The organism is Serratia sp. Ag1, from assembly GCF_000743355.1.
GTDB lineage: Bacteria > Pseudomonadota > Gammaproteobacteria > Enterobacterales > Enterobacteriaceae > Chania.
On the sequence record NZ_JQEI01000009.1, the window covers coordinates 1 to 57,671 of the forward strand.

The 57,671-nt window shown below is 50.2% G+C and carries 54 protein-coding genes (1 of these 54 running past the window's edge); 28 read left to right on the forward strand and 26 right to left on the reverse strand.

Annotated elements, in window-relative coordinates:
- Positions 1 to 2 precede the first annotated feature (2 nt).
- Positions 3 to 1,172 (reverse strand): chromate efflux transporter, encoded by a 1,170-nt coding sequence (chrA, locus tag IV04_RS05215; protein WP_051916688.1) that lies wholly within the window; start codon positions 1,170 to 1,172, stop codon positions 3 to 5.
- 95 nt (positions 1,173 to 1,267) lie between these two features.
- Between chrA and IV04_RS05220 the strand changes: the two genes are divergently transcribed.
- Positions 1,268 to 2,161, forward strand: coding sequence for a LysR family transcriptional regulator (locus IV04_RS05220; protein WP_037402168.1), 894 nt, complete (start codon positions 1,268 to 1,270; stop codon positions 2,159 to 2,161).
- On the opposite strand, the gene IV04_RS05225 is transcribed toward IV04_RS05220, so the two are convergent.
- Positions 2,154 to 2,882, reverse strand: coding sequence for an SDR family oxidoreductase (locus IV04_RS05225; protein ID WP_037402170.1), 729 nt, complete (start codon positions 2,880 to 2,882; stop codon positions 2,154 to 2,156). The two genes, IV04_RS05220 and IV04_RS05225, sit on opposite strands and share 8 nt — an antisense overlap.
- A 179-nt stretch (positions 2,883 to 3,061) precedes the next feature.
- The gene (locus IV04_RS05230; protein ID WP_037402173.1) at positions 3,062 to 3,472 is read right to left on the reverse strand and encodes a helix-turn-helix domain-containing protein; all 411 of its coding nucleotides are present in this window, start codon (positions 3,470 to 3,472) and stop codon (positions 3,062 to 3,064) included.
- A gap of 71 nt (positions 3,473 to 3,543) precedes the next feature.
- Between IV04_RS05230 and IV04_RS05235 the strand changes: the two genes are divergently transcribed.
- Positions 3,544 to 4,752, forward strand: coding sequence for an MFS transporter (locus IV04_RS05235; RefSeq protein ID WP_037402175.1), 1,209 nt, complete (start codon positions 3,544 to 3,546; stop codon positions 4,750 to 4,752).
- A gap of 67 nt (positions 4,753 to 4,819) precedes the next feature.
- On the opposite strand, the gene IV04_RS05240 is transcribed toward IV04_RS05235, so the two are convergent.
- Complete coding sequence (locus IV04_RS05240) at positions 4,820 to 6,001, reverse strand: MFS transporter (RefSeq protein WP_037402177.1); 1,182 nt, start codon at positions 5,999 to 6,001, stop codon at positions 4,820 to 4,822.
- A 909-nt stretch (positions 6,002 to 6,910) separates the two neighbouring features.
- On the opposite strand from IV04_RS05240, the gene IV04_RS05245 reads away from it, so the two are divergent.
- The 10 genes from IV04_RS05245 to IV04_RS05290 all read left to right on the forward strand — a co-directional run bounded on the left by IV04_RS05245 (position 6,911) and on the right by IV04_RS05290 (position 17,535).
- Complete coding sequence (locus tag IV04_RS05245; RefSeq protein WP_037402180.1) at positions 6,911 to 7,438, forward strand: fimbrial protein; 528 nt, start codon at positions 6,911 to 6,913, stop codon at positions 7,436 to 7,438.
- 96 nt (positions 7,439 to 7,534) lie between these two features.
- Complete coding sequence (locus tag IV04_RS05250; RefSeq protein WP_037402181.1) at positions 7,535 to 8,218, forward strand: molecular chaperone; 684 nt, start codon at positions 7,535 to 7,537, stop codon at positions 8,216 to 8,218.
- A gap of 160 nt (positions 8,219 to 8,378) precedes the next feature.
- The gene (locus tag IV04_RS05255; RefSeq protein ID WP_037402601.1) at positions 8,379 to 10,868 is read left to right on the forward strand and encodes a fimbria/pilus outer membrane usher protein; all 2,490 of its coding nucleotides are present in this window, start codon (positions 8,379 to 8,381) and stop codon (positions 10,866 to 10,868) included.
- A gap of 1 nt (position 10,869) precedes the next feature.
- On the forward strand, positions 10,870 to 11,976 hold the full coding sequence (locus tag IV04_RS24640; protein WP_051916690.1) for a fimbrial protein: 1,107 nt from the start codon (positions 10,870 to 10,872) through the stop codon (positions 11,974 to 11,976).
- A gap of 46 nt (positions 11,977 to 12,022) precedes the next feature.
- Positions 12,023 to 12,562: a fimbrial protein gene (locus IV04_RS05265; RefSeq protein ID WP_051916692.1), complete on the forward strand. Its 540-nt coding sequence runs from the start codon at positions 12,023 to 12,025 to the stop codon at positions 12,560 to 12,562.
- A gap of 56 nt (positions 12,563 to 12,618) precedes the next feature.
- A complete protein-coding gene (locus tag IV04_RS05270; RefSeq protein WP_081893172.1) occupies positions 12,619 to 13,620 on the forward strand; it encodes a fimbrial protein in 1,002 nt (333 codons plus the stop codon).
- 45 nt (positions 13,621 to 13,665) lie between these two features.
- The gene (locus tag IV04_RS05275; protein ID WP_081893173.1) at positions 13,666 to 14,220 is read left to right on the forward strand and encodes a fimbrial protein; all 555 of its coding nucleotides are present in this window, start codon (positions 13,666 to 13,668) and stop codon (positions 14,218 to 14,220) included.
- 736 nt (positions 14,221 to 14,956) lie between these two features.
- Positions 14,957 to 15,589: a LuxR C-terminal-related transcriptional regulator gene (locus IV04_RS05280; protein ID WP_037402188.1), complete on the forward strand. Its 633-nt coding sequence runs from the start codon at positions 14,957 to 14,959 to the stop codon at positions 15,587 to 15,589.
- An 84-nt stretch (positions 15,590 to 15,673) separates the two neighbouring features.
- Positions 15,674 to 16,570, forward strand: a complete 897-nt coding sequence (locus IV04_RS05285; RefSeq protein ID WP_037402191.1) for a LysR family transcriptional regulator — start codon at positions 15,674 to 15,676, stop codon at positions 16,568 to 16,570.
- Positions 16,561 to 17,535 carry a LysR substrate-binding domain-containing protein gene (locus IV04_RS05290; protein WP_037402194.1) on the forward strand — a complete coding sequence of 325 codons (975 nt, stop codon included), beginning with the start codon at positions 16,561 to 16,563 and terminating at the stop codon, positions 17,533 to 17,535. Before IV04_RS05285 ends, IV04_RS05290 begins: the two co-directional genes overlap by 10 nt.
- 149 nt (positions 17,536 to 17,684) lie before the next feature.
- Here IV04_RS05290 and IV04_RS05295 read toward each other — a convergent pair whose 3' ends face one another.
- From IV04_RS05295 to IV04_RS05325, 7 genes are all read right to left on the reverse strand, one after another.
- Positions 17,685 to 18,128, reverse strand: coding sequence for a DUF4440 domain-containing protein (locus IV04_RS05295; RefSeq protein ID WP_037402196.1), 444 nt, complete (start codon positions 18,126 to 18,128; stop codon positions 17,685 to 17,687).
- A gap of 161 nt (positions 18,129 to 18,289) precedes the next feature.
- Complete coding sequence (locus IV04_RS05300) at positions 18,290 to 18,943, reverse strand: ABC-type transport auxiliary lipoprotein family protein (protein WP_037402199.1); 654 nt, start codon at positions 18,941 to 18,943, stop codon at positions 18,290 to 18,292.
- Positions 18,940 to 19,881: an MlaD family protein gene (locus tag IV04_RS05305; protein ID WP_037402202.1), complete on the reverse strand. Its 942-nt coding sequence runs from the start codon at positions 19,879 to 19,881 to the stop codon at positions 18,940 to 18,942. The genes IV04_RS05300 and IV04_RS05305 overlap by 4 nt, the downstream gene beginning before the upstream one ends.
- A gap of 3 nt (positions 19,882 to 19,884) precedes the next feature.
- A complete protein-coding gene (locus IV04_RS05310) occupies positions 19,885 to 20,685 on the reverse strand; it encodes an ABC transporter ATP-binding protein (protein ID WP_037402205.1) in 801 nt (266 codons plus the stop codon).
- Positions 20,679 to 21,824, reverse strand: a complete 1,146-nt coding sequence (locus IV04_RS05315; protein ID WP_037402207.1) for an ABC transporter permease — start codon at positions 21,822 to 21,824, stop codon at positions 20,679 to 20,681. Before IV04_RS05315 ends, IV04_RS05310 begins: the two co-directional genes overlap by 7 nt.
- A gap of 371 nt (positions 21,825 to 22,195) precedes the next feature.
- The gene (tmaR, locus tag IV04_RS05320) at positions 22,196 to 22,513 is read right to left on the reverse strand and encodes a PTS system regulator TmaR (protein WP_037402210.1); all 318 of its coding nucleotides are present in this window, start codon (positions 22,511 to 22,513) and stop codon (positions 22,196 to 22,198) included.
- 299 nt (positions 22,514 to 22,812) lie between these two features.
- Positions 22,813 to 23,922 carry an SDR family oxidoreductase gene (locus IV04_RS05325; protein ID WP_037402213.1) on the reverse strand — a complete coding sequence of 370 codons (1,110 nt, stop codon included), beginning with the start codon at positions 23,920 to 23,922 and terminating at the stop codon, positions 22,813 to 22,815.
- Positions 23,923 to 24,242: 320 nt separating this feature from the next.
- Between IV04_RS05325 and sbcB the strand changes: the two genes are divergently transcribed.
- Positions 24,243 to 25,670 carry an exodeoxyribonuclease I gene (gene sbcB, locus IV04_RS05330; RefSeq protein ID WP_037402216.1) on the forward strand — a complete coding sequence of 476 codons (1,428 nt, stop codon included), beginning with the start codon at positions 24,243 to 24,245 and terminating at the stop codon, positions 25,668 to 25,670.
- A gap of 99 nt (positions 25,671 to 25,769) precedes the next feature.
- On the opposite strand, the gene IV04_RS05335 is transcribed toward sbcB, so the two are convergent.
- Together IV04_RS05335 and IV04_RS05340 are read right to left on the reverse strand one after the other, a co-directional pair.
- Positions 25,770 to 27,140, reverse strand: coding sequence for an APC family permease (locus IV04_RS05335; RefSeq protein ID WP_037402219.1), 1,371 nt, complete (start codon positions 27,138 to 27,140; stop codon positions 25,770 to 25,772).
- 487 nt (positions 27,141 to 27,627) lie between these two features.
- Positions 27,628 to 29,046, reverse strand: a complete 1,419-nt coding sequence (locus IV04_RS05340) for a glutamine synthetase family protein (protein ID WP_037402222.1) — start codon at positions 29,044 to 29,046, stop codon at positions 27,628 to 27,630.
- Positions 29,047 to 29,430: 384 nt separating this feature from the next.
- Between IV04_RS05340 and puuR the strand changes: the two genes are divergently transcribed.
- Positions 29,431 to 29,988 (forward strand): HTH-type transcriptional regulator PuuR, encoded by a 558-nt coding sequence (gene puuR / locus IV04_RS05345; protein ID WP_037402224.1) that lies wholly within the window; start codon positions 29,431 to 29,433, stop codon positions 29,986 to 29,988.
- A 20-nt stretch (positions 29,989 to 30,008) separates the two neighbouring features.
- Positions 30,009 to 31,289, forward strand: coding sequence for an FAD-binding oxidoreductase (locus IV04_RS05350; protein WP_037402226.1), 1,281 nt, complete (start codon positions 30,009 to 30,011; stop codon positions 31,287 to 31,289).
- Between the two features lie 119 nt (positions 31,290 to 31,408).
- Here the strand turns inward: IV04_RS05350 and ihfB are convergent, their stop codons facing one another.
- The 3 genes from ihfB to cmk all read right to left on the reverse strand — a co-directional run bounded on the left by ihfB (position 31,409) and on the right by cmk (position 34,311).
- Positions 31,409 to 31,693 (reverse strand): integration host factor subunit beta, encoded by a 285-nt coding sequence (gene ihfB / locus IV04_RS05355; protein WP_004928264.1) that lies wholly within the window; start codon positions 31,691 to 31,693, stop codon positions 31,409 to 31,411.
- A 62-nt stretch (positions 31,694 to 31,755) separates the two neighbouring features.
- A complete protein-coding gene (gene rpsA / locus IV04_RS05360; RefSeq protein ID WP_037402233.1) occupies positions 31,756 to 33,429 on the reverse strand; it encodes a 30S ribosomal protein S1 in 1,674 nt (557 codons plus the stop codon).
- A 192-nt stretch (positions 33,430 to 33,621) separates the two neighbouring features.
- Complete coding sequence (gene cmk, locus IV04_RS05365) at positions 33,622 to 34,311, reverse strand: (d)CMP kinase (protein WP_037402235.1); 690 nt, start codon at positions 34,309 to 34,311, stop codon at positions 33,622 to 33,624.
- Positions 34,312 to 34,610: 299 nt separating this feature from the next.
- Between cmk and tusE the strand changes: the two genes are divergently transcribed.
- Positions 34,611 to 34,940: a sulfurtransferase TusE gene (gene tusE, locus IV04_RS05370; protein ID WP_037402237.1), complete on the forward strand. Its 330-nt coding sequence runs from the start codon at positions 34,611 to 34,613 to the stop codon at positions 34,938 to 34,940.
- An 8-nt stretch (positions 34,941 to 34,948) separates the two neighbouring features.
- Here the strand turns inward: tusE and yccX are convergent, their stop codons facing one another.
- Positions 34,949 to 35,227 (reverse strand): acylphosphatase, encoded by a 279-nt coding sequence (yccX, locus tag IV04_RS05375; RefSeq protein ID WP_037402239.1) that lies wholly within the window; start codon positions 35,225 to 35,227, stop codon positions 34,949 to 34,951.
- Between the two features lie 92 nt (positions 35,228 to 35,319).
- Between yccX and rlmI the strand changes: the two genes are divergently transcribed.
- Together rlmI and hspQ are read left to right on the forward strand one after the other, a co-directional pair.
- The gene (gene rlmI / locus IV04_RS05380) at positions 35,320 to 36,510 is read left to right on the forward strand and encodes a 23S rRNA (cytosine(1962)-C(5))-methyltransferase RlmI (protein ID WP_037402241.1); all 1,191 of its coding nucleotides are present in this window, start codon (positions 35,320 to 35,322) and stop codon (positions 36,508 to 36,510) included.
- 62 nt (positions 36,511 to 36,572) lie between these two features.
- Complete coding sequence (gene hspQ, locus IV04_RS05385) at positions 36,573 to 36,890, forward strand: heat shock protein HspQ (protein ID WP_037402244.1); 318 nt, start codon at positions 36,573 to 36,575, stop codon at positions 36,888 to 36,890.
- 64 nt (positions 36,891 to 36,954) lie between these two features.
- On the opposite strand, the gene IV04_RS05390 is transcribed toward hspQ, so the two are convergent.
- Positions 36,955 to 37,368, reverse strand: a complete 414-nt coding sequence (locus tag IV04_RS05390) for a CoA-binding protein (RefSeq protein WP_037402245.1) — start codon at positions 37,366 to 37,368, stop codon at positions 36,955 to 36,957.
- Between the two features lie 214 nt (positions 37,369 to 37,582).
- On the opposite strand from IV04_RS05390, the gene IV04_RS05395 reads away from it, so the two are divergent.
- Together IV04_RS05395 and IV04_RS05400 are read left to right on the forward strand one after the other, a co-directional pair.
- Positions 37,583 to 38,260 (forward strand): DUF2057 family protein, encoded by a 678-nt coding sequence (locus tag IV04_RS05395; protein WP_037402248.1) that lies wholly within the window; start codon positions 37,583 to 37,585, stop codon positions 38,258 to 38,260.
- 206 nt (positions 38,261 to 38,466) lie between these two features.
- Entirely contained in the window at positions 38,467 to 38,925 is a 459-nt protein-coding gene (locus IV04_RS05400) for a methylglyoxal synthase (RefSeq protein WP_037402251.1), read from the forward strand.
- Positions 38,926 to 38,958: 33 nt separating this feature from the next.
- Here the strand turns inward: IV04_RS05400 and helD are convergent, their stop codons facing one another.
- Positions 38,959 to 41,013 (reverse strand): DNA helicase IV, encoded by a 2,055-nt coding sequence (gene helD, locus IV04_RS05405; protein ID WP_037402254.1) that lies wholly within the window; start codon positions 41,011 to 41,013, stop codon positions 38,959 to 38,961.
- Between the two features lie 145 nt (positions 41,014 to 41,158).
- On the opposite strand from helD, the gene IV04_RS05410 reads away from it, so the two are divergent.
- Together IV04_RS05410 and yccS are read left to right on the forward strand one after the other, a co-directional pair.
- Positions 41,159 to 41,611, forward strand: a complete 453-nt coding sequence (locus IV04_RS05410) for a YccF domain-containing protein (RefSeq protein ID WP_037402257.1) — start codon at positions 41,159 to 41,161, stop codon at positions 41,609 to 41,611.
- A 25-nt stretch (positions 41,612 to 41,636) separates the two neighbouring features.
- Positions 41,637 to 43,772: a YccS family putative transporter gene (gene yccS, locus IV04_RS05415; RefSeq protein WP_037402260.1), complete on the forward strand. Its 2,136-nt coding sequence runs from the start codon at positions 41,637 to 41,639 to the stop codon at positions 43,770 to 43,772.
- Here yccS and IV04_RS05420 read toward each other — a convergent pair.
- Complete coding sequence (locus tag IV04_RS05420; protein WP_037402263.1) at positions 43,769 to 44,431, reverse strand: TfoX/Sxy family protein; 663 nt, start codon at positions 44,429 to 44,431, stop codon at positions 43,769 to 43,771. The genes yccS and IV04_RS05420 overlap by 4 nt on opposite strands.
- Positions 44,432 to 44,729: 298 nt before the next feature.
- Here IV04_RS05420 and sulA point away from each other — a divergent pair, with 298 nt between their 5' ends.
- Positions 44,730 to 45,236: an SOS-induced cell division inhibitor SulA gene (sulA, locus tag IV04_RS05425; RefSeq protein ID WP_037402266.1), complete on the forward strand. Its 507-nt coding sequence runs from the start codon at positions 44,730 to 44,732 to the stop codon at positions 45,234 to 45,236.
- Between the two features lie 359 nt (positions 45,237 to 45,595).
- The gene (gene ompA / locus IV04_RS05430; RefSeq protein ID WP_037402269.1) at positions 45,596 to 46,681 is read left to right on the forward strand and encodes a porin OmpA; all 1,086 of its coding nucleotides are present in this window, start codon (positions 45,596 to 45,598) and stop codon (positions 46,679 to 46,681) included.
- 70 nt (positions 46,682 to 46,751) lie between these two features.
- Here ompA and matP read toward each other — a convergent pair whose 3' ends face one another.
- Entirely contained in the window at positions 46,752 to 47,213 is a 462-nt protein-coding gene (gene matP, locus IV04_RS05435) for a macrodomain Ter protein MatP (RefSeq protein WP_037402272.1), read from the reverse strand.
- 210 nt (positions 47,214 to 47,423) lie between these two features.
- On the opposite strand from matP, the gene IV04_RS05440 reads away from it, so the two are divergent.
- The 4 genes from IV04_RS05440 to fabF all read left to right on the forward strand — a co-directional run bounded on the left by IV04_RS05440 (position 47,424) and on the right by fabF (position 51,685).
- A complete protein-coding gene (locus IV04_RS05440; RefSeq protein WP_037402274.1) occupies positions 47,424 to 49,172 on the forward strand; it encodes a Lon protease family protein in 1,749 nt (582 codons plus the stop codon).
- Between the two features lie 68 nt (positions 49,173 to 49,240).
- Positions 49,241 to 49,759 (forward strand): bifunctional 3-hydroxydecanoyl-ACP dehydratase/trans-2-decenoyl-ACP isomerase, encoded by a 519-nt coding sequence (gene fabA, locus IV04_RS05445; protein WP_037402277.1) that lies wholly within the window; start codon positions 49,241 to 49,243, stop codon positions 49,757 to 49,759.
- 130 nt (positions 49,760 to 49,889) lie between these two features.
- The gene (locus IV04_RS05450) at positions 49,890 to 50,414 is read left to right on the forward strand and encodes a helix-turn-helix domain-containing protein (RefSeq protein WP_037402280.1); all 525 of its coding nucleotides are present in this window, start codon (positions 49,890 to 49,892) and stop codon (positions 50,412 to 50,414) included.
- The gene (gene fabF, locus IV04_RS05455) at positions 50,411 to 51,685 is read left to right on the forward strand and encodes a beta-ketoacyl-ACP synthase II (protein ID WP_037402283.1); all 1,275 of its coding nucleotides are present in this window, start codon (positions 50,411 to 50,413) and stop codon (positions 51,683 to 51,685) included. The genes IV04_RS05450 and fabF overlap by 4 nt, the downstream gene beginning before the upstream one ends.
- A gap of 89 nt (positions 51,686 to 51,774) precedes the next feature.
- On the opposite strand, the gene rmf is transcribed toward fabF, so the two are convergent.
- The 5 genes from rmf to IV04_RS05475 form a co-directional block, all read right to left on the reverse strand.
- On the reverse strand, positions 51,775 to 51,942 hold the full coding sequence (gene rmf / locus IV04_RS25050) for a ribosome modulation factor (RefSeq protein ID WP_072010836.1): 168 nt from the start codon (positions 51,940 to 51,942) through the stop codon (positions 51,775 to 51,777).
- Positions 51,943 to 52,210: 268 nt separating this feature from the next.
- Positions 52,211 to 52,768 (reverse strand): membrane integrity-associated transporter subunit PqiC, encoded by a 558-nt coding sequence (pqiC, locus tag IV04_RS05460; RefSeq protein WP_037402286.1) that lies wholly within the window; start codon positions 52,766 to 52,768, stop codon positions 52,211 to 52,213.
- Positions 52,765 to 54,411: an intermembrane transport protein PqiB gene (gene pqiB / locus IV04_RS05465; RefSeq protein WP_037402289.1), complete on the reverse strand. Its 1,647-nt coding sequence runs from the start codon at positions 54,409 to 54,411 to the stop codon at positions 52,765 to 52,767. Before pqiB ends, pqiC begins: the two co-directional genes overlap by 4 nt.
- On the reverse strand, positions 54,398 to 55,714 hold the full coding sequence (gene pqiA / locus IV04_RS05470; protein WP_037402292.1) for a membrane integrity-associated transporter subunit PqiA: 1,317 nt from the start codon (positions 55,712 to 55,714) through the stop codon (positions 54,398 to 54,400). The genes pqiB and pqiA overlap by 14 nt, the downstream gene beginning before the upstream one ends.
- A 137-nt stretch (positions 55,715 to 55,851) precedes the next feature.
- Positions 55,852 to 57,671: the 3' portion of an ABC transporter ATP-binding protein gene (locus IV04_RS05475; protein ID WP_037402295.1), read on the reverse strand. It continues 85 nt past the right edge of the window; only the last 1,820 of its 1,905 coding nucleotides appear in the window; the start codon falls outside the window, past its right edge — the gene reads right to left on this strand; its stop codon occupies positions 55,852 to 55,854.

Here is a 57,671-nt window from a genome sequence, read left to right on the forward strand (position 1 = left end):
AATTAAGGGACACAGCCTAGCCACGGCGGTAATTTCCAGAACATCAGCGCTACCAGCGCCACCAGGGCCAACCCGAAATCTGGCGGCGCATGAATCGCACTCGTCCAAACCGGTTGGTAGAGGGCGGACAGCAACAGGCCAACCACGGCCGCATTGATGCCGGACAGTGCTGCTTGGGTACGAGTGTTACGGCGCAAATGTTCCCAAAACGGCAACGCCCCCACCACCAGCAAAAAAGACGGAGCAAAGATGGCTAACAGGCAGATCAGGCCACCAAGCCAGCCTGTGGGCACCTGGTTCATCGAAGCCCCGAGAAACGCCGCAAAAGTGAACAGAGGGCCGGGAACAGCTTGCGCAGCGCCGTAACCTGCCAGAAATGCATCATTGCTAACCCAACCGGAGGGCACCACATCGGCTTGTAACAGCGGCAGCACGACATGCCCGCCACCAAAGACCAGCGATCCGGCCCGGTAGAAAGCATCCACCATTGATAGCGTCTGATTCGGGAACATCGCCGTTAACAGTGGTAACCCTATCAGCAGCGCAAAGAACAGTGCCAGCCAGCACAAGCCAACCCGGTGCCGCATAACAATCGGCAAGGGATCCTGTGCTGCTTCCTGCTGAGGTTTGAACAGCAACAGACCAATGATCGCCGCCATGGCGATCACCCCCACCGGCCCCCAGGCAGACGGTACCAAAAGCACAAAACAGGTCGCTGCTGCCATGATGGTGATGCGCGGTGCGTCTGGGCAGAGATTGCGCGCCATCCCCCATACGGCTTGTGCCACCACCGCCACCGCCACCACTTTCAATCCATGCAGCACCCCAATCGGCATCGCATCACCGTAACTGGCGATGCCCAATGCCAACAGGATCAGCACTATGGCTGACGGCAATGTGAATCCCAGCCAGGCGGCCAATGCCCCGGCATAGCCAGCTCGGGACAACCCGAGCGCAATACCGACCTGGCTGCTGGCTGGCCCCGGCAGGAATTGGCACAGGGCGACCAGATCCGCATAGCTGCGTTCAGTCAACCACTGCCGCCGCGTCACAAACTCATCGCGAAAGTAGCCGAGGTGCGCAATCGGGCCACCGAAGGAAGTCAGGCCCAGTCGGAGAAAGATCAGAAAAACAGCCCATGGGCTATGGTCAGTCTTGGTGATATCGGTCATCGTTATATCTTGTTTTCTGGTTGTGTTAGACCACAATAATCGAACATCAACAACGAAACACGATAATGATATCAATGGGGTCTAGGAGATCGTCGGTGAACACCAGATTACTGAAAACATTCCTCGTCGTGGCTCAAACCCAAAACGTCACCCGAGCCGCCGAAGTGGTCCATCTCGCACAGTCGAGCGTCAGTGACCAACTCCAGGTGCTGGAAGCTGAATTAGGTTTCGAGTTATTTAGCCGAACGCGGCAAGGATTGCGTCTGACACCAGCAGGTGAAGCGTTGAAGTCGTATGCCGAAGACATTCTCGCGCTGGTGTCTGAAGCCCAGTCGGCAGTGGCATTGGCGGCGGATCGCCGCGAGCAGTCTTTAACTCTCGGAGCACTGGAAACTATTGGCTCGCTCTGGCTACCGGTGCCGCTGGCTGATTTGCAACGCCAACAGCCCGATCTTGGTCTACAGATGAAAATCACGGGCAGCGGGCAGTTATTACAAGGTGTCGCCGACGGCACGTTGGATGCAGCGTTCTGTTTCGACAAGGGGGAACTCGATGAACGCCTGAACAAACGGGTGATTTCGTCTGAACCGTTGGTGTTTATTGGGGCTCCCGAATCAGCAAAAGCGAGCTTGACCATCAGCCTTGAGTCCATCCCAGCACTGCGCTTTATCACCACAGAGCAGGGATGCATCTATCGACACCTGTTTACTCAAGTCTTTGCCACCGCCAAACTGCCACCACCAGTGATTGCTGCCGAAGTCGGCAGCATCACGGCAATTGGTCGCCTGGTCGCCGCCGGGGCTGGCTATGCGCTGGTTCCCAGAATAGCGGTGGCAGAAATGCTTGAGGCGGGTAAAGTCGTGGAGCTGCCCTGGCCAGGCCAAATAGGAACGGCACCGCTCGTCCTGATCTGGCGGCGGCGACGCGTTCAATCTCCAGCCCTGAAACGGCTGCTTGCAGCAGCGGAGCAATGGGCGAGTATCAGATAAGCCGATGCCCCCCTTCAACCTGCAGCACCGTCCCTGTCGTGAAGGTGTTGCTCATGAGAAACTCTATCGCCTCGGCGATATCAGTGGCACATCCAACTCTTCCTACCAGCAGGCGCTTTGCCATCGCGGCCAGTGTCTCGTCTTTCTTATCCCCCGCGACAAAATTCCATATTGGGGTATCAATCCATCCCGGTGAGACGGCATTAACCCTCAGCGGCGCAAGTTCGACCGCCAAGGCACGTACCAGCCCTTCCAAGGCGGCATTGATAGTTGCAACCACCGCCCCTCGCGGCAGAGGGCGATAGGCTGCAATCCCTGAGGTCAGTGTGATGGAGCCTTTGGGCATCAGCCTGGGCGCGCCGTATTTCGCCAGCAGCAGTGGTCCCAACACTTTGCTCTCAATCGCCCGTTGTACAGCCTGAATATCCAGTGAAGACAACAATTCGTAAGCGCCCTGAATGTCGGCAGCGGTACAGACGATATGGTTCAGTTCGCCAATCTGCTCAAATAGGGACACAACCTGGCTCTCGTCAGTAATATCCGCCTGAATTGTTTCCAAGCGTGGGGGCTCCAGCAGGCTCTTGCGCGCCAGATTTAACTTTTCCCGATTGCGCCCCACGATGATCACCCGAGCTCCCTCGTCTAAACAACGCTGCGCCAGCGCTAGCCCCATCCCCGAATTACCGCCAACGATAAGAATCTTCGAATTCTCGTGTGTCATATGCCTTCCCTTTTCCGTTTCGAATGTTGCACTACGAAAACGATTTTTTCAGTTATGTGATGCATTAGAAAACGGAAAGGAGCGATACCATTATCGGCAATACCGATGATCGTTAGCAAACGGCCTCAGGTTGATTGGCGGCAGCACATTCAGTAAAGGGTATCGCGAGCGCCTCTGTTCTATTTTGCTTTGCTCTTGTTGTGGCGGCTTGCCGTCGAAATCAGCCCTTGGAATGTCGGGCACTCAAGATGTGACGGCGCGGGGCAATCGGCCACATGACGCAAAGCATTCTGCAAGACCGTCAGATTACGAATCTGGCGTTCCAACTCATCCGCTTTAGCATGCAGTGCCGCGCGCGGCAGATCCGGTAGCCCGTCTTTGCCGAACATCCCTGAAATTTCAACCAGAGAAAAACCTGCGGACTTACCCAGAGCAATCAATGAAAGCCGTAACAGAACGTCCACCTTAAACTGCCGCCGCAAACCGTGCCGCCCAACGGAGGCAATCAACCCGATCTCTTCGTAATAGCGCAGTGTCGAAGGCGTTACGCCAGATTGTTGCGCCACTTCACCGATATCCAGAACTTTCATACTTGACCTCAAGTTGACTTGAATTCGTACCATGCAGCAACACACAAATTCTTGCAAGAGGAAAACAGAGCATGAAACAAGAGCGCATTCACCCAAAAACAGCCGTCTGGCGCGATCGGAGAGGCATCGCCCTGTTGATGGCGGCGAGTTTGACCGTTATGGCAAATGCCACCATCAGCCCGGCCCTGCCAGGGCTGGAAGCCACCTTTTCAGCTACCCCCAATGCGGGAATGCTGACACGTCTTCTGGTACCAGCCCCCTCTCTGAGCGTGATTTTCTGTGCCCCGCTGGCGGGCCTATTCGCCGATCGTTTTGGCAAGCGCGGGATGTTACTGATCGGCGTTATCCTGTTTATCCTCACAGGCAGCGCTGGCCTCTACCTGCCAAGCCTGCCTGCAATTTTTGCCAGCCGTTTGGCCCTGGGGGTCGCCGTCGCGCTGATCATGACATCGGCCACGGCTCTGATTGGTGATTACTTCACTGGCGAGCAGCGTAGCAATTTAGTCGCGCTACAGATATCGGCGCGGAATTTCGGTGGCTTTCTGTTTATCTCACTGGCGGGCTACGTTGCGGCAATCTCCCCCCGGTTGCCCTTCGCCATCTACGGCCTGGCAGCATTTTTCCTGCCACTGATGTGGGTAGCGATCACCGAACCAGGCAAACCAACCCCTCGCGTCACAATAGCCGCAAGCCAAGGGCACCCAACCTGGAAACCTCTCATTCTTATGCTGGCACTTTTGCAAATGATGACGAATATGATCTTCTTCGTCATGCCGACGCAACTGCCCTTCTTCTTTAATACACAAGGCTATGACAGCGCCACAATGACCGGTTCAGCACTGAGTGTTTTGATGCTGACCGGCGGCGGTGCCGCCTTGCTCTATGCCCGGCTCAAACGTGCAATCGGTTTTGTTGGCAGCTACGCCTTGGGTTATGCTCTGATGGCTGGCGGATTCATGTTGGTAGGGTCTGAGGCTAATACCTGGCTCGTTTTTATCGGCACAGCGGCAATCGGTGCAGGTTACGCAACGGTTTCACCGAACTTTATCGCCATTGCGCTTAACCTGGTGCCAGAACGGCACAGAGGCCTCAGTGGCGGAATTTTAACCACATCCATATTTCTTGGTCAGTTCCTTTCCCCTTTGCTCTGTACCCCATTGATTTCAGCATTCGGGTACGATGCAGCATTTTATCGCCTCGCATTGCTGCTTGGGGGGATGGCTGTCACCGCAGGTTGCGTTGGGGCAGCCAAACGACTGCGCCTATCAGTAATAAAGTGAAGCACACCGCTACCAGAACAGAGTGAGCGGTATGACGCCACGGGTGACAAAGCAATCTCTCAATCGACTATTTTTGCGGGGCTAAACGCATGCCCAGCAGCGTTATCACACAGATAATCGCTCCGGCATAGAATGTGGAGGCGGCTCCCCATGCCTCCCATAATAGCCCCGCCCCCAGGCTGGCCAGCAAAAGTGCTCCCCCACTCATCAGATTAAACATGCCGTAGGCGGTACCACGCAAATCTGCTGGTGCGGTCTTGGCGATCATGGCCGCCAGTAAACCTTGTGTCATGCCCATATGAATACCCCACAGCGCCACTCCAAGCAGAATACCAGCCCAATGATGGCTGACAGCCAACACAATATCTGCGGCAATCAATACGCCTAACCCCAATTGCAGCATACTGCTGTGATTCATGCGATCAGAGAGTTTCCCAAAAGGATAGGCTGATAACGCATACAATAAATTCATTGCAACCATCACGAGCGGGATCAGAGCCAAAGGGATAGCCATTTGCTGCGCCCGCAGCACGAGAAAAGCCTCGCTGAAACGGGCAAGTGTAAATACGGCGCCGAGCCCCACCACCCACCAATAGTCTTTACTCAGCCGCCGTAAATTCTCCCGCCGAATAGGGTTACTGCGTTTATGTTCAATGGGCGATTTGGGTTCCTGAAGACCACAAAAAAGCAGTACGACCGCCAACACTGCCGGGATCACCGCGACCCAGAAAATAGCGCGAAAATCATCGTGCCATAGCAGCATCAGCCCAACGGCCAGTAGCGGCCCCAAAAAAGCCCCCATAGTGTCGAGCGATTGGCGTAACCCAAAGGCAGCACCACGGATCTCTGGCGGTGTCACATCGGCGACCAAAGCATCACGCGGCGCTCCACGAATCCCCTTTCCCACGCGGTCTAACAGGCGTGCACCAAGGATAACCCCAGGCGAACCGGCAAGAGCAAACAGAGGCTTGCTCAACGCCCCCAATCCATAACCCAATAGGGCCAGTCCTTTGCGTTTGCCAAGGTAATCACTGAGTACCCCCGAAAATACTTTGATGATTAAAGCCGTCGCTTCAGCCAAACCTTCAATCAAACCGATAACAACAACGCTGGCTCCTAAGGTTGTCGCCATAAACAACGGCAGCAGGCTATGGATCATTTCAGAAGATACATCCATCAGCATGCTGACGCCCCCCAAAACCCAAACGCCTTTGGGGATACGGCCTAACGTTGAAAAGCGTGAAAACATGATTTTACTCCGGCAATCTGCGGCCATCGATCATTACATTAATCCATCTTATCTTTGATAACACCAAAAGAGAATAACTCTCGAAGCTGATGATAATCATGGAAAAAACACATTACATTCAGTATCCATTATTACCCTCAAGGATATCAAGGTTGATATTTTTATGCTTTTTAGACGTGATTATTTAGAAATGAAATCAATTAATTTAATAAAGCTCAGATTAGTATATTCCCATTCCGATTAATAACTTTTATATGTGATAAAAAAATGTTGTCTTTACCTTCCTGACTGACCTTGTAAACTAATCCCCATATTCTATACAAACCCTAAAAAGTAATTAGCCGGCTGGTCCAGAAAACAAAATTAAACATAGTTCAGACTATATAATTTTCTACAACTCACCCATTGAGAGTCTCAATCCAAAGTCGTTCAGGAAAAGTATCAAAAAAACGAGTAGCCGACAGGTAATGTAGGCCAGTTATCCCGTTGTGGCTAAGGTTCAATGTCACTCAGCCTGCTGGGGGTTAAAAAATTTTTATATGTGATAAAAAAACATTGCTACTCAATGTCAGCAATGAATGGTTAGAATAATCTTAATTTGATTGAGAGCTAAATCAAACTCAAAAGTCAGCAAGAAAGGGACATCTTGTGTTCACAAAAAATGATGTAATCGGCGAAGCAATAGGCAAACGTAGCTGTAATAGATGGCAAACGTTTTTTCATTACCCCTGACATAGATAAATCACCTCATCAACAATAAAAAATTAACTTTTCACGCTGGCTTTAAGCGAGTGCGTTAAGAATAGTCTTTTAACAGGGTTATTCTTATGTTGCTCATATAAGAGCACGAATACACATAGAGCTTTATTGAAATAAAGCGCTTCAATAGTAACAAAGGAATATTATTTAATGAAAAAGAATCTTCTCGCAATCGCAGTATTAGCTTCTTCATCAGTATTCAGCCTCCATGCAGCAGCCACTGATGGTGATGTGAAGTTTACCGGCGAAATTACTGATGTTACCTGCAAGGTCGATACAGGTTCTGCAACACCATTGGCAGTGACATTGGGTAAAGTTGCCAAAACATCCTTCCCTGACGCTGGCGCTAGAGCCTCTGCAACCAAGTTCACTCTGCAACTGAGTGCTTGCCCAGACACTATCACCTCAGCAAAAGTGAAGTTTGACGGTACTGCAATTCCTGGTACTAACGGCCTGTTGGCGCTCACCGATGAGGCTGGCGTTGCCACCGGTATCGGTATTGAACTGTCTGACGACAGCAATAGCGTATTGCCACTGTTCACCGCTTCCAAGGCATACACCCTGCAAAAAGACGTGGTCAACAATCTGGACTTCGTAGCAAGCTACATCTCTACTTCCAAAACAATTACCACAGGCCCGGCGAACGCAACTGCCAGCTTCACCATTAACTACAACTAATATCCAGCATCAACCTTATTTACTGGTTTGATACTGCCACTTTAGGCAGACGCAAAAAAGTCTGTGCCTGCCTATTCTCTCAACATTGGAATCAATATGAAAAAATTTCCTACTGTGCTTGTCGCGTCACTGATGGTGATTGCCAGCGCCACACAGGCAGGTGTCATTGTTGGCGGTACGCGCCTGATTTATGACGGAGCCAAAAAAGAATCATCATTAAGCGTCAACAACCCAGACAAAATGCCCTATCTGATTCAATCCTGGGTTGAAAGCACTACCGAAGGCGGCGAAAAAGCGCCTTTTATGATCACCCCGCCACTATTCCGTCTTAATAGTGGGCAGGAAAACGTGCTGCGCGTTGTTTATGCCGGTAATCATTTGCCCTCAGACAAAGAGTCGCTGTATTGGCTGAATATAAAGTCGATTCCAGCAACTCAAAAAGAGGAGAGTGAAAACAAAAACACATTACAGATCGCAATAAAAACGCGCATCAAGCTGATTTATCGCCCTGCCGGTTTAAAAGGCAGCCCTGAAGAAGCGACTGAAAAACTCAGTTGGCAGCGCAGTGGCAATAGTTTGAAAGTGACCAACCCGACGCCGTTTTATATGAATTTTCAGGAAGTAAAAGTCGCAGGCCAGGAAGTGGAAGATGCAACGTATGTCGCTCCGGGCGCAACGGCCAGCTTCGCTTTGCCAGCAGGGGCTAACAGCAACAACGTGAGCTGGAAAATTATCAACGACTACGGCGCGATGGGCAAAGAACACCGCAGCACATTGTAAAACGCTTTTCCCCGTGAAATACGTCCCGATGTTTGGTCGATGTGAGAATTCATGGAGATGAATTCTTCCGGTAAATAAAAAGGTAAGACAGGTGAGTAATTATAAAAATCAGATTGGAAGACTACCACGCATCAGCCAGTTATCTTATTTAATTACCGTGATGTTGGGTACCCTTTCTTTTGGTACCCAGGCGCGTGACTATTTTAATCCAGCCTTGTTGGAAATGGATAACCCCCATCAAGGCAGTACAGATCTTTCTGTGTTTGAAGAAGGCGATTTACAAGCTCCAGGAACGTATCGGGTCGACATTTATATTAACAACGAGGCGAAAGGGACGAGCAATGTCGAATTCAGCCTGTTGAAAGATGCCCAGGGTAAAGAGAATTTGCAACCCTGCTTAAGCGTTGCCCAGTTAAACGAAATGGGGGTTAAAACTCATCTGTTTCCGGGCATGGGCGATGCAGCGGCCAAGTGCGCCGATTTAAGCGTGATCCCGCAAGCCAGCGCAGAATTCCGCTTCAACTCTCAGCAGTTGCGGGTCAGTATTCCGCAGGCAGCGATGCAGCAGGATGCGCGTGGTTACGTGCCAGAAAGCCAGTGGGAAAACGGGATCTCTGCCTTATTGCTCAACTACAGCCTTAACGGCGCGACGGCTCAGGCTCGTGACGGCAGCTCGGCGCGCAGCAGCAGCACATTTGCCAATCTTCGCCCTGGATTAAATATCGGCCCATGGCGTTTACGCAATTATACCACCTGGAATCGCGATAACAGCGGGCAGGACCAATGGAATACCATTTACACCTATGTTCAACGCGATATCGTCACCTTAAAAAGTCAATTGACATTGGGTGATGGCTCATCACCCAGCGATGTGTTTGACAGCGTCCCCTTCCGCGGCGCGCAATTGGCTTCAGATGAAGACATGATACCGGATAGCCTGAAAGGCTATGCGCCGGTGATACGCGGTATCGCACGCACCAATGCACAGGTGACGATTCGCCAGAATGGTTATGTGATTTATCAGAATTACGTCACGCCCGGCGCATTCGAAATCAACGACATGTTCCCTACCGGTGGTAGCGGCGATCTACAGGTGACCATCAAAGAAGCCGATGGCAGCGAACAACGATTAGTGGTGCCCTTCGCCTCATTGCCGGTTCTACAACGTGAAGGAAGCCTGAAGTATGCCGTGAGCGGCGGGCAGTATCGCTCCTATGACAGTAACGTAGAGAAGAACACGTTTGCTCAGGGAACGGCAATCTACGGTTTGCCTTTAGGGTTCACTGGCTACGGCGGGGTACAGTTTGCTGAACACTACCAGGCGCTGGCGCTAGGCATGGGGAAAAACCTGGGTAATTTTGGGGCGCTCTCTACGGACCTCACCCATGCCGAATCCACACTGCAAAACGCGCCTAAAACGCAGGGACAATCCTGGCGCCTGCGTTACAGCAAAAATATCGTGCAAACCGGTACTAACTTTGCCATCGCAGGGTATCGATATTCCACCGACGGTTTTTACGGCATGCAAGAGGTGATGGATACTTACCGCATTCAGAATAGCGCGCCAGGTATCGAGCGCAGGCGTAACCGTGCCGAATTTACGCTGAGCCAAAACCTCTGGCAAGGTGCCGGCGCACTTTCACTTAGCGTGGTTGACGAAGACTATTGGAACAGTGAAAGAAACTTGCGTTCAATTGGCATGGGTTACAGCAACAGCTGGCAGGGGATCAGCTATTCACTGAACTACAGCTACAACATAAACGCATCAGCAGGCGGCACGGCAAACAACGAAATTTACGATAAGAACCATCTGGTTGCCTTCAACATCAGCGTGCCATTGGACCGTTGGTTGGGTAATAGCTACGCCAGCTACAGTATGAACAGCAGCCAGAAAGGCGGCGCAACCCACAGCGCGGGCCTGAGTGGTTCGGCGTTGGCAGAAAGGAACTTAAGCTGGGGTGTACGACAAGGCTACAACAGCCAAGACCGCAGCAACAGCGGTAACCTGAACGCCGACTACCGTGGCACTTATGGCCAGATCAACGCGGGTTACGGCTACGATCCGCAGAGCAAGCGCCTGAACTACGGCCTGCAAGGCGGCATTATTGCCCATGAGAATGGCGTGACCTTTGGGCAACCGTTGGGGGAAACCGTGGCGCTGGTCCGTGCGCCGGGTGCCGCAGGTGTTTCTGTCAACAACCAGATCGGCGTCAAAACAGACTGGCGCGGGTATGCGATTGTGCCTTATGGCACCCCATACCGTAAAAATCAGGTGCAATTGAATACCGAGACGCTACCGGATGACGTAGAACTGGCACAAACCTCGCAAAACCTGGTTCCCACTCGCGGGGCCGTGGTGCGCGCCAGTTTTGATACCCAGATTGGGCAGCGGGTAATGATGACCTTACTCAAAATGGACGGGGCACCGGTACCGTTCGGCGCAACGGTCAGCGATCCGGCGCAGAAAACCGCGCAGGGCTTTATCGTTGGCGACAGTGGGCAGGTCTATCTGACCGGGCTTGCTGAGCGTGGCTCGCTCACCGTGAAATGGGGCAATGAGGCGCATCAAACCTGCCAGGTGGCCTATTCTCTGCCTGCACAGAAGGCGGAAGATAGCGTTATAAAACAACTTGATGCAAGGTGCCAATAAAATGAATAACTCAGAGTTAACGATGCGTAAAATATATTTATTCGCGAACATTGGGTTAGCGTTAATTATGCTAATCATTTCTTCAGCGAGTTACTCAGCAACCTGCCAGGCGTTCTATACAGATGTTGCTATTGGCACTAGCGTAGAGGTAACCGTAATGAGAGACTTGCCGCTCAATACAAAGATTGGGCCAGGAGGGAGTGGACCTACTTATGTGTATGGGTCGTACGTGGCCTACCGCTGTTTTGGGGCTGCAGGAGAAGTGCTTAACATAGGTCTTTCTACCGACTTGCCTTTTTATGGCGTTATCAATGGCAGAAATGTTTACACCACAAATGTTCCCGGTTTAGGCATAGCGATCGCGGGATCGGCTATCAGTACTGAGATGAGCCTATCGGGTAATGAGACACTTCGCGAACCTGCCAATCCGCCGACAAGCTACATTGATGGCAGCAATCTCTTGTTTGGCCAAGCGAACAGTCGGCAAATTAACTCGTTTCAATTCACCAAAACATTGCCGCTAAACGGCGATCTTCGACGGATGTATACATTTAACCTCGCTGTTGAGTTTTATAAAATAGGCCCTATCACTTCGGGGATTTTTACCGGTAAATTTGCAGAGTTACAAATAGGAACCAATGGTCCAATAGCACCGGTCGGTGTAATGTCTTCATCTGGCGCTTTTAAGGTGAAAACCGTTAGCTGTTCTCTTAATACCCCGGCGATCCAGGTACCCTTAGCTGATATTAACGTTATTGAACTTTCTGGCGCCGGTCGTGCGTTCAAGCCTAAAGCTTTTTCCGTTGGCCTTAATTGCGAAGCCGGAACAAGAATTAGTGTGACGATGAATGGGACAAAAAATACCGACACTTCTGCTAATGGTGTGTTGCAATTAACCAATGCTGGTTCTCCAGATGTAGCAACTGGGGTCGGCATTCAGGTTCTTTATAATTCTACTCCGCTGGTTTTGGATAATATTCTGGCACTAAAAACCTCCGCAGGAGGGCAGGAGAACCTCACATTTACCGCGCAATATTATCAGACGGCCAGCAAGGTCACGGGTGGTGCGGCCAACAGCACTATGACATTGAATATCACTTATCAATAACATTAACAGACCCTTTTTCAACGGGGTCTCATTATTTAGAGCAGCGATGATGAAAAATTACGGACATAAATTTCTATTGCTTTCTTTGCTGTCAGGTTCTGGAGTTTATCAAGCTTCTGCCGACCCTGTTCAGGTCAATATCACAGGCAAGGTGATCGCCTCACCCTGCACGCTGGACACGGCAAACTCTACTCTCAGCGTTGACTTGGGTGATATTCAGGCCACCGCTTTGGGTACAGCAGGGACCTATGGTGGTTCAGAGAAATTTTTTAACCTGGTGCTAAATAATTGCCCGGCCACCACCAGCAAGGTGACGGCGACCTTCTCTGGTACGCCTTATGATGCTGATAATAACTTTTTTGCCAATAGCGGAACCGCGACAGGCGTAGGGATTAAAATCAAAACATTTGCTGAACCCTATACGGGGACGACGGTGCGGCCGACTTCGTCTACCTGGACAGTAGCGGTTAATGCGGCAACTAAATCTGCGACGTTGGCATTTGCCACCAAAGCGTATACCGCTACTGGCAATGCGACCCCAGGCTCGATAAATAGCGTTATGCAAGTGGCTTTCACCTACCAATAGTGATATGCCGAGCAACATCGATATTAATAATAATACACCTGCAATGATATTTAAAAATGATTAAAAAAATAGTATTTCCTAAAATAAGGTTAGTATTGGGCTTGTTGGCATTTTCCCAACTGAGTCATGCTGCCGTAACCTGCACTACTGAGGGGCCATCTGCATTTACTATTTCCAGTAGCACGATCACGGTCCAAAGAGATCAGCCCATAAACTCACCAATTTCGGATATTATCTATGGTAACAGTTATAACAATATATTCACCTGCCTAAATCCCGAACCCACTGACTGGTCGGTTCTGGGTATCGCTACAACCTTACCCTATAGCACAACAATAGATGGAAAGAGAATATACAGCACTAACATGCCTGGTGTGGGGATTGCTATAGGTACCAGTGGCAGTTACTGGATTTCTAATGGTTTATCTCTATGGGGGGATGTTAACGGCAGGATTATTTTTGGTGCCAGAGGCCCCGTTTTTTATAACTTTTCAGCTCACCCTAGTGTTCAGTTTTATAAAATCGGTCCCATCAGTTCAGGTACTATCAGTGAGCAACAGACTCATACATTGAAAGTAGGACAAGACGATGGAAGTTATATCGGGCCATCCATTCCAGTCAACCTGAGTGCAATCCAGGTGAATGTTATTGCTTGTTCTATTAATAACCCGGTGATTCAGGTGCCGTTAGATGATGTTAACATTAATGAGTTTTCTGGAGTCAATAGTACACTCAAGCCTAAAGATTTTTCCGTTGGCCTGAATTGTGATGCCGGCGCAAAAATTAATGTAACGATGACCGGTACAAAAAATACCGATACTACTGCGGATGGTGTATTGAAATTAACCAATGCGGGCACCCCAGCAGTAGCAACCGGGGTGGGTATTCAGATCCTCTATAATTCTGCTCCGTTGGTTCTGAATAATATGCTGGCGCTGAAAACCTCCGAGGGGGGACAGGAAACTTTCCCCTTTACCGCGCAATATTATCAGACCACCAGCAAGGTCACGGGCGGTGTGGCCAATAGCACTATGACATTGAATATCACGTATCAATAATATTAACCGGCCCCTTTCAACAAGGCCTCATGATTTAGAGCGGCAATGATGAAAAATTACAGATATAAGCCTCCATTTACAAGGTTATCAATGAAATACAATTTGATCGTCACCATATTGCTGAGCACAGTGTGCAGCACTATGGCTAACGCCGAAAATGTGGCGGTCAATGGTAGAATTGTGGCTAGCCCCTGCACCGTTGACGCCGCATCAGCCAGCCAGATTGTCGATTTTGGTCGTGTCAAGAAAAGAGATATGCAACAGGCTGGCAATGCAAGCGACTGGCGTCCTTTTCAGGTCAGCTTAATTAATTGCCCCCCAACAACCAGCCGTGTTACGGCGAGTTTTACCGGCATGCCTTTTCCCGGTGACGCAACACTTTATGCTTCTTCTGGTACGGCTTTGGGCGTAGCGGTTCAGGTGGCGCAGGATGCAGATAAAAGCCGTATTCAGAGGCTCGGCAGCAGTATGGTGGTAGACGTGGATCCAGTAAAACACACTGCCACCTATGCTTTATCTGCCAGATTGTTCAGCCCTAATGGTGATATTGCTGCGGGGGATGTGAATAGCCAACTGCTAATGAGTTTTACCTATCAATAGTGATCGGCAATAGCATCAGGCTGTAGCAATTTTTTGCCTCAGCCGCCTAGCGAAAATACAGTTTAAAACGCATCTACCATTCATACTGGCTAACACTCAACATAAGGGCTGCCAGCTTTAGCCGTTGTTAAGCCAAAGGTAAATCTTAAATGAACCAAACGATACCTAAACATCGTCAGAGACACAGTGACAAATCGCATTGATATTTTTCTATAAAAATCCCAGCCAGAATTTTTACTGGGCATAGTGTGTGCTGGGATTATATTATTTACCACTCTGCCATTATTATAACTACTTTTTAGTAGATTAGATTTTATTTACTCAAAAACCAACATATACATCCAATTCACCCCCAATCAGCCCTTATGATTAGTTTTATTTATCGCATATAAAAAAATGTTGCTTTTTATCAACAAATAAATGACTTAGAATTTTCTTAGTTTAGCTCTCAATAGTTTAAAAACCAGCGCTAAATGGATGGCTATTTCTGTTCACCTTGAGTTTTATAAAATTTCATAGTAAGCAACTTGCTGCGTGAGGAAGACAGGCATAAAAGCGCCTCTGATGCCATTCGCCATGGCCAATATTTAACCCGCGATACATTCAGGTTCATTATTTTCCACCAATAAATTTTATAACCAAAAAAATCGAGTTGCCTGTAAAAAGCAACAGAATAAAAAACCGGTCAAAGACCGAATAGGTAACGTTTCTTATATATAGCACGTAAGGTAAAAAAATGAAAAAAAACATCATAATAAAAAGCCCATGTAACTTCATTACCATTGGGGTTCAGAAGATATTAAATGATTTGGTTCAAGAGAAAAAAATCAATTCAAATATTGATATTAAAGTTTGTGAAAACAATAGAGCTTTTCCGAGCATAATTTCGGAGGATAGTTTTTTAATTATCACTCTGTTACGCAAGAACTATACGCAAGATTTTATTTTGAATCTGATGGAAAATTACGCCTCCAATGTGGCAACGGGTTGCAAAATAGTCATCCTTAGCGACTTTTCTTGTTCTGATGTATTAAAAAATTGCATATATAACTTATGCAACTCTTGCATCATCCTTGATATCTCAATGAATCTCAAGGAATTAAAAGATAAAGTAGCTCATTTTTTACTGAGCGAAACACTGATCTCTGATGATGATAGAAAAGCTAACAGGCCCACCCTTTCACAGCGAGAAATGAGTGTGTTATATCTTTTATTAAAAGGAAATAACTTGCAGTGCATCGCTAATCATCTAGGTATTAATTACAAAACTGCAAGTCATCACAAACGTGTAGGGTTGTATAAATTTGGTGTTCGCTCACTGAGTTCTTTTATGCTACCACATAATAGAATCAATACGCTGAGTCGATAATTGTTAACAAGCAAGGCAACCCCTCACCATTGAACATGCATTTTATAACAACACCGTTTTATTCAACTCAGGGATTAGTTGTTAATGAACACACTGCCTAAAATAAGTCATTTACAAGTATTTTTGGCTATTGTGAAGAATGGAGGCTTTCGCAAAGCAGCAAAATTACTTAATGTCACTCAACCTGCATTAACTCATTCAATGAATGAGCTAGAGAAAAGCTTGGGCACTTCCTTATTTATACGGAAAAAGCAAGGTATTCATCTTACTAAAGCAGGAAAAGTTCTTGATGAGCGCGCTCAGTTTTTAATTGACACTTACGAATCAGCCATTAATGACGTAAAGTGCCTCAGCGAAGATGAAATAGTACAAGAGCTATCTTTGGGGGTCTCCTCTTTCTCTTTGTTTTCAGAGCTATCGTCAAAAATCAGTGATTTTCAGATTGCTTCACCAGAAGTGAAAATTAAAATCGTTGAAGATGATTTATCTATATTATTGAGAATGCTACGTGCAGGAAAGCTTGACTTTATTATTCATCCTGATAGTGAAAAATTTATTAATGATGACCTGATTGATGAGGTTCTCTTCAACTCTAAAGTTTGCATTTTAACCAGCATAAAAAGCCCATTAAATAATACTAACTCAGTGGCTAATCTGAATAAAATAAAGTGGTTTTTACCAAAATCAAAAGTGGATTATTACAACCATATTAGTAACTTGCATAAAGATGCAATGAAAAGTAACAATCCCATTTTTTTACGGGGGGGGATAATGTCTTTGTTAATGACATTGAATTCTGACTTCATCACTCTGGCTCCAGAATTCATTATAAAAAACAATACATTGATGCATGGTTTTCATGAGGTAAAACTCAAAGAACCGCTTCCCGATATAATCTATAAAATTGTTTATTCACGTCATTTCCCATTAAAGAGTACGGCAAAAGACCTTCTTAATGAATTAATAAAGAAATGTCATTAGAAATTAAAAAAGGTTTCCTTAGTATGATTAAGTTACAACAAATGAAAATTTTTCAAATGGTTGCAGATTTGGGCAGCATAAGGGCTGCAGCCGCAGCGCTGCACCTTACACAGCCTGCGCTAACGCGCAGCCTTAAAGAACTCGAAGCATCACTAGATGTTAACTTAATTATCAGAGGCACAAACGGTATTACACTGACTGAGGCCGGGAAAGTATTTAAGTTACGCACAGAGCAGATACTTAAAGACATAGACTCAACAAAAAAAGAAGTTAAAGATATTGTGGCGTTTAAAAACCACGGTGTGTCATTTGGTTTTTCGTCATCCTTGGCCTATACCGTTTTACCTGAAACCATAAAGCATTTCCAAGAGGAGTTTCCCAAAACAAGCATTAACCTTTTAGAAGGGCAACTAACAGAACTGCTCCCTAAAGCACGTAGTGGCGAGTTGGATTTTTGTATTTCTATTATTGCCGATGACATACCTATCGATGATTTCGTTATTGATGCTTTCTTTAGCATGCCTTTCTATATTGTTGCACGTAAAGGGCACCCTTTAGAGAAAAGCACATCCATTGCAGATCTTAACAATGCTGATTGGTGCCTGCCGTCAAACTTATCTGGCTATCAAAAGGAGGTCGAATCCATAATAATTTCTGAAGGAAATGATAGAAACATACTTAGAGGGGAAACAGGTGAAATCAGGCTAAGCATGGCCTTGAGTACCGATTATTTAACGTTGGCACCTGCTGCTATTTTTAAAGAACCTCTATTTAAAGAAAGCCTGGTCAGTATCAAGGTAAGTGAACCAATACCTAATGCTTTATATTGCGTAATGCATCAACGCAACTTCCCTTTATCCCCTGCGGCTCGGTGGTTAATAGATAAGTTTAAAGCCAATATCGGCAAATACTGTGAGTTTTGGGAAACCGTTAATAACGCTGAAGAGTCACGCAGTATCTCGTAGATAAAAGCAAACAATAAATCTCACCCAGAAGCTCACGAAGCAGAAATTTGCTGATTTTATTCAAAGGGCAAGCTCTCATCTCCTGCCGACTCCCCTTTCGCAGCGCTTAAACAGATAACCGACCGAGTTGCCTCGGCCGATTTTGCCTATCAATCAGGCAGTTTATTGTAAGGATTATCAATTAAATAAACCCATTTGCCCTGTGCATTCTTGCGAAACACTTCACTGGCAAACCATTCTTCCTGCACTTTGCCATTCATATCAACCAACTGCCAACGGCCACTTCTTAAAATAATGTCGCCATTCTGTACCGTGTTTGAAGAACCAGGAACGCTTTGGACACGCATATTTTTATCCGCCAGTATCTCGCGAAATCCTTGCTTAATTTCGTCCCGACCTTTGGCAAGAGTGCCGTCCTGTTTGACCAGAATGCCTTTTTCATCAAAAAACTGCGCGATAGCTTCCACATCCCGCGCCGCCATAGCCTGACCAAAACCCGTGCGCGTGCTATTCAACTCATCGACAGCATGGGCGCTCCCCATAACTGTAAACAAGAGCGTAACAATGACTTTTTTGTAGCCTACTGTAAGCATGGTGTATACCTCATAATGGGAACAGGATAATGACTGAAGCCCGTAAGGTAACACCTTGTTAGAAATATAAAAACATTCGTGAGCTCTCGTTCCCCTCCCCTAGCCTTTAACCATGCCCGATAGACCTTTACCGGGCATTTTATTCAGACGGGTATTACCGGCTATTGTCTTACCGGAAAGTTTGCCGACTGCTGGTGCGTCCAACTCAGCATCTGGGCTGCCAGCCTGTCACTGGCCAAACCGAATGCCTGTACCACTTTATCCATTGACCTGCCGCTTATCGACTGCCGAACTTCGAAGCTGCGGCTCGTGATCACTCGGCGATCGGAAGTGCGTACCAGGCGTGCGTCAAAACGAATCACCACTTCCCCGCTGTCGCCGTTATACACACCTTGGAATGACAGCAGTTCACCGTTAAGTTCAACCTCAGCCTGCACGTTGTCTTCATCGCCACTCACTGAGAGGAAGCGGCCATCGGCACGGAACTCCTGAATCAAGCGGTTACGCAACAATAACGGAGCTGGATCGCTCCAACGTGAGCCGGAGAAAGAGGTAATCTCCGCCCCTTGAGGCTGAACGGCAATCCGCGAACTGTTCAGAAACTGGTTAGTGGTCGGTTGAACAATACGCAACGATTGACCAAACGACTGCCCGCTGCCATAACCGGCCACAGGCTGAGCAGGCAACAGATAGACCTGCAGCACCGGGCTTTCCGGCAAAATAGTGCAGGCCACCAACGGCATAAACAACATCAGGGCTAACAGCCGTAAGGCGTTACGGCGGTAGCGTGCATAGATAACGCGGAAGTCAGTCATTGTGGTGTAAACTCCTTGGTACGTTCGCGGCCTCTGAGCAAGGCGGACGGGTTTTCTTCCAGACGATTCATCGCACCGCGCAATGCCACCAGCGTTCTGCGCAATTCGTCAACCGCCGGGCCGAGTTCGTTGAATCCCTGCATCCCACTACTCAGCGAGCTTTGGTTTTCACTGATCAGTTTGTTAAGCAGCGCGCTGGTTTGTTCCAACGATGCCATGGTTTTGGCCGCGTTAGCGACCAACAGCTTACCTTGCCCATCGAGCAGACCATTAGCATTGCGAACCAGACGATTGGTTTGTGCCAACGTGTCATTACCCTGCTTGGTCAGCAGCGCCAACTGTTTTATTACCGTGCGGATGTCCTCACGCTCCCCAGCCACAGTACCGGTTATCTTTTCCAGATTATCCAGCGTGTTGACCAAACGCTGTTGGTTATCCGGCGTCAACACCTGGTTGAGACGCATCAGCACTTCATTGATATTGGTGACCAAATCTTCACCATTGGTGAGCAATTGGCTTAACGGTGATGGGGTCGCAATAATCACCGGAATTTCACCATTTTGCCCCTCCAGCAACGGGCTAGCCTCAGAACCGCTACTAAGCTGAATGTTGGACGTCCCAGTAATGCCCGCGACGGCCAGCCGAGCCTGAGTGTCCTTTCTGATCGGTGCCGAAGCGGCTACCCGGACACGGGCCCAGACTTTGCTTGGCACCTCTTTATCCAGCCGCAGCTGAACCACCTCCCCCACACGGATCCCGCTGTAGTTCACCGAACTGCCTTGTGAAAGACCACTGACAGCTTCGTTAAACACAATATCGTACAGTTTAAACTGACGATCGCTGCCAGCTTTGGTCAGCCATAGGCTGAACAGCAGCACAGCGCCGAAGATGATGAGAGTAAACAGACCAATCAGTACATGATGAGCACGGGTTTCCATTTCTTATTGCCTCTCTCGAATGTTCGTTACGGTCTGTTGCGCAGCCCGCCCTCGCGGGCCGTGGAAATACTCTTGGATCCAGGCATCATCGGTGGCGGCTACGACGTCCAGTGAATCAACCACCAATACCTTTTTCTGCGAAAGCACGGCAACCCGGTCACAAATCGTATAAAGCGTGTCCAGATCGTGGGTCACCAGGAACACGGTTAATCCCAACGCATCGCGCAGCGTGCGGATCAGGCTGTCAAAGGCCGCAGCACCGATAGGATCCAGCCCGGCGGTGGGTTCATCCAGAAACAGTATTTCCGGGTCCAGCGCCAGTGCCCTAGCCAGGGCGGCACGTTTCACCATGCCCCCAGAAAGTGATGCCGGATATTTGTTACCCGCATTGGCAGGCAAACCTGCCAGCGCCAGTTTTACCTGAGCCAACTGTTCCGCATCACTGCGTTGTAACCCGGCATATTCAATCAGGGGCAATGCCACATTCTCAGTGACGGTCAGCGAGCTGAACAGCGCCCCACGCTGAAACAACACGCCAAATCGCCTTTCCAGCGTGGAACGGCGTAAGCCGGAAAGCGTCATCAAATCTTCACCAAAAACATGGATCTGCCCCGCTGTCGGGCGGCGTAACCCAACGATGCTGCGCAACAGCACAGATTTACCGGTGCCAGAACCGCCAACCACGCCCAGAATTTCACCACGCCGAACATCAAGATCAAGATCCTCGTGAACACACTGTTTGCCAAAACAGTTGCGCAATTTACGAATGCGAATAATGGCCTCAGGGGTTGTTTGATTCACCATCCCATCTCCATGAAAAACAGTGCGGCGACGGCATCAAGCAAAATCACCACAAAGATTGAATGTACTACGCTGGACGTTGTGTGAGCCCCGACAGAAGCCGCGCTGCCGCTGACTTTGAATCCTTCCAGACAACCCACAATCGCAATCAGGAAGGCAAAGACCGGCGCTTTGCTCATCCCCACCAGAAAATGCTGCATGCCTCCGCTGCCCTGCATGATGGTCAGGAACATGGTGGGTGAAATATCCAGCGTCAGGACACACACCATTGCGCCACCAAAGATCCCGCTGATCATGCCGATAAAGGTCAGCATCGGCAGCGCAATCAGCAACGCCAGCACCCGTGGCAATACCAGCATTTCTACCGGATTCAGCCCCAGCGCCTGGATCGCATCAATCTCTTCGTTAGCTTTCATCAGGCCAATCTGAGCGGTGAAGGCGCTGGCAGTACGGCCTGCCATGAGTATCGCGGTGAGCAACACGGCAAATTCACGCAGGAAGGAAAACACCACCAGATGAACGGTAAAAATACCGGCACCGAAGGTAGCCAACACCGTGGAGCCGAGAAAAGCGATAACCGCACCCACCAGGAAGGTCAATAACATGATAATTGGTACAGCGTTGAGGCCGATCTGCTGAATATTGGCCACCAGCGATGTCAGCCGCCAGCGTGAAGGGCGCAGCAGGCTACCAAATAGAGCTTGCAGGGTGAGGCCGATGAAGCCTAAGAGATCGATAAAGTTTTGCCAGAAACTGGCCATGGATTGGCCAATGTTGGCAAGCAATTCAACCAGGATGTTTGGCGATTTTTCCGCTGCCGGTGGATCAAAACCCTGCAGAGAACGGCCAACGGTTTCCAGCAGAACACGGCGTTCTGCTGGCAGAGAAGGCGCGATCTGGCCAAGATTAAGGATCCGCTCGATACCAAGCAGATTGACCAGTAATGTGGCCCCAGCAGTATCAAGGCCCTGCAGTTGGCTCAGATCAAATACCGCATTACCGGGCAAGCGGGCCTGCAATTGCCTGACGCCCATCTCCAGCAAGCGGTAATGCGCCAGTACCCAATCGCCGCGAACCAATGCACGTGGGGGTTGAACAGTATCGTCCAGATTAAGTAACGCACTGAGCTGTTGTTCTGCCATAAAAAGAACCTGTTCCCCTTTACCGGGCTACGTCATCGCAACATAGCTAAAATAAATGACTCATCTATGAGTAACGTACCATTTTTATTATTCATAGCCTTACAAACAGAAGACGGACTAAGAGTTTATTGTTCAAAACAGCGGCAACATTGCTGACCTCACCGCACGACGTCAAAACAATCACCTGAAGGCTTGCTGCAAGACGATACTCTAAGCGTAGCGGGTCTAGGCTGATTTGCTACATCAGCGAAAAAAAATCAATGCGTAACCCCCTAATACAGCGTGGGTTTTGGAGCAGAAATGCAGGTGGTGTCGGGAGATCTGGCGGGGATAGGCAGGGCTGAAAAATGCCAGCCCTGCTGCTTGAAAATTTACTTCACTTCGCCCATGGCTTTCAGCTTTTTGGACAAATCACGGCGTTCTTTAGACAAATCAGCGTTCTTGATGATGTAATCGTCAACGCGATCTTCATAGTCGCTGCGCATATTGGCAATAATGCCCTGAATGTCTTCAATGCTCATGCCTGGCTTGATGTACTCACTCAGGTTATCGAGCAGCAGCACGCGCTTCTGGTTATCGCGAATCTTCTTTTCGTTGTCGGTAATTTCACGCTGCAGCTTGTTTTTACGGCGGAACATACGCACAAACTCCAGTACGTCCTGAAAACTCGGCTTATTTGCATTATCCATCTTTATACCCTTGCTTAAGTAATACACAGATTCATTTTGCCGACGGCAACAATCCACCCAAGATACAGGTTTGTGCCCGTCAGACACAACTCACATTGGCTTATCTTACCCACTTTAGCGCCAGAGCCAAAACCCGAAGCGCAGTCTTCATGATCTAACCCCTGATTCCTGTCGGCTGGCGGATAGCGGATTTCTGGTACTTTAAACTGGCACTGTAGTTTGTGGAGATCCCGTTGCTGGATATCGTGAAGGGTTTTCGTTGAGTATGGAACAGGGCATCGCTACCGATGCCCTGTGGGTTATTTAAAATCCACGACCATTTGTTGGGGGATCGACAGCCCATGGGTCGAACGCACGCAGCAGGCAATGTAGTCAGTAAAGCGCGGTGGCTTCGGCATCCCCAGTTTGAGGATTTTTTCATTGCTGAACCGCACGTTGAGCATGGCAAATGAGCCATACAGGCGCATCGCTTTCAGCATCAGGCGCTCATTGCATGGCCCGAAGATATCCTTAAGCTGTTTGCGCATTTGCAGCAAAGCTTCGTAGCTGACCTGAGCATAATGGTCGCCAACCGGGGGTTTCTCCAGCGCAGCAGCAATGGCATGATCGATATCCGCAAAGCTGACGCTGCTCTCTTCACCGGCAGAGATATGATAAACGTCGTTATCCAACCTGTCGCGATTCAGCAGCATCACCAGCGCCTCCGCACAGTAATCCACCGGAATCACGTCAATATGATCCTGCAATGAACACATGAACTTACGCAGCATCAGTGCCATGCTGAATACCCAGAAAATACTGCTGGAGGGTTGGCAACCTAAACGCGTATGGCCAACCACGATCGAAGGGCGTGCAATTACCAGAGGCAATTGCGGGCAAGACTGCCGCATCAGTTGTTCGATGGTCGACTTGGAACGGGTGTACTCTACCAGGTGCTCTGCGGTCTCCTCAAACTCGGCACTTTCTGCGACCAACGAACCCGGCTCAGGAGCACAGGACATCGCCGTGCCTACATGAAGAAAACGTTGTAATCCTTTAACCTGTGCCATTCTTTGCGCAAAAGCCAACGTTCCTTCAACATTAACCTTCCAAATAAGCGGATTATTCCCGAATGAGGCCACTGCGGCACAATTAACCACATGGGTAACATTGTTAATTCGAGGATCAGATAAAAAACAATCAGGCGCACTTAAATCACCCAATAAAATGTTTTCTTCATTGAGTTTACCCAATATATTTTTATCAATATTAAACTTTTCCATATTCATGCGAATACGGTTCAAACCCTGTTGCGCACTCTCGGCCCGCACCAGGAGAAGATAATTAACCCCTTTATTATCAAGCAATAACCTTTCGAGCACTGCACCACCAAGAAAACCCGTAGCGCCGGTTAATAAAAGCGTTTTCATACTTGATACCCATGTTGCTATTGAATTTTCTGGATTGTATGCCTGGGTGTATAAACGGAAATTAAATAAAGACCCAGTGTTGGTTTAGAATTTATTTTCAAAATGTAGCCTTGGTGAATACTTTGAAACATCCACCTGGTATTTAGTTACATCTCTGGTATTTAATTTCTTTAATTGGCATTAATCTTTCCTTTACCTCTGATGACTCTCGCCATGCTTAATAGGCCGCATTTCTACGCTTAAGCTAAACCATCACTTGGCATAGTCCACCACGCCGTTACAATAGCGCATATCATCTACGCGACTAAAGAGATGCAATTTTGAGCAGCAAGGCACCGGCTACATTTTATATTCACGACTATGAGACCTTCGGTAAAAGCCCCTCAATGGATCGCCCCGCGCAATTTGCTGGCGTGCGCACCGATATGGATTTCAACATCATCGAAGAACCATTGGTGATCTACTGCGCGCCAGCCGATGACTATTTGCCCGAACCAGAGGCGGTCATGATTACCGGCATTACCCCACAACAGGCGCTAGCAAAAGGGGTTAATGAAGCCGAGTTTGCTCGGCAAATCCATCAAGCGTTCAGCGTGCCCGGCACCTGCATTTTCGGCTACAACAATATTCGTTTTGATGATGAAGTCAGCCGCAATATCTTCTATCGCAACTTCTACGATCCCTACGCCTACAGTTGGCAAAACGGTAACTCACGCTGGGATCTGCTCGATGTGATGCGGGCCTGCTATGCATTACGCCCAGAAGGTATCAGTTGGCCAGAAAATGAAGAAGGATTTCCCAGCTTCCGCTTGGAACATCTGACACGCGCCAACGGTATTGAGCACGAGAATGCACACGACGCGATGGCCGATGTTTACGCCACCATTGCCATGGCCAAGTTGGTCAAACAAGCTCAGCCACGGCTGTTTGACTATCTGTTGCAACACCGCAACAAGCACAAATTGAACTCGCTTATCGACATTGCCGAAATGACCCCGCTGGTGCACGTTTCCGGCATGTTTGGCGCAACACGTGGCAATACCAGTTGGGTTTCTCCGCTGGCCTGGCATCCTGAGAATAAAAACGCGGTGATCATGTGTGACCTGGCCGGAGATATCACGCCATTATTAGAACTGAACGCCGATGAATTGCGTGAACGCCTCTATACCCGGCGCGATCGGCTAGCCCCCAACCAGGCACCGGTGCCAATCAAGCTGGTGCAGATCAACAAATGCCCGGTGCTGGCTCCCGCCAAAACGCTGCTGCCAGAAAATGCCGAGCGCTTGGGGATCGACCGCCAAGCTTGCCTGCAGAACCTGCAAGTGCTGCGCCAACACCCGGAAATCAGGGAAAAAGTGGTAGCGCTGTTTGCTGAGGCAGAACCTTTTACCTCCATTGACGATGTCGATGCCAAACTGTACGACGGCTTTTTCAGCGATGCCGACAGGGCCGCGATGAAAATTATCCAGCAGACCAAACCACAGAATCTGCCTGCGCTGGATTTGGCCTTTAATGATGGCCGGGTGAAAGATTTGCTGTTCCGTTACCGTGCGCGCAATTATCCGAACACGCTGGATGACGCAGAGCAGCGCCGCTGGCTGCAACATCGCCAGAACGTGCTCAATGCAGAGCGGGTGCAAAACTATCTATTACAGTTGGAAGCGTTGTATAACCTGCATGAAGGGGATCAGGAGAAAATGGCCCTGCTCAAAGCGTTGTTTGACTACGGCAAGCAGTTGGTGGGATAAGGCTGAGCTTCTGCTTTCGAGAAAAACTCAGGGTGAGGGACATATGTTAACCAAGCCCCTCACCCCGGCCCTCTCCACAAGGAGAGGGGAGGAAAAGCATTAAGCCACGTCTTCACTCGCCTGTGGCACCGGCAAACGGAAACTGCGGGTGACAAATGCCAGGTAGATCAGGCCAATCGCTGCCCAGACCAGGCCCAACGTCATTGAGCTGGATTCCAGGTTAATCCACAGAGCCCCGACGGTCAGCGCTCCCAACACCGGAAGAACCAGATAATTGATCTTATCTTTCAAGGTACGGTTCAACTTGTCACGGATGTAGAACTGCGAAATCACCGACAGGTTAACGAAGGTAAAGGCTACCAGCGCACCGAAGTTGATCAACGCAGTCGCGGTTACCAGGTCGAACGACACGGCAGACAGTGCGATCACACCAACCAGCAGCACGTTCAACGCTGGAGTACGCCATTTCGGGTGTACATAGCCGAAGAAACGCTCCGGGAATACACCGTCACGGCCCATCACGTACATCAGACGTGATACCCCTGCATGAGAAGCCATACCGGAAGCCAGCACAGTCACGCAAGAGAACACCAGGATCACTGACTGGAAGAACTTGCCAGCCACATACAGCATGATTTCAGGCTGTGAGGCATCAGGATCTTTGAAACGTGAGATGTCTGGGAAATACAGCTGCACGAAATAAGACACCACGATGAAGATAATGCCGCCGATCAGCGCCGTCAGGAAGATGGCTTTCGGGATCACATTCTCAGCATCTTTGGTTTCTTCCGACAGTGAACTGATGCCGTCAAAACCGAGGAACGAGAAGCACAGAATGGTCGCCCCGGTAATCATCGGCACCACATGGGCATTATCAGACCAGAATGGACGGCTGCTGACCAGCGTGCCTGCCCCTTCCCCGTTGGAAATACCGTGGATAACCAGGCCAAGGAACACCACCATGATCGCCACCTGCACCACGACAATAATCGAGTTCAGGTTGGCTACCAGCTTGATGCCACGCAGGTTGAAAGCCGTCATCAGTGCAACCAGCACCGCAACGAAGATCCATGAAGGCACGCCGGGGAAGATCGCTTCCAGATAAATTTTCGCTAACAGAATATTGATCATCGGCATGAACAGGTAGTCCAGCAATGATGACCAGCCCACCATAAAGCCAACGTGCGGGCTGATGGCTTTCTGAGCATAAGTATAAGCAGAGCCGGCAGACGGGAACTTGCGGACCAGTTTGCCGTAGCTCAACGCAGTAAACAGAATTGCCAACAGAGCAAAAGCGTAGGCAGTCGCGACGTGACCATCGGTCAGGCCGGAAACGATACCAAAGGTATCAAAGATAGTCATCGGCTGCAGATACGCCAAGCCCATCATGACTACCGGAACCAAAGTTAGGGTTTTGCGCAGTTGAGCGCGCTGGCCGGCTGGTGCGGCGCTGATGATGTTATCGGACATCGCGCAGCCCCCCCTTACCTTCAGCCTTGCGGATAAGAGACACGCTAAGACTTAAGGTTGCGGGGAAACTTCGCAACGTGCGACTGAATTCTAAAAGGGGGATGAGGGAAGCTGGATAACGAGTCTGGATCGCCTCGATTGCTCCATAGTCGCTGCGGCCACAGCGGAAACCGGCGGGAACCGGTGCTAAAGTGAAAAATTGCCCCATCTTTCTTATCCTCATGAGTCACGACCATAAAGTTTTGGTTGATCGCAACGAACCTATTTATCTATCCGGCTCGATGTCCGGCCTCGCTTGGTGTGTGAAATTCACAGTTTGTAGAACGTAAATGCAAAAAAATAACCGACGCGTTAAAACGTCGGCTATCTTCATTGGGGTATTTTGCCCTAGAAAGCCATCGGAAGACAAGATCCAGAAACTTTCTTACACAAATTCTTTTGCCGAGCGTACAGAAAACCCGCTTACCAACCAATGTGCCTGCCTAATTCAGGCATTTTTCAACATCCAGTCAATCTCGGTTTCAGTCACCAGGCGTTCAAACTGCATCAGCTCATCCATCTTGCAGGCGTGATAAACGCGCGAGAAGCGTTCACCAAGGTGACGAGTCAGTTCATGCTGATGCTCAAATTCGTACAACGCATCGCTCTGGCGGATCGGGAATGGTAAGCCCTCTTGCTCCAAACCATTGCCGGTCACCGGTTCAGGCAGCGGTAATTCGGTATCCACTCCGTAAAGTATGCCCGCCAGGATCGCGGCGACTACCAGATAAGGGTTGGCATCCGCCCCGGCCACCCGGTATTCCACGCGGTGGTTATCCACATCGCTACAGGGAATACGGAGCGCTACGGTACGATTATTATGCCCCCAAGAGGCTTGCACTGGCACATACATGCCCGGCTGGAAGCGGCGAAACGCATTAACATTCGGTGCCAGCAGCGCCATGGAAGCTGGCATCAGGGCAATCATCCCCGCCAATGCACGCTTCAGCAACGCCGAATCGGCACCGTCTGACTCGGCAAACAGGTTTCTACCTGCGCTGTCTATCATACTGATATGCACATGCATTCCACTACCGGCATAATCCTCATAGGGTTTGGCCATAAAGGTGGCATGCATATTGTGGTTTTCTGCCACCTGCCGCACCAGGCGCTTCAAAGCCAGCGCATGATCGCAAGCCTGCAAGACGTTATCGGTATGGTTCAGGTTCACTTCGAACTGGCCTGGCGATGCTTCCGCCACCGCGCCATCGGCTGGCAGCCCCTGCATCTGTGCCAGCCTGTCAATGTCGTTCAGCACCCCGGCAAAGTGGTTGAGATTATCCAGCGAATAAACCTGGCTCTGTACGTTACGCTCTTGCGTTCCAGGCGCACAAGGGGGTTGCAGATCACCTTCGGAATCCCGTTGTCGATCGATGAGATAAAACTCCAGCTCTACCGCTACCACCGGGAATAATCCACGCTGGCGCAACGCCTGCCATATTCGATTCAGGACATTGCGAGGTTCAACGTCAAAGGGAGTACCATCTTCATCCAGCATGGTCAGTAAGACCTGGCCAATATGTTCGGGATCTGCCGCTGATGGCGTGAGTGTTCCTGCTACCGGGATACAGACGCGATCAGGTTCCCCCAACTCCTGCCCCAAACCCGCTTCTTCCACCACGTTGCCAAGAATGTCCATAGCAAACACGGAGGCGGGGAAATAGCAGCCTTTTTCTATTTTTTTCAGCCCGGAGATAGGAATGCGTTTACCGCGGAAGGAACCATTCAAGTCATTGAGAAGGATATCGATATATTGTGTAGCAGGGTGGCGTTCCAAATAGTGAGCAACCTCACGTTGGAACGCGCTACTTCGCCTGTCTTCATTATGCTGTGCAAAATTTTCAACTGCTGCGCTATTGGTTTGCATACATCACCTGCCGTTGTGCTTTTGGAAAGGCTTACCGATCGATTCAACACATGGTCTGAATTCTCTGAAAAGTGAGCTGGAAATTGGTGCTCGAAATAACACCCATTGAATTAAACATAGCTTTAACAAAAATGCTTTGCAAATGTTACAATCACGTTTGATTATTCACCACGGACTGCTAAATTGATAAAATATTGACCGAAAAGGCGTTGTCTGCCATTTTTGTGTACATTATTTTCTCCGCCAGCATGGCGGTAAATGTGGGCAATATATTTTCCAATAACGGCCCAACTACCGATATCATGTGATGTCGATATCACTCAGACAGGAACCCGATTCCGGGTATTTCCTAAGCTTGTCGCCTTATCAAAAGGAACCACCGTTATGAGCGAAGCCAGCTTGGCACCAGGCAAGCGCCTATCGCAGATCCGCCAACATTTGGGTCTGTCGCAGCGCAGGGTCGCCGAACTGTCCGGATTAACCCACAGTGCTATCAGCACTATTGAACAAGACAAAGTCAGCCCGGCTATCAGTACGTTGCAGAAATTGCTAAAGGTCTATGGGCTGTCATTATCTGAATTTTTTGCTGAACCCGAACGCCAGGATGAACCCAAAGTGGTCATCGAACCGGAAGATCTGATCGAAATTGGCAGCCAAGGGGTCTCCATGAAGCTGGTGCATAACGGTAGCCCTACCCGCAACTTGGCCATGATGCTGGAAACCTATCAGCCCGGCACCACCACGGGTGAGAAGATCAAGCACCAGGGTGAAGAGATCGGTACCCTGCTTGAGGGCGAAATCATGCTGACGGTCAACGGGCAGAGCTACCTGCTGACGGCTGGCCAAAGTTATGCCATCAATACCGGGATGCCCCACAGTTTCAGCAATACGTCGACACGTGTGTGCCGAATCATTAGCGCCCACACGCCCACCACCTTCTGACACCACCAGACGGAGGAAGTATGACGGAGCATGTTGCCAGCTATTATGCCACCAGCGCTAACCCCCATGCTGCGTATCCGTCACTGAAAGAAGCCATCCGTTGCGATATCTGCATCGTCGGCGGTGGCTTTAGCGGCCTGTCTTCAACCCTGCATTTGGTTGAGGCCGGTTATGACGTGGTGTTGCTCGAAGCCGCTTGCATCGGTTGGGGAGCCAGTGGGCGCAACGGTGGCCAAGTAGTCAACTCTTATAGCCGTGACATTGATGTGATCGAGGCTCGTTACGATCGCAACACCGCCACCCTGCTTGGCAGCATGATGTTCGAAGGTGCGGAGATCATTCGTCAGCGCATCAAGCGATATGCCATTGCTTGTGATTATCGCCCAGGTGCCATTGCCGCCGCCCTCACAGCCAAACAGTTCAACGCGCTACGAGAAAAAGAGAAGCTTTGGCAGTGTTACGGCCATCAACAGCTGGAATTGCTCGGCAGCGAAAGTATCAAGCAAGCCATTGCCAGCGAGCGCTATGTGGGAGGGTTGTTGGATCGTAACGGTGGCCATCTCCACCCATTAAATTTGGCCTTAGGCGAGGCTGCCGCTATACAGCAGCACGGTGGACGGATATTTGAACAGTCTGCCGTGACGCATATTGACTACGCCGAACCAGCAACGGTACATACCGCGCAGGGTTCCGTTATTGCTAACGTGGTGATCGTCGCCGGTAATGCTTATTTGGGGGATAAGTTGGAGCCCCGTCTCAGCCGTTTGAGTATGCCTTGCGGATCACAAATTATTGCCACCGAACCGTTGCCACACGATGTCGCACGCGCACTGTTACCAGAGAATTACTGCGTTGAAGACTGCAATTATCTGCTGGATTACTTCCGCTTGACTGCGGATAACCGCCTATTATACGGCGGAGGGGTGATGTATGGCGCGCATGAACCAGCCGATATCGACGCTAAAATTCTGCCTAAGATGTTGAAAACCTTCCCACAACTCAAGAACGTGCGCATCGATTACCGCTGGAGCGGTAATTTCCTGCTGACGCTCTCCCGCATGCCACAGTTTGGTCGGCTAGAAAACAATGTTTACTACCTGCAGGGGGACAGCGGCCACGGTGTAACCCTGACACATCTGGCAGGCAGATTAATCGCTGAAGTGCTGCGCGGTGACGTAGAGCGTTTTGACGCCTTTGCCAAACTGCCACACCTGCCCTTCTTTGGTGGCCGCCATTTACGCATCCCCTTCACCGCCCTTGGCGCCGCTTACTATGCGCTGCGTGATCGGCTGGGATTCTGAGCGCAGTGACAACCTACCGGAGCAATATTTTCTCGCCCGCCTGACACAAAAAACGGCACCTTAAATAAAGGTGCCGTTTGATATTCTTTACAAGCAACAACGCTATGGGTGGTCAGAGACTAGCCATAGATATTGGCGCGATCGCGCAACTCTTTACCTGGTTTAAAGTGAGGGACATACTTGCCATCCAACTCAACTTTGTCACCCGTTTTAGGGTTACGCCCAACGCGCGGAGCACGGTAGTGAAGAGAAAAACTGCCGAATCCGCGGATCTCAATGCGTTCACCCTCGGCTAGCGTAGCTGCCATGTGTTCAAGCATCTCTTTCACGGCATCCTCAACGGCTTTCGCCGGAATATGAGATTGCTGGCCAGCAAGTCTTTCAATAAGTTCAGACTTGGTCATAGTACCTCCAAGCTTTGCAGCTAAACTACCGTATCGGGGCGGCCAAAGACCGCCCCCCGTCATTACTCGCCTTTAGCCGCTTTGAAAGCTTCAGCCATAGCATTAGAGAAGTTGCTTTCTTCAGGTTTGTTGTTAACCGTAGCAATTGCATCTTTCTCGTCAGCTTCGTCCTTCGCACGTACGGACAGGCTTACAACGCGGTTCTTACGATCAACACCGGTGAATTTAGCTTCAACTTCGTCACCAACGTTCAGAACCAGAGTTGCATCTTCAATGCGGTCGCGAGAGGCTTCAGATGCACGCAGGTAACCTTCTACACCGCCTGCTAATTCAACTGTAGCACCTTTGGCGTCAACTGCAGTGACTTTACCCGTAACAATAGTACCTTTCTTGTTCATAGACAGGTAGTTATTGAATGGATCTTCAGCCAGTTGCTTCACGCCCAGAGAGATACGCTCGCGCTCTGCGTCAACCTGCAGAACAACCGCTGCGATTTCGTCGCCTTTTTTGTATTCACGAACTGCTTCTTCGCCTGCAACGTTCCAGGAGATGTCAGACAGGTGAACCAGGCCGTCGATGCCGCCGTCCAGGCCGATGAAGATACCGAAGTCAGTGATAGACTTGATTTTACCTTCAACGCGGTCGCCCTTGTTGTGGGTTTCTGCGAACTGCTGCCATGGGTTGTTTTTGCACTGCTTCAGACCCAGGGAGATACGACGACGCTCTTCGTCAATGTCCAGAACCATCACTTCCACGACATCGCCCACGTTAACAACTTTGGACGGATGGATGTTTTTGTTGGTCCAATCCATTTCAGAAACGTGTACCAGACCTTCAACGCCTTCTTCGATTTCTACGAAGCAGCCGTAATCAGTCAGGTTGGTTACACGACCCGTCAGCTTGGTGCTTTCTGGGTAACGCTTAGCGATAGCAACCCATGGATCTTCGCCCAGTTGCTTCAGGCCCAGAGATACACGAGTACGCTCGCGGTCGAACTTCAGCACTTTAACAGTGATTTCGTCGCCAACATTGACGATTTCGCTTGGATGCTTAACGCGTTTCCAAGCCATGTCAGTGATGTGCAGCAGGCCATCAACACCGCCCAGATCAACGAATGCACCGTAGTCAGTGAGGTTCTTAACGATACCTTTAACTTCCATGCCTTCCTGCAGGTTTTCCAGCAGTTGATCGCGCTCTGCGCTGTTCTCGGACTCGATGACTGCACGACGAGAAACAACAACGTTGTTGCGCTTCTGATCCAGCTTGATGACTTTGAACTCAAGCTCTTTGCCTTCCAGATGCAGAGTGTCGCGAACTGGACGCACGTCAACCAGGGAACCTGGCAGGAACGCACGAATGCCGTTCAGCTCTACAGTGAAGCCACCCTTCACTTTGCCGTTGATGATACCAATGACAGTTTCAGCTTCTTCGTAAGCTTTTTCCAGCGTGATCCAAGCTTCGTGACGCTTAGCTTTCTCACGGGACAGCAGAGTTTCACCGAAGCCATCTTCAACAGCGTCCAGCGCAACATCAACTTCGTCACCAATCTGGATTTCCAGTTCGCCCTGTGCGTTTTTGAATTGCTCAGCCGGAATGGCAGATTCAGATTTCAGACCGGCGTCAACCAGTACGACATCTTTATCGATAGCAACTACAACGCCACGAACGATGGAACCCGGACGGGTTTCGATTGTTTTCAGGGATTCTTCAAAGAGTTGAGCGAAAGATTCAGTCATGTTGTTAATCTTCAGGGTTCTTTAGTTTAACGTCCATTTAGCATCCCGCCGAATGGGGTTGTTTCACATACCCCGCCATTGGCTCCATGCCGACAGGGTTTAGGTTACAGGGGTAAAACTTTACCCGATATATTACGATACTACCATGAAATACAATGGCAAATATGACAAAAGCCAGTAACGCCACCGTGCTTATTGCTGCGGCAACGCTAAAACTTCCTGTGCATATGTCAGTGCCCGCTGGATCACTTCATCAATCGACATGCAGGTAGAATCCAGCACGAGGGCATCTGAAGCAGGCACCAGCGGCGCAATAGCGCGATTACGGTCACGGTCATCCCGTTCCTTTATCTCGGCTAAAAGACGTTCAAAGTTAACATCAAAGCCCTTCTCCTGCAACTGCAGCATACGGCGATGCGCACGCTCTTCCGCGCTGGCGTCAAGGAAAATTTTTACCGGGGCATCAGGGAATACTACCGTACCCATATCCCGGCCATCGGCAATCAGCCCGGGCATCTCACGAAATGCCCGCTGACGGCGCAGCAAAGCCTCACGCACCCGAGGGAACGCGGCTGCCTGTGAAGCCGTATTGCCGACAGTCTCAGTCCGGATCTCATTGCTGACATCCTCACCTTCCAAAATAACCTGCAACTTGCCGTCCTGAGCAACAAAGCGGACATCGAGATGTGCGGCCAAAGGAACTAACGCCTCTTCAGAAGTAATATCCACCTGATGATGCAGCGCTGCCAAAGCCAACACACGATAAATCGCGCCAGAGTCCAGCAAACGCCAACCAAGGGATTCGGCTAACGCTTTGCACAGCGTGCCTTTACCTGCACCACTGGGTCCATCAACCGTTATCACCGGGGCTATAGCCGCCATTTTTCTCTCCTTCAGGTAGAAACCTCACAGGGATGAGCCTGCCATCTGCTCCAGTCGGAACAGATTCGGTGGCGTATTATACGCGTCCTTCTGACTGACTGTTACCCCGGAACCGTCTGGTTGTCGAAAATAAAGCCATTGAGACGGAGAAAATAACCCAATCCATATAGCGTGCGGCGTACTCCTTGAAGGGATAATCGGGCTTTTTTCCGATAAATTGCGGTGAAGCTTTATTTTTTTCTGCAGATGAATATTTGTTAGACTGATGCCAGCAATGAATCATTCCTTACCGAGGCTGTATGTTGGAGTTTGAAGGTCAGATAATTGAAACTGACGCCCTGGGTTACCTGAAAAACAGCGCCGACTGGCAAGAAGGTCTGGCACTATTACTGGCAGCACAAGAAGAAATCGAGCTGACTGAAGCTCACTGGGAGGTGGTACGTTTTGTCCGTGATTTCTATCAGGAATTTAATACTTCACCGGCTATCCGCATGCTGGTGAAAGCCATGGCACAAAAATACGGTGAAGAGAAAGGCAACAGCCGTTACCTTTATCGCCTGTTCCCAAAAGGCCCGGCAAAGCAGGCGACAAAAATCGCCGGTCTGCCAAAACCGGTGAAATGTATCTGACATTATTATTAGTAGCGGATGCCGAACCCTTGGTAATCCGCTACTCCTTGCGGTTCTACCAGCACGCGATCAATACGGGCTCCACGCGGGCCACCGCTTTTTAGCCATTCAACCAGTTCGTTAACCCGCTGCGGCTCACCACAGGCAATAACCTCAACGCTGCCATCATCCAAATTACGTGCATAACCGGTCAGCCCCAGCGTTGTCGCCTTAGATTGTGTGTTGTAGCGAAACCCAACCCCTTGCACCAGGCCATAGACATACGCGGCAAGACAAACTTGTGTCATAATTGGCTCCTTATCGATTTTTGTTTATGGCATTTTCTGTGTTGATGCACAGAAAGTGTGACTCTTTTATCTAGCTGGCAGCCTACTTAATTATGACCGTACGTCTGTTTCTCGCCAAGGGCCGTGAAAAGTCCTTACTTCGCCGTCATCCATGGGTTTTTTCTGGCGCGGTTCTGCGCATTGAAGGCAAAGCTCTCTCTGGTGAAACCATTGATATTCTCGACAGCCAGGGTAAATGGCTGGCACGCGGAGCTTATTCGCCAGAATCACAGATTCGTGCACGCGTTTGGACCTTCCAACAAGATGAAGAGATTGATATTGCATTCTTCATCCGCCGCCTGCAACAGGCACAAAGCTGGCGGGATTGGGTGGCAAAACGTGACGGTTTAGATAGCTATCGTCTGATTGCCGGTGAGTCTGACGGCATGCCAGGCATTACCATCGATCGCTTCCAGAACTTCCTGGTGCTGCAGTTGCTCTCCGCAGGGGCGGAATACCAGCGGGCAGCGCTGATTACCACCCTGCAGCACTGCTATCCAGAGTGTGCAATCTATGATCGCTCCGACGTCGCCGTGCGCAAAAAAGAGGGCTTACCTTTAGCACAAGGCCAAATTTTAGGCGATTTACCGCCCGCTCTGCTGCCTATTACCGAACATGGTATGAAACTGTTAGTGGATATTCAGCAGGGGCATAAAACCGGGTTTTACCTCGATCAACGCGATAGCCGCTTGGCAGCACGCAACTACTCCGCAGGCCGTCGCGTACTGAACTGCTTCTCCTATACCGGTGCCTTTGCGGTTTCAGCGCTGATGGGGGGGTGTTCACAGGTCATCAGCGTGGATACTTCACAGGCGGCGTTGGATATTGCAAAACAGAACGTTGAACTGAACCAACTGGATCTGAGCAAAGCAGAGTTTGTGCGTGATGATGTTTTCCAGTTGTTACGCAACTATCGCACACAAGGGGAAAAATTCGATCTGATCATCATGGATCCCCCCAAGTTTGTTGAAAACAAGAATCAACTGGCCAGCGCCTGCCGGGGTTACAAAGACATCAATATGCTCGCACTGCAGTTATTGAACCCAGGTGGTATTCTGCTCAGTTTCTCTTGTTCCGGCCTGATGCCAACCGATTTATTCCAGAAAATTTTAGCCGATGCCGCTGTAGATGCTGGTCGTGATGTACAATTTATAGAGCAGTTCCGACAAGCTGCTGACCACCCAGTGATCGCAACTTACCCTGAAGGGTTGTACTTGAAAGGGTTTGCGTGTCGGGTGATGTAACTTGAAATGCGCTGTTTTGCCCCCATTATAGCAGGCAAGGCATTGTTTCTCAGGAGGTCATCATGATTGCCAGCAAATTCGGTATCGGACAGCAGGTACGGCATAAGCTGTTGGGGTATTTGGGGGTTGTCATTGACATCGATCCCGAATATTCACTGGAGCAACCAAAAGCTGACGAGATTGCAGCCAACAATGAGTTGCGTTTCGCTCCGTGGTATCACGTAGTGATGGAAGACGAAGAGGGTCAACCGGTTCACACTTATCTGGCTGAAGTTCAGTTAGCCGGTGAAGAACAGGATGCTCACCCAGAACAACCATCGCTGGATGAGTTGGCAGAATCTATCCGCCGCCAGCTACAGGCCCCGCGCCTGCGCAACTAAGCGCCAAATCCTGAGTAACCCAAACAAGGGCTTAACACGTTAAGCCCTTGTTGTTTTTTATGATTCAGCGCTCAAGCCCCAAACGCGGAATCTCTATTTTCGGGCAGCGGTCCATAATCACTTTTAACCCCGCATCCACAGCTAACACCGCAGCCTGTTCATTGATTACGCCAATTTGTAACCACAACGCTTTCGCTCCGATAGCGATCGCTTCCTGCGCTACGCCGTAGGCCGCCTCTGGATTGCGGAAGACATCAACCATATCGATAGGATGAGGAATATCCTCCAGTTTGGCGTAAACTTTCTGGCCAAGCAGCGTTTGCCCGGCTAATTTTGGGCTAACTGGTGTTACCTGATATCCCTGCGTTTGCAGATAGGCCATCACACCGTAACTGGGCCGACCAGGATTATCACTGGCCCCCACTAGCGCGATTGTTTTTACCTGCTTCAATACGGCGGCAATGTCTTGATCTTGCATCTTCGGCTCCAGAGGTTGTGTTAGGAAATGCCTTTATCCAGTGTAACCGAAGGCTTTATTCCAGCGAGTATTTCTTCATAGAGCGCAGAATCCCTTTACTTCAAAATATTTATAAATGTGTTTAAATGTAAATAAAATATAGTATTGAAAAACTTTGACACAACTCACGCTGTATTCAACACTAATAGCCATGCTTTATGAAAAGGAAACAACGATGAAATTTGGTTTGGTGGCTGCGGCGTTATTCGGTCTCTCGCTGAGTGTATCGGCCACAGCGACAACCCTGAAACTTTCCCCAGACATCGATTTATTGGTCGTTGATGGCAAGAAAATAACGGGCTCATTATTAAAAGGCGCGGATAGTTTGGAGCTGGACGGTGGGCAACATCAATTACTGTTCACCGTCAACAAATCCCTACGCAAGACGGCTCGCACTCAAGTGCTGTACACCTCGCTGCCGCTGATTGTGGCTTTCAATAGCCAGAATGTCGATGCGGTCAGTATCCAACTGCCCCGAATCGAAAATGAACGTGAAAGCAGACACTTTGATGATGCGCTGAATTATAAAGTCGTTGATAAGAATGGCAAAGCACTGCCAGTGAAACGCGATGTCCTACCGATGCATACGCTTGCTGCCGATACCAATCTGGAAAAAGTGATCGCCGATTACAACAGTCATGCTCATCCCGCGTCTATCCCTGCTCTGGCACATCTGCGTGCCACTATCATCGAAGCGCCATTGAACACCACCAAGGCCAAAACAAACCAGAGAGTCATTACCATGAAAGGTGAAAACGTCTCTGAGCAAATGCTGCAACACTGGTTTTTGCTGGCCGACAAAGAAACCCAGAAGCAATTTATCCGTTGGGCTAACCAACGCGCTAATCATTGATGATTGACTCACGCCTTTCTTATCTATACCCAAATGATTCGAGCCCCTAGGAGCATAGCCCTCTCTGCGTCTGGGGCTAGGGTGCGTAGTATGAAGGGTATAAATCTAAAGGCGTGTTTACTCCCATTTTCCGGCGTTAACGCTAGGCAGTGAAAAGCAGTTTCAGTAATCTGTAACAAATCATCTGATTTGCCAAGGATATCAATATGGAACAAACCACACGCACCATCGCCGCCCGCAAGCACATCGCGCTGGTTGCGCACGATCATCGTAAACAAGCGCTGCTAAAATGGGTTGAGGATCACAAGGCGATCCTGACGCAACATCAGCTCTATGCTACGGGTACCACCGGCAACCTGATTCAGCGCGCCAGCGGCATCCCGGTTCAAAGTATGCTGAGCGGCCCGATGGGAGGAGACCAACAGGTCGGAGCCCTTATTTCCGAAGGCAAGATCGATATGCTGATCTTTTTCTGGGATCCGCTCAACGCCGTGCCACACGATCCCGATGTAAAAGCCCTGCTGCGCCTGGCGACCGTCTGGAATATCCCGGTGGCCACCAACCGTTCCACCGCCGATTTCCTCATCGATTCCCCTATGTTCAAGCGCGAAATCGAGATCGCCATTCCTGATTATCAAAAATACCTTGAGGCACGTCTGAAGTAACCACTCAGGCTCGGTGCTATCACCGGGCCTGTTTCACGGTTTTCTCTGTACCGGTACGCCAAGATCCTGTAATTGCTCAACAAACACCGATGGCCGCTCGCGATCCTGCAATAACCAAACCTGATGTTTGGCACGCGTGAGCGCCACATACAGCAAGCGGCGCTCCTCAGCGTCGGGGAAGTCTTCCGGCTGAGGTAATAACACCTCTTCGATCAACGATTCACGAGCGAGCGCCGGGAACCCATCATGGCCATCATGTAGCCCAACAATAATCACATACTCAGCTTGTTGCCCCTTGCTGGCATGTATCGTCATAAATTCAATATTCAGCTTCGGCCAGCGTGTTACTGCCTTGAGTAATACCTCGGGTTTCAGGTGGTGATAACGCGCCAGCACCAGGATGCGCTCGTCGGGTTTTGCATAACCGCTCATTTTGTCCAGCAAAGCTTCCAACTGTTCCTGCGGCAAAATAACAACCGACTTTTTATTACCCTTACTCAGGCTGTTAAGCGGTTTTTGCAACTGATGCGGATTCTGTTGAATAAAACTGTTGGCCACCTCACCGATACGATCGTTAAAACGATAAGTAGTGTCCAAAGCACATTGTGCCCCTTCACCAAAATTCGCAGCAAATGCGGTGGTCAGCGCAAGTTCTGCACCGCTGAAGCGGTAAATGGCCTGCCAATCATCGCCGACGGCAAACAAATTGGTCTGCTTATTCTGCCTGCGTAATGCCGCCAGTAATTGAGCCCGCTGCGGTGAGATATCCTGAAACTCATCCACTAAGATGTGTTTCCACGGGCTGATAAAGCGCCCTTTATCCAGAATATTGACCGCCTGATGGATTAGCCCGGCAAAATCCACCGCGCCCTCCTCTTTCAGCGCGGCTTTCCACGCTTTCAGTAACGGGGCCATCAAACGGACACGTTTAGTGAATAAATCACGGATCTCTTCATCAGCCAACGCGATCATCTCGGCCTGGCTGCCACCATAAGTACGCATCAACCCCAGCCAACGCTCAAGACGCCCAGCCAAGCGTTCAGCCAGACGTGAGTCATGCCAGAAATCCCCCTCGGGGAGCTCCCATTCCAACTCTTCCGTCAACCACTGGCGCCACCCCTTGGCCTGTGCTTTTTTCTCTGTGCATTGCTGTTGCCAGTTTTCGACCAACAACGCCCGGCGAGCTTTGCTGTCTGTCTCAAGTTTGCTGATCGCGGGTGTTTTGCGGCTCCCTTCCTTAATCACCTGTAACGCCAACGCATGAAAGGTTTTGGCCTGAATCGCCACCTCTCCCAGGCGCTCCTGTATGCGTTCATTCATTTCATCAGCAGCTTTACGGCCAAAAGCCAGCAGCAGGATTTGCCCCGGCTCGGCCTCCTGACGGCGCAACAGCCACCCCGCCCGAGCGACTAACACCGAGGTTTTACCACTACCCGCACCAGCCAGAACCAATACCGACTCTTCACCATTCACCACCGCCCGGCTTTGCGATACATTCAGTGGCAAAGTCTCTATGGTCTGGAAGAAATCATGGTGAGTTTCCAGCATATGCTCGGTCCACTGCTGGTTCCGTTGCACAACGCTGCGTTGACCGTGCTGCAACCATTGCAGACATAACCGGTAATCCTCCCGGCAATGGTCAAACTCCTCCAGCCGCGCAACTGGTATCGGTAATGCACCAAAAGCCTGACGAATTTGCTGCTGCAGTTTGCTTAACTCCGAGAGTTTGAACCATTTGTCCTGCTGTTCAACCACACGAATCTGCTTAACCTGTTCCTGCAACACGCCTGCGCTCACTTCACTCATTTCCGCGCTCCACTGTTGCCAGGATTGCTGCAGATAATGGTAGAAACGCTGTGTCTCCTGCCACTCGGTGCCATGCAGGCGAACCACTTTTTCATCAGGTAATTCGAACTCCAACTCGCCCCAAACGATGCCACGCTTGCAACGCACCTGGATTAACTGATTGAAAGGAATGAGATATTCGTGTTTCTCGCCGCTCACTTCAACGCCAGCATGTAACAACCGCACGCGATTGTAAGGATGCTGCGCCAGGTGTTTACCCAACGATGTCGCTTTAAGTTCCATATGCTTGCGCCATGACTCTATTGAGATTAGTCTCGCCAGTTTACCTGCGATAAGCAGTGGCACTCTAGCGTTAAAAAAAAGGTAGAATAAGCTGTACCTGTTTCCGCCCCTGCGGCCTATCCACCCTAAGAGCAGAACGTCGCCTATGCGTACCGTATTGAATATTCTTAATTTTGTATTAGGTGGTTTTTTCACAACCCTTGGTTGGTTGATTGCCACGTTCTTCAGCATAGTGCTGATTTTTACCCTGCCACTCACCCGCTCCTGCTGGGAAATTACTAAATTGTCGTTCCTACCATTCGGCAACGAAGCGATTCACGTAGATGAATTATACCCAGAGAAAAGCAACGCGTTACTGACCACCGGTGGCTCTTTACTGAATATTGTCTGGTTCGTGTTATTTGGCTGGTGGCTGTGCCTCTCGCACATCGCGGCAGGTATTGCACAATGTATTACCATTATCGGTATCCCGGTTGGTATTACCAATTTCAAGATCGCCGCTATCGCACTGTGGCCCGTTGGGCGACGCGTCGTTTCAGTTGAAATGGCCCAACTGGCACGCACGGAAAATGCACGGCGTCAATACCATAAACGTTAATTATTTCTCCGATTAAGGAGTTTTTGTGCTCTCTTTAGCACCCGCCATACGGCGTTATGCCTATAACAGCAATCTGCTTTACAACCTGCGGATCTTTATTGCTCTGGCTGGTGCTTCGGCGGTGCCCTGGTGGGTAGGGGTGCCGACGCTGACGATTCCATTAACTCTGGGCGTTGTGGCCGCCGCGTTAACCGATCTGGATGACCGCTTGGCGGGCAGATTGCGTAATCTGCTGATTACACTGGTCTGTTTTTTTCTTGCTTCAACATCGATTGAACTACTGTTTCCTTACCCCTGGTGGTTCGCTCTCGGGCTAATGACGTCAACCTGCAGCTTTATCTTACTGGGCGCGCTAGGACAACGTTATGCCACCATCGCTTTTGGCGCATTGCTGATCGCCGTTTACACCATGTTGGGTACCTCGATGTACAGCGCCTGGTATCAGCAACCGACGCTGTTGATCATCGGTGCTGTCTGGTACAACCTGCTGACATTAATTGGCCATCTGCTATTCCCGATCAAACCTTTGCAGGAGAATCTGGCTCACAGCTATGAACAGTTAGCGAATTATCTGGATGCCAAGGCCAACCTGTTCGATCCTGATGCCGAACACGACACAGATTTGCCTTGGATGGATGTGGCAATGGCTAACAGCACGCTAGTTGCCACACTCAACCAAACCAAAGCTTCTTTGCTCACCCGCCTAAAAGGCGATCGCGGCCAGCGCGGCACCCGCAGAACGCTGCATTACTACTTTGTCGCGCAAGATATTCACGAGCGGGCCAGTTCGTCGCACATGCAATATCAAGCACTAAGCCAACAATTCCGCCATAGCGATATCCTTTTTCGTTTCCAACGGTTGTTAACCATGCAGGCCCGCGCCTGCCAGCAGCTGGCACAGTCGATCCTGCTACGCCAGAAATACCTTCATAACCCTCGCTTTGAACCAGCTTTCCTTCGTATAGAAGAAGCGTTGGCGCAAATTGCCGTTACGCCAGAAAACCGTGAGTTGACCAGAGCGCTATCGCACCTGCTGAAAAATTTGCGGGCTATTGACGCACAACTGGCCAATATTGAGTCAGAACAGGCACTGGCCAACGGAAAGACGGAAGAAAACAGCCTGTCAGACGACAGGCTCACCGGTTGGAGCGATATTCGCCTGCGCATCAGCCGCCATTTGACGCCCCAATCGGCCCTACTACGCCACGCCGTCCGCATGTCGGTGGTTCTCTGCGTAGGCTACGCCTTTATCCAGATCACCCATATGCAACACGGTTACTGGATCCTGCTGACCAGCCTGTTTGTCTGCCAGCCAAACTACAATGCCACCCGCAGGCGTTTGGCATTACGCATCATCGGAACGCTGGCAGGCATTTTGCTCGGCCTGCCGATCTTGTACTTTGTTCCTTCACTTGAAGGGCAAATGATCCTGATCGTCATTTCTGGCGTGTTGTTTTTCGCGTTCCGTACCGTGCAGTATGCCCAGGCAACAATGTTTATCACTCTACTGGTTCTCTTGTGCTTCAACCTGCTGGGTGAAGGGTTCGAAGTAGCAGCCCCACGGGTTTTCGACACCCTATTAGGGTGTGCTATCGCTTGGGCTGCGGTGAGTTTCATCTGGCCAGACTGGAATTTCCGCCAATTATCGGTGGTCGTGAGTAAGACGCTCAATGCCAACTGCCGCTATCTGGATGCTATTATGGTGCAATATCATCAGGGAAAAGATAATGGCCTGTCTTATCGTATTGCCCGCCGGGATGCGCATAACAGCGATGCCGAACTGGCTTCGGTAATTTCTAACATGTCTGTAGATCCTAAAACGGACAAAACTATTCAGGATGCAGCTTTCCGGTTGTTGTGCCTCAACCACACACTGTTGAGCTATATTTCCGCACTCGGGGCGCACCGCAAACGCTTGAATAACCCCGTCGTGCTGGGTTTGCTAAACGACGCCGTATGCCATGTTGATGGCGCATTGCACCACGATGCACAAGACCATCAACGTATTATGCAAGCCCTGGAGACACTCTCAGAGCGGATTAAGCTCTTGACCCCAGAACCAGAAAGCGAAGAACAGCTGGTGTTGCAACAAATTGGATTAGTGCTTGAACTGCTGCCAGAACTCACTGCACTCAACGCACAAATCGGAAAAGCCAATTAATTATTAAGGAGCCAAATACCCGATTTTTTCTCCAAACGCGGCTGCAGATAAGGCCGAGCTCTAGTTTCTTCGAACCATTCGGTCAGCTCTTCCTGTTGCATTACAGGTAGCGCAGCGTAGTGATATCCCGCCAAGGCGCCGGCCAATGAGAGCAGAACCTTCAAGCCGAGACCTTGTTGTTGTTGCAACAATTTAAGATAACACTCCCTGGCACCCAATAAACGCAGCCCATAAATGCTTTGTATGCCAGCCCGCCACAATAAACGTTCCATCGCCGCATCAATGTTTGGTAAATCCTTCAGCCTGCCATTACTACGGGTTTTCATCGCCACTTCATTGCGGGTTTCACATACCGCTTGCCAGCCGAGCGTGAACAATTCCTGGCTTTCTTGCCACAAAGATTCATCAACCCAGTAATAACGCATGGTTACTGGTGCCCCACGCTTTAAATAAGTCATGCTTACCATCCCTCGCTCACGAAATATCGCTTCCAGACTCTCGGTAGCACGCAAGTACAACTCTCCCTCAGCAATAACGGCAAACATCGTGCCATCGGCCAGTAAACCGTATCCCCCAAATTGTGAGCGGGTAGTAATCTCCCCCAGTGCAGCAAAGCAGACTTTTGCCTGTGCGATCCTTCCTGCTGACCTGCCTTTCATTAAAACCTCCTTGAGTGAATGATGACGAATACACACGTATCTCAACGTGCAGGTGCATTGCGGCTTACCTGTCCCATGAAATCTGTTAGGCGTAACCATTCGTTAAATCAATGAAATAAACGTAACTGGAACAACTAATTAGGGAAAATACGCATTATCCCCGCTGGTGCCAATCACAAAGTTGAGGTGTATAAAAAAGAATCGCAAATATGCGAAGCGTCACGAAAATTTGAGTTGATCTTCTGCTTTGATCGCTATACTGTATATACATACAGTAACCATGCGGGCGGGATACATCATGCGTACTCAATCACTTTATCAACCCCATTTCAGCCAAACTTCTTTTGCAGCAACCCAAGCTGAAGAAACGTCTTCCGACGGTAGGGTCAATGGGCTCATCAGTGAACTTGTTTACAACGAGCATCAACCCGCTGTGGTCCAACTTCTGGTGCCATTGCTGCAACAACTGGGTAGGCAATCACGCTGGCTGTTGTGGCTGACCCCGCAGCAGAAACTCAGCAAACAGTGGCTGCGGCAAGCACGCCTGCCTGTCGATAAAGTGGTACAACTGAGTCAGATAAGCCCAACGGCTACCGTCGATGCCATGGAAAAAGCGTTGCTGAGCGGTAATTACAGCGTGGTTCTTGGATGGTTGCCGGAGCTGACTGAAGAAGACCGCCTAAAATTAAGCCAAGCGGCAGAGTTGGGTAACGCTTATGGATTCATAATGCGGCCACAACGAGACATCGATACCTCACACGGACACTGTTCTACGCTAAAAATTCACTCTTCTTTGTATCATTAGGTAAATTTAGGATTTTTCCCACCGCTTTTTGCCTCTAGTTAGGGATCCCCTGTAGGATCATGGACAAAACGAGAGTGGCTGGGGTTTGGCATCAAATTTTGTATAAAAATCAGACATGCATTTGACTGTAATATGTTAGCGAATATGTCTGATTCCATGTTTTTTTTTAGAGCTTTATCACATCACACTTGTAACTTTCGCGCCACGTTGTAGACTTTACATCGCCGAGGTTGCTCTATAAGGTCAGAAAAACTGGCAGAGTAACAAACGAAGGTAAAAACCTAGGCGAAGGAATTTAAACCAAGGGCTTAATACAGCTTTAAAGCTCATTGCCTATTTGGATGATAACGAGGCGCAAAATGAAAAAGACAGCTATCGCATTAGCAGTGGCACTGGCTGGTTTCGCTACCGTAGCGCAAGCCGCCCCAAAAGATAACACCTGGTACACTGGCGCAAAACTGGGCTGGTCCAAGTATTTCGACACTGGATTCGACGGTAATGGCTTTGACAGCACTATCGGCAATGGTCCAACCCACAGAACCCAATTGGGTACTGGTGCGTTTGTAGGTTATCAAGCGAATCAATACCTGGGCTTTGAAATGGGTTATGACTGGCTTGGTCGTATGCCTTACAAAGGCAGCGTAAACAACGGCGCATTCAAAGCTCAAGGCATCCAGATGGCTGCTAAGCTGAGCTACCCAGTCATGAACGATCTGGACGTTTATACTCGTCTGGGTGGTATGGTTTGGCGTGCAGATTCTACCGCTTATTACGGTGCTACTGGCGAGCGTATCAGCGATCATGATACCGGCGTTTCTCCTCTGGCAGCAGTGGGTGTTGAATACGCACTGACCCAGAACTGGGCTACCCGCCTGGATTATCAGTGGACCAACAACATCGGTGACAAAGGTACCGTTGGTGCTCGTCCAGACAACGCCCTGCTGAGCGTTGGTGTTTCTTATCGTTTCGGCCAGGATGAAGTTGCTGCTCCAGTAGTTGCTCCAGCTCCAGCTCCAGCACCTGTTGTTGAAACCAAGAAATTCACTCTGTCTTCTGGTGTTCTGTTCAACTTCGGCAAATCTACTCTGAAGCCAGAAGGTCAACACGCTCTGGATGAACTGTACACCCAGCTGAGTTCTCTGGATCCGAAAGACGGTTCAGTAGTAGTTGTTGGCTTTACCGACGCTGTAGGTTCTGCTGAATCTAACCTGCGTCTGTCTGAGCAACGTGCACGTAGCGTAGTGGATTACCTGGTTTCTAAAGGTATCCCAGCAGACAAGATCACCTCTCGTGGCATGGGTAAAGCTAACCCAGTTACCGGTGATACCTGTGGTTACCGCTCTGGCCGTGCTACCCCAGCACAGATCGCATGTCTGGCTCCAGATCGTCGCGTAGAGATCGAAGTTAAAGGCATCAAAGAAGTTGTATCTCAGCCTCAGGGCTAAGTTACCTCTCTCTTTAGTAGAAAACCCCGCATTGCGGGGTTTTTTTTCGCCATTTAACCTGATAAATAATTTATTGATCGTCGTCTTTACCAAGAATTGCTTTCAGATCCTGTTTCAACGACGACATCTGGCTGGCATATTTCTCTTTCCGCTCCGCATCTTCAATTAATTGAACCACGGTTTCCGACAGGGTCACCCCGCGCCTACGGGCTAAAGCGGCTAACCGTTGCCAAACCAAAAACTCCAGATCGATAGATTTCTTACGCGTATGCTGATGCTCTGCATTAAAATGACGTTTACGCCGGGCACGGATAGTTTGTTTCATCCGGTTATCCAGCTCCGGATTCATATGCATATCAATCCACGCCAGCACCTTTATCGGCTCATTCTCCAGCTTTAGCAGTTCATCAACAGCGCCCAGAGCAAGACTGGTTTCAATGTGGCGGGTAATTAATTCGCCTTCCCGGTGTTTTTTTACCAGATACTTCCATTTCCAGCCGCTTTCCAGATTTTCCAGTTGCTGATATTTCATCATGGACTCTTCTGTGACCGTGTAACTTTGTTAAGCATAACAGCTTTATGCTGATTTTCCTCGGCAATTAAAACCGCTTTAAGACTGTTTTTTGCACAATCTCCAGGTGATGTCAAATTACCCAGGCATCAACAACCACTCTGCATCTATCAAGCTGGCGTTATTCTTGTATAATCGCCGTTTCCCTTTTCAACGATTGCATCTAACACTTTGACCAATAACCGACTTGAATGGCAATCCCTGTTGCCCGTTGCCACGCCTTATCAGGCGATATTTGACTCCGCCGCTCAACTGGCACCCGCAACCTTTTCTGCCATCCAGCCACGTTTGGATAATGCGTTGACGCTGTTTCTGCATCCACTGGCGCAACCGCGTTTCATGTTGCTGAAAGCGCAAGAGACACGTGAGTATCTGGCGTTAGTCGCTCGAGCAGCAGAAAATTTGCAGCCACCAAAAACTGCCCAAGGCAGTCATTACGTGGTCGATGGCAGCCAAATTAGCGTGAAGCCTGCTACTCACGGTGATGAGCCCTTTGCGGCGGGTGGTGCCTGTGTCTATCAGGACTGGATCGAGCCTGAACAACTGTTTGGCTGTGTCAGAATACGCAACGGTGAAATCACCTTACAGCCCGGCCTTATCCATCAGGCCAATGGCGGCGTACTGATTCTGTCAGCGCGTTCATTGTTAGCGCAACCCCTGCTTTGGCTGCGGCTGAAGCAGATGATCATTCAACGCCAATTCCAATGGTTTGCTCCGGACGAAACTCGGCCATTGCCAGTTTCTATTCCCCCCATGCCGCTGGAATTACGCCTGATCGTCGTTGGCGATCGCCATGGTTTGGCGGATTTCCATGATATCGAGCCTGAACTGTGTGAACAGTCTCTCTACGGCGAGTATGAAGACGATCTTCAACTGACCGAAGCCGATGATATGGTTCAGTGGTGTAGCTATATCAACGCGGTTATTGCTGAACAGCAGTTACCTCCGTTAGCAGCCGATGCTTGGCAGCCTCTGATGGTTCAGGCAGTACGCTATACCGGCGATCAGGGCAACCTACCGCTGTCACCGGTATGGGTCAGTCAGCAACTCTCTGAGGCGGCCCTGTATGCAGAAGAAGAACAGATCACGGCAAAAGCCTTGGAAGCAGCTCTGAATGCTCGCGAATGGCGTGAGAGCTATCTGGCAGAACGCATGCAGGATGAAATCGAGCTTGGGCAGATCATGATCGAAACCGAAGGCGAGGTTATCGGTCAGATCAACGGCCTGTCAGTTCTGGATTATCCTGGCCATCCGCGTAGCTTCGGGGAACCTTCGCGCATCAGTTGCGTGGTGCACCTCGGCGATGGCGAGTTCGTCGACGTTGAACGCAAAGCCGAACTGGGCGGCAACATCCATGCCAAAGGCATGATGATCATGCAGGCTTTTCTAACTTCAGAACTGGACCTCGATCAGCAACAACCGTTCTCCGCCTCAATCGTCTTCGAGCAGTCCTATGGCGAAGTAGATGGTGACAGTGCTTCGCTGGCCGAGCTCTGCGCATTGGTGAGCGCCTTGTCACAGCAGCCAATCACTCAGCAGATTGCCGTAACCGGCTCTGTCGATCAATTTGGTAACGTGCAGCCGATCGGTGGAGTGAACGAAAAGATCGAAGGCTTCTTTGAAGTCTGTCTGCGTCGCGGCTTAACGGGTAAACAAGGCGTTATTCTGCCCACCAGCAATGTACGCAACCTTTGCCTGCGCCAAGATGTGATCGATGCCGTACATGAGGGACAATTTCACCTGTGGGCAGTGGACAGCGTCGCGGAAGCACTGCCATTATTAACCGGATACCCCTACGCCGATGAACAGCAGCCAAGTTTGTTGGCGGCCATTCAGGAACGGATTGCCCAGGTGAACCCACAAGAACGTCGCCAGTGGCCATGGCCATTACGTTGGCTCAACTGGTTTAACCACGGCTGATCGGACTTGTTCAGCGTACACGTGTTAGCTAATCTGCACCCTTCATTAAAATAAGGCTTACTGAGAACATGGTAGATAAACGCGAATCCTATACGAAAGAAGACCTGGAAGCATCTGGCCGCGGTGAACTGTTTGGTGTCGGTGGCCCGCCATTGCCAGCAGGTAACATGTTGATGATGGACCGCGTGGTCAAAATGACCGAAGACGGCGGTAGCTTTAATAAAGGCTATGTTGAAGCCGAACTCGATATCAATCCAGACCTGTGGTTCTTTGGTTGCCACTTTATCGGCGATCCTGTTATGCCGGGCTGTCTGGGGCTTGATGCCATGTGGCAACTGGTCGGTTTCTATCTCGGCTGGTTGGGTGGCGAAGGCAAGGGCCGTGCATTAGGCGTAGGCGAGGTGAAGTTCACTGGCCAGATCTTACCGACGGCCAAAAAAGTGACCTATCGGATCAACTTCAAGCGCGTTATCACCCGCAAACTGATCATGGGCGTTGCCGATGGTGAAGTGTTGGTGGACGGCGAAGTGATCTACACCGCCAGCGATCTGAAAGTGGGCCTGTTCAAGGACACCGCCGCATTCTAAGCTCGATCACGGCGGCCCTTCCTGGTCGCCGTCTATTTTCCCCGTGGTAACGTTATTTCATGCAATGAGACTGGTTCAGTTAACACTTAATTAGTAACTACAATAAATGTAGTCATTAAAAAGGAATATAATGAAAAAAGTCAGCTTTGAAGAAACTCCATGCCCAATCGCCCGCTCTTTAGGCCGCGTAGGGGAATGGTGGAGTATCCTGATACTACGGGATGCTTTTCATGGCCTATCCAAATTTGACGAATTTCAGCAAAGCCTGGGGTTATCCCCCACACTGCTTACCCGCAGGCTCAAATTTCTGGTCGAAAGCGGTATTTTGCATAAGCAACCTTACCAAACGCGCCCGGTACGTTATGAATATCTGTTGACCGAGCGCGGCAAAGATTTTTTCCCGGTATTGGTCACGTTGTTTCATTGGGGCAATACGCATCTGGCTGACGATGGTATCGCCGCAGAATTGGTGGATCGGCGCAGTGGCAAACCAATACGGCCACAATTGATCGATACCATGACTCAACAGCCGGTCACTTTGCAGCATGTGACGCTGGCCGCGGGTCCGGCAGCCGGAGAAGGCATTCGTTTACGCGCCCTACGGATGCAACAGCACTCCGCTTTACTCACTGAATCGTCCAAGGAGTCACTATGAGCAATCATCGTATCGTTATCACCGGGATGGGGGCTGTCTCTCCTCTGGGTTGCGGCGTAGAAACGATCTGGCGGCGTTTGCTGGCTGGCCAGTCAGGTATCAGCGCATTACCCGAGCAGATGGTGGCGGAGCTGCAGGTTAAAATTGGTGGTCAGGTTCCCGCTTTAGCACAAGATGCCGAGGCAGGTTTCAACCCCGATCTTTCCGTCGCCCCGAAAGATCAAAAGAAAATGGATCGCTTCATTCTGCTCGCCATGGCGGCTGCCGATGAAGCTATTCGTCAAGCTGGCTGGGTTGCCGATACTGCAGAGAAGCAGGAGCGCACCGCCACAGTAATCGCCTCCGGTATCGGCGGGTTCCCAGCCATCGCTCATGCGGTACGCACGACCGACAGCCGTGGCGCAAAACGCCTTTCGCCTTTTACTATTCCTTCATTTCTGGTCAATCTGGCAGCAGGGCATGTGTCCATCAAGCATCACTTCAAGGGGCCAATCGGCGCACCAGTCACTGCTTGTGCCGCTGGCGTGCAGGCCATTGGTGACGCGGTACGCTTGTTGCGTAACGGCGAAGCGGATATCGCGCTGTGCGGTGGAACCGAGGCCGCCATTGATACCGTCAGCCTGGGGGGATTTGCCGCCGCACGCGCCATGTCAACAGCGTCAGCCGAAGCGGCCACTCGTGCCTCACGGCCCTTCGACAGCGCCCGTGACGGCTTTGTGATGGGGGAAGGTGCCGGTATGTTAGTGATCGAAACGCTGTGGCACGCTCTGGCGCGCGGTGCTACGCCGCTGGCTGAAATTGTGGGTTACGGCACCAGTGCAGACGCTTATCACATGACCTCCGGTGCCGAAGATGGCGACGGTGCTTATCGGGCTATGAAGATCGCCTTAAAGCAGGCCAACGTCGCCCCCGAACAGGTGCAACATCTGAATGCTCACGCCACTTCTACACCGGTTGGCGATCTGGGTGAGATCAACGCTATCAAGCACCTGTTTGGCACTCATGGCAGTATTGCGATTACCTCCACCAAATCGGCTACGGGCCATTTGCTGGGAGCTGCCGGTGGGTTGGAAACCATCTTTACCGCTTTGGCATTGCGCGACCAAATCGCCCCAGCCACCTTGAATCTGGATAATCCTGATCCTGCCGCTGCTGGCCTGCATTTAGTGGCAAACCGGGCGGCACCCATGGCAATGACCTATGCATTGTCTAACGGCTTCGGTTTTGGTGGAGTGAATGCGAGTATCTTGCTGAAACGCTGGCAGGAGTAATTTTTTACCCAAAATAATTCGAATTGCAGGATTAAAACGAAAACCTCCGCCTTGGCGGAGGTTATTCCTTCTTCATAACAGGGAGCCGCTTAAGCGGTCACAGCCCTGTCCTCCATGGCTTGTCGCCACCCTCCCAGCCAGTTAGCCCGTGCATCTAAAGATTGGTAGGGGCAAAGCTCTCTTGAACGCCCCGCAATACCTGCTTGATAACCACGCGATTGAGCCCGCTCCAAACGATCTCGTTTCTGTCTCTTCATGCCTCGTTTCCCTCATGGTTGCTCAGGTGGAAAGAAAACAATGGCCACTTTTTGCGCAGCCACAATTAAGAAATAGCTCCAAAAGGCGTGAAGATCAATGTACCAATTTCACACCAATCTCATATTTGTGAGCTAGGCCCGGAGAATCCACTAAGTCACTGATAAAACGAGGCTACTGCTAATTACATGAAAAATAATAAAAAATCCCGGTAAGGTGTTTCATACGCCTTACCGGGATTGAGCTTAAATTATTTTAGCAAAAGTAGAGTTAAAAACGGGCAACCTGGGCAGCGATCACTTGAGCTTCCTGTAACCACCCCTGTGCCAGAGTGCGAATCAGCGCATCATAGCCATCTTCCCCTTGCTTCAGTTCCAGGCTGAATGGCCTTTTAATCAGTTGCCCCTGATGATTCAACACCCATTCACCACGGATAATTGCTTTACCATCATGACGGCCATGAAAGCCACTGATCGTCACATTCAGCACATCCTGCTCGCTGCTCATGGGCTGTGATGACACCACCCAACCTGGCAGGGCACTGCTGAGATTGGTCACCAGAGTTTGTTGCAACTGCTGATCCAGCGGGCTGGCCCACAGGTTGTTCTGTGCTATCACGTACTGCACGTCATTGGTTTGGTATACCACGCCGCTTTGTGCCAGAAAATCCGCCACGTCGACATGCTCCACCCAGAGTTGGCGTGCTGCCGAAGTTTCACTGATCTGAGCAGCTTCTCCCAAGGCAGGCAACTGGTAATACGTCTTGCTTGGTGTGCTGCTACAGGCGCTGAGCAACAGCGCCAGAGCTACCGGAATCCATTTCATCATTTTTTGGCCTTCTTCGGCTGAGGATCGTTACTACCCGCGGCTTCAAACACCAGGGCATTACTCTTTTCATTCAGGGTACGCAGTACCGGTTGCAGTTCACGCAGCACCTGATCGAGGCGCTGCATATCCCCTACCATCTTGTTGTAGGCTGGAGAACCAGGTTGCACCCCTTTCATGCTGCGATTGAGTTCCTGCAAGGTTTTTTGCATGTCCGCAGGCAGTGCTTTCATCTCTTTGCTCGAGATGATTTCATTCAGCGACTGCATGGTTTTTTGCGTTTCCTGCATGGTTTTCCGGCTTTCGGTCAACGTTTTAGTTGCCTCATTGATCATTGGATTCAACGGCATCGCATTGATCTTATCCAGGGTCTGCATCAGCTTTTGCTGGATCTGCGCCAAGCCAGCACTGGTGGTTGGCAACAACGGATAACCGAGCATCTCACGCGGGCCTTTCCACGGTTTTTCCTGCGGGTAGAAATCCAGATCGATATACAGGGCACCGGTCAACAGGTTGCCAGATTTGAGCGCAGCACGCATACCGCGACCTTCGGCATCATTCAGATGTTGCTGGATGTTAAAGTCCTTACCCAACAGCTGTTGGAAACGATCGGGCTCAATGCGGATCAGCACCGGAATACGGTAATCGCTATCCAGACGTTGCTCCATTCCCTCTTTATAGAACGGCACCTGTGCCACCGTACCCAGACGGATCCCACGGAATTCCACCGGAGCTCCAGCCTGCAGGCCACGAATCGAATCGGAGAAGAACATCAGATAATCGGTATGCTTGGTATACAGCGAATCCTGGATATTACGTTCGCTATCGAACAGTTGGAATTCCGACTTTTCTTTGATCACTTCGCCACGATCCCAACCTTCAGGTACGTCAAAGCTGACCCCACCGCTGAACAGTGTCGTCAGTGATCCCATCTCCACGCGCATCCCTTGCGCAGACATATCGAATGCCACACCGCTGTCTTTCCAGAAGCGGACATTACTGGTCACCAGTTGATCATAGGGAGCTGAGATAAACAGCTGATAACGCATCACACGTTCTTTGGCATCAAAATAGCTGGTTTCTACCGAGCCGACACGATAACCACGGAACAACACCGGATCGCCAGCATTTAACTGACCGGATTTTTCACTGTCCAGTAGCACGCGCAACCCTTTGGCATCAGGTGGTGCCAGCGGAGGAGCATCCAGCAGTTGGAATTCGTCTCGGCCTTCTTTGCCTTTCAGCCCAGGTTGCAGTTCGATATAAGCACCGGACAGCAACGTTCCTAACCCAGAAATCCCTTCACGGCCAATCTGCGGTTTCACTACCCAGAAGGCCGAGTCTTCACGCAGCAGCGTTTCCATACCGGAATTCAAACGCGCCTGAACCAGCACTTTGCTGAGATCTTCGCTTAACGTCACGGCTTCTACGACACCCACGTCAACGCTACGGCTCTTGATTTTGGTTTTACCCGCTTCCAGCCCTTCAGCGCTGGTGGTGGTCAACATCACCTCAGGCCCCTGGTGGCTGAAGTGGTAAAACAGGATCCATGCGCCGATCAACGCGGTAACGATAGGAATGATCCATACCGGTGACCAACGCTTGATCTTTTCAACGTCCGCGACGCTATGATTATTTTCCTTCACCTTGCGGCTCCTTGTTCATTGTTTCATTTACGCGATCCCAGGTCAGACGTGGATCAAACGCCATGGCTGCAAACATAGTGAGGATAACCACCCCAGCGAATAGCAACGCTCCCGTGGCAGGATAAATACTCATCAATTGTCCCATACGCACCAACGCCGACAATACGGCGATCACAAACACATCAATCATTGACCAGCGGCCAACAAACTCCACAATTTCATAAATAAAATGCATACGTTCACTGTCAGCCCGGTCTTTACCTTTGCCATTGGCATCCAGGCAGAGCCAGCCGATCGCCAGCATTTTAAGTGAAGGCACCATGACACTGGCGATGAAAATGACCAGTGCCACAGGATAGGATCCCTCCCCCCACAGCAGAATAACGCCAGCCATGACGGTTGAAGGCATTTTGTTGCCTAACGCCTCGGTGACCATAATCGGCATCGCCATTGAGGGGATATACAGTATCACCGACGTCACCAACAGCGACATCGTCCACTGCAGGCTATGGCGACGGCGCGCATGCCCATGGGTGTGGCAACGCGGGCAGCGCACCTGATCGGCTGGCAGGATTGCGGTACAGCACTGACAGGAGCGCAACCCTTGCCGCAAACCGGTACGGCCAACCTGTGCCGGATGCTCAAGCTGTGGAGCCGGTTCGATATCCTGCCACAGCCAGCGGCGATCCACGCACTGGAATGCCCGCACCTGTAACAGACAGAACAGGCAATAAGGAATAAAGCTGGTACCAATACCAATATCGCCATAAGCCATCAGTTTAACGAAGCTGACCAGCACTCCGGCGAGAAAAATCTCCACCATGCACCAGGTTTTTAACTGAAACAGTACCTTGGCCATCCAGACTTTCATCCCTTGCGGGATGCGGGCTCTGGCACACAACAGAATTATCGCCAGCATACAAAAGGCTGGGATAAACTGAACCAGCACCAGAAATAGCGTGGCCATACTGGCGTAATTTTCTGCCACCATCACCTGTGGGATCTGGAACAGTTTGATTTCGTTGGCAATACCCGCAACCCGCATATTGACAAACGGGAAGATATTCGCCAACACCAGCATAAATAATGCACTGATGGCATAACCGATGGGTTGCTTACGTGGCTCAGCCCAACGGGAACTGAGCGTGGTTTTACAACGAGGGCAAACCGCCTTGGAGCCATATGCCAACGGCGGTAACGCCACCAGCATGTCACATTGCGGGCACAGCATCAGGTCATCCTGCTGCCGCTCATCATGGGTTGCATGACTATGCTGCTTATGATTTTCGTGGGAACACACCATATTCATCCTTAACAACGTCGTTCACCGGAACTGCAATGCTGGCGCAGCAGCAGCCTATAGGCCAGCATTTATACCTGCCAGCGTTCAACGGCAGGAGCCTTGGCTGCCTGCACATTGAAATCGCATGGGTAAACCGATCAGCCGTTCTTCATCGCTTCCAGTTCTTCCCAACGGGCAAACGCCTCTTCCAAGGCCTGTTCTGCCGTAGCAAGTTCGATCAGCACCTGCTGCGTTTCGCTGTGTGGGCGGGAGAAAAATCCGCCATCACTCACCTGTGCCTGCAACGCTTCAATATCCGCTTCCAGCTGTTCGAGACGTTGCGGCAACTGTTCCAGTTCACGCGCCAGGTTATAACTCAGCTTGGTGCTCTGCTTCTTGGGTGGCTCAACCTTTTTTTCCACAACCGGCTTGGCCTGGGGGGCCGTTACCTGACGGATTGGCTGCGCCGTAGCCCGTTGGTGGTGAGCGTCATAATAGCCACCCACATAGGTGTCGATCACGCCGTTGCCTTCAAAAATCCAGCATTCGGTCACCGAGTTATCTACAAACTGACGATCGTGGCTCACCAGCAGCACCGTACCCTGGTAGCTGTCGATCAGCTCTTCCAGCAGTTCCAGCGTTTCTACATCCAGATCGTTGGTCGGTTCATCGAGGATCAGTAGATTGCTGGGTTTGAGGAATAACTTAGCCAGCAACAGACGATTACGCTCACCGCCTGACAACGCTTTCACTGGCGTCATCGCACGCTTGGGATGGAACAGGAAGTCCTGCAGATAACCGAGCACGTGGCGTGAACGGCCATTCACCATCACTTCCTGCTTACCTTCTGCCAGGTTGTCCATCACCGTGCGTTCTGGATCCAGCTCGGCACGGTGCTGGTCAAAATAAGCCACTTCCAGCTTGGTGCCGCAATGCACACGGCCACTATCGGCTTTCAGTTGACCGAGCATCAATTTCAGTAGCGTGGTTTTACCACAACCATTTGGGCCCACCAAAGCGATTTTATCGCCACGCTGCACCTGCGCGCTGAAGTTGCGCACCAGCACTTTGTCACCAATCTGATAATTAACGTCTTCCATCTCAAACACGATTTTGCCAGAGCGTACCGCTTCTTCGACCTGCATTTTAGCGGTACCCATGACCTCACGCCGTTGCGAACGCTCGTTACGCAGCGCTTTCAGCGCCCGCACGCGGCCTTCGTTACGGGTACGCCGAGCCTTGATGCCTTGGCGGATCCACACTTCTTCCTGCGCCAGTTTGCGGTCAAATTCGGCGTTCTGCAGCTCTTCTACCCGCAGCGCTTCTTCTTTGCTTTCCAGATACAGATCGTAATTACCCGGCCAGGACACCAGTTTGCCGCGATCGAGATCGACAATACGCGTTGCCATATTGCGGATAAATGAACGGTCGTGCGAAATAAACACGATGCTGCCCTGGAACTCTTTCAGGAAGCCTTCCAGCCAGTCGATGGTGGTGATATCCAGGTGGTTGGTCGGTTCATCGAGTAACAACACACGCGGTGAACTGACCAGCGCGCGGCCGAGCGCCGCTTTACGCAGCCAGCCGCCAGAAAGCGAAGACAGTTCCGCATCGCCATTCAGACCAAGCTGCAGCAACACTTCGCTGATACGGCTGTCGAGTTGCCACAAGCCCTGATGATCGAGGATCTCCATAATCTGCGCCATACGCGCCAGATTCTTCTCGCTGGGATCCAATTCAACCTGATGCGAAATCGCGTGATATGCCTTCAGGTGTTCTGCCTGCTCGGCCACGCCTTCGGCAACAAAATCAAACACCGTCCCACCGATGTTGCGCGGGGGATCCTGCTGCAAACGGGCGACGATCAAATCCTGCTCATAGATAATCCGGCCATCATCCAACGGGATCTCTTTGCCGAGGATCTTCAGCAACGTGGATTTGCCAGCGCCGTTGCGCCCAACCAGGCACACGCGTTCGT

Coding starts and splice junctions, on each gene's coding strand:
- tmaR (WP_037402210.1), bottom strand. CDS start 22,513: ATGGATAATGCAAATAAGCCGAGTTTTCAGGACGTACTGGAGTTTGTG.
- IV04_RS05325 (WP_037402213.1), bottom strand. CDS start 23,922: ATGAAAACGCTTTTATTAACCGGCGCTACGGGTTTTCTTGGTGGTGCA.
- rpsA (WP_037402233.1), bottom strand. CDS start 33,429: ATGACTGAATCTTTCGCTCAACTCTTTGAAGAATCCCTGAAAACAATC.
- ihfB (WP_004928264.1), bottom strand. CDS start 31,693: ATGACCAAGTCTGAACTTATTGAAAGACTTGCTGGCCAGCAATCTCAT.
- IV04_RS05245 (WP_037402180.1), top strand. CDS start 6,911: ATGAAAAAGAATCTTCTCGCAATCGCAGTATTAGCTTCTTCATCAGTA.
- fabF (WP_037402283.1), top strand. CDS start 50,411: ATGAGCAATCATCGTATCGTTATCACCGGGATGGGGGCTGTCTCTCCT.
- IV04_RS24640 (WP_051916690.1), top strand. CDS start 10,870: ATGAATAACTCAGAGTTAACGATGCGTAAAATATATTTATTCGCGAAC.
- IV04_RS05420 (WP_037402263.1), bottom strand. CDS start 44,431: ATGAAAGGCAGGTCAGCAGGAAGGATCGCACAGGCAAAAGTCTGCTTT.
- IV04_RS05235 (WP_037402175.1), top strand. CDS start 3,544: ATGAAACAAGAGCGCATTCACCCAAAAACAGCCGTCTGGCGCGATCGG.
- IV04_RS05390 (WP_037402245.1), bottom strand. CDS start 37,368: ATGCAAGATCAAGACATTGCCGCCGTATTGAAGCAGGTAAAAACAATC.
- IV04_RS05310 (WP_037402205.1), bottom strand. CDS start 20,685: ATGGTGAATCAAACAACCCCTGAGGCCATTATTCGCATTCGTAAATTG.
- rlmI (WP_037402241.1), top strand. CDS start 35,320: ATGACCGTACGTCTGTTTCTCGCCAAGGGCCGTGAAAAGTCCTTACTT.
- IV04_RS05315 (WP_037402207.1), bottom strand. CDS start 21,824: ATGGCAGAACAACAGCTCAGTGCGTTACTTAATCTGGACGATACTGTT.
- matP (WP_037402272.1), bottom strand. CDS start 47,213: ATGAAATATCAGCAACTGGAAAATCTGGAAAGCGGCTGGAAATGGAAG.
- hspQ (WP_037402244.1), top strand. CDS start 36,573: ATGATTGCCAGCAAATTCGGTATCGGACAGCAGGTACGGCATAAGCTG.
- IV04_RS05340 (WP_037402222.1), bottom strand. CDS start 29,046: ATGCAAACCAATAGCGCAGCAGTTGAAAATTTTGCACAGCATAATGAA.
- fabA (WP_037402277.1), top strand. CDS start 49,241: ATGGTAGATAAACGCGAATCCTATACGAAAGAAGACCTGGAAGCATCT.
- IV04_RS05295 (WP_037402196.1), bottom strand. CDS start 18,128: ATGCTTACAGTAGGCTACAAAAAAGTCATTGTTACGCTCTTGTTTACA.
- rmf (WP_072010836.1), bottom strand. CDS start 51,942: ATGAAGAGACAGAAACGAGATCGTTTGGAGCGGGCTCAATCGCGTGGT.
- IV04_RS05305 (WP_037402202.1), bottom strand. CDS start 19,881: ATGGAAACCCGTGCTCATCATGTACTGATTGGTCTGTTTACTCTCATC.
- IV04_RS05300 (WP_037402199.1), bottom strand. CDS start 18,943: ATGACTGACTTCCGCGTTATCTATGCACGCTACCGCCGTAACGCCTTA.
- IV04_RS05350 (WP_037402226.1), top strand. CDS start 30,009: ATGACGGAGCATGTTGCCAGCTATTATGCCACCAGCGCTAACCCCCAT.
- pqiA (WP_037402292.1), bottom strand. CDS start 55,714: ATGGTGTGTTCCCACGAAAATCATAAGCAGCATAGTCATGCAACCCAT.
- IV04_RS05255 (WP_037402601.1), top strand. CDS start 8,379: ATGTTGGGTACCCTTTCTTTTGGTACCCAGGCGCGTGACTATTTTAAT.
- helD (WP_037402254.1), bottom strand. CDS start 41,013: ATGGAACTTAAAGCGACATCGTTGGGTAAACACCTGGCGCAGCATCCT.
- IV04_RS05280 (WP_037402188.1), top strand. CDS start 14,957: ATGAAAAAAAACATCATAATAAAAAGCCCATGTAACTTCATTACCATT.
- IV04_RS05290 (WP_037402194.1), top strand. CDS start 16,561: ATGTCATTAGAAATTAAAAAAGGTTTCCTTAGTATGATTAAGTTACAA.
- IV04_RS05335 (WP_037402219.1), bottom strand. CDS start 27,140: ATGTCCGATAACATCATCAGCGCCGCACCAGCCGGCCAGCGCGCTCAA.
- puuR (WP_037402224.1), top strand. CDS start 29,431: ATGAGCGAAGCCAGCTTGGCACCAGGCAAGCGCCTATCGCAGATCCGC.
- chrA (WP_051916688.1), bottom strand. CDS start 1,172: ATGACCGATATCACCAAGACTGACCATAGCCCATGGGCTGTTTTTCTG.
- IV04_RS05240 (WP_037402177.1), bottom strand. CDS start 6,001: ATGTTTTCACGCTTTTCAACGTTAGGCCGTATCCCCAAAGGCGTTTGG.
- IV04_RS05395 (WP_037402248.1), top strand. CDS start 37,583: ATGAAATTTGGTTTGGTGGCTGCGGCGTTATTCGGTCTCTCGCTGAGT.
- IV04_RS05230 (WP_037402173.1), bottom strand. CDS start 3,472: ATGAAAGTTCTGGATATCGGTGAAGTGGCGCAACAATCTGGCGTAACG.
- yccX (WP_037402239.1), bottom strand. CDS start 35,227: ATGACACAAGTTTGTCTTGCCGCGTATGTCTATGGCCTGGTGCAAGGG.
- cmk (WP_037402235.1), bottom strand. CDS start 34,311: ATGGCGGCTATAGCCCCGGTGATAACGGTTGATGGACCCAGTGGTGCA.
- IV04_RS05450 (WP_037402280.1), top strand. CDS start 49,890: ATGAAAAAAGTCAGCTTTGAAGAAACTCCATGCCCAATCGCCCGCTCT.
- IV04_RS05270 (WP_081893172.1), top strand. CDS start 12,619: ATGATTAAAAAAATAGTATTTCCTAAAATAAGGTTAGTATTGGGCTTG.
- IV04_RS05285 (WP_037402191.1), top strand. CDS start 15,674: ATGAACACACTGCCTAAAATAAGTCATTTACAAGTATTTTTGGCTATT.
- IV04_RS05400 (WP_037402251.1), top strand. CDS start 38,467: ATGGAACAAACCACACGCACCATCGCCGCCCGCAAGCACATCGCGCTG.
- pqiC (WP_037402286.1), bottom strand. CDS start 52,768: ATGATGAAATGGATTCCGGTAGCTCTGGCGCTGTTGCTCAGCGCCTGT.
- IV04_RS05265 (WP_051916692.1), top strand. CDS start 12,023: ATGATGAAAAATTACGGACATAAATTTCTATTGCTTTCTTTGCTGTCA.
- tusE (WP_037402237.1), top strand. CDS start 34,611: ATGTTGGAGTTTGAAGGTCAGATAATTGAAACTGACGCCCTGGGTTAC.
- sulA (WP_037402266.1), top strand. CDS start 44,730: ATGCGTACTCAATCACTTTATCAACCCCATTTCAGCCAAACTTCTTTT.
- IV04_RS05275 (WP_081893173.1), top strand. CDS start 13,666: ATGATGAAAAATTACAGATATAAGCCTCCATTTACAAGGTTATCAATG.
- IV04_RS05250 (WP_037402181.1), top strand. CDS start 7,535: ATGAAAAAATTTCCTACTGTGCTTGTCGCGTCACTGATGGTGATTGCC.
- ompA (WP_037402269.1), top strand. CDS start 45,596: ATGAAAAAGACAGCTATCGCATTAGCAGTGGCACTGGCTGGTTTCGCT.
- IV04_RS05225 (WP_037402170.1), bottom strand. CDS start 2,882: ATGACACACGAGAATTCGAAGATTCTTATCGTTGGCGGTAATTCGGGG.
- IV04_RS05410 (WP_037402257.1), top strand. CDS start 41,159: ATGCGTACCGTATTGAATATTCTTAATTTTGTATTAGGTGGTTTTTTC.